This is a genomic window from Cryobacterium sp. Y29 (genome assembly GCF_002929825.1).
Taxonomy (GTDB): Bacteria; Actinomycetota; Actinomycetes; order Actinomycetales; family Microbacteriaceae; genus Cryobacterium.
The window spans coordinates 114,720-171,986 of the sequence record NZ_PJJN01000028.1; the positions used below are offsets into that span (position 1 = coordinate 114,720).

Consider the following 57,267-nt stretch of genomic DNA (forward strand, 5'->3'; position numbering starts at 1 on the left):
CTACCTGCGGGCAACAACCGGCCGCGGGCTTCCCGACAGTATGACGACGGGAACCGGCACGCGCGGCGGTGTGACCGGCGGTCGCATGGTGCACTTCAAGACCTCAATCATCAAGAAGTACGCCGATGAGATCGCCGCTGACGAGAAGGCCCACGTGGCCTTCCTACGGTCCGCCCTGGGCAGTGCAAAGGTGTCTCGCCCCAAGATCAACCTCGACGCGAGCTTCACGGCTGCCGCCCAAGCGGCCGGTCTGGTCAAGCCCGGTCAGAAGTTCGACGTGTACGCCAATGAGGCGAACTTCCTCTTCGGGGCGTTCATCTTCGAGGATGTCGGAGTCACCGCGTACAAGGGCGCCGCGCCGCTGATCACGAACAAGACATTCCTCGAAGCTGCCGCCGGGCTGCTCGCGGTCGAGGCCTATCACGCGGGCGTCATCCGCAGCACGCTGTACGCACTCGGCATCGCGCTTCCCTCGGTGTACACGACCGCGCAGTCGATCTCCGATCTGCGCGACGCCGTCGACGGCCCGACCGATCTTGACCAGGGTATTGGTAACGCGGCGAAGGCGAACCTGGTGCCGACCGACGCCAACGGCCTGGTCTACAGCCGCAGCGCCGCGCAGGTGCTCAACATCACCTACCTCAATGCGGCGCCCGTGAAGTCGGGCGGGTTCTTCCCGGCCGGTGTGAACGGCGTCATCAACACCAGCGGGGCCAACGGCTAAGGAACACCGAGAATCCCGGGTGCGGGAGTATCGTCGCTGACCGGGAAGTACGACTCTCGCTCAGCGGCGGTACTCCCGCACACGTCTGACGGGGAGGTTCTGGACACGCCCGGACCTCCCCGCCGTGGCGTAAACCCCGCGCATCGAGGTCTCGGCTGGCTTTGCACGGGAGTGGGCACGGCCTCTGCCCGGTGGCATTGGCGGGGCTGCGTCTGCGACCGGCCTCCGCTCAACGATGTTCTACCGACGCGATCATCACTGGTGTGGCGGTCGGGCACATGTTCTAGCCTGCGCCCAGCAGGTCACGCCGAGACGGACACCGAGATTTCATGCAGTCCGGTGGCACCGTTCGGGGCGACGTCGGCGGTGGCCGACGTCTGGACGAGGCCTGCGGCATCCGTTGCCCGCACCGTGATGGTGTGGTCGCCGGCGCCCGCGTTCTCCCAGGTGTAGGCCCACTGACGCCAGGTGTCGACCGAGATCGCGTCGGCGAGGGTGGCGTCCTGCCAAGGGCCATCGTCGACCTGCACGGCAACCGCGCTGATCCCCACCTGCTGCGACCAGGCCACACCGGCGATGACGACCGACCCGGTGGATACCGAGGTCCCCTGGCGGGGCACGTCGATGCGGGAGGAGAGCTTGACCGGTCCTTGTGCTGACCAACCGCGCGGGGTCCAATAGCCCTGCTCCTGGTCGAACCGGGTGAGTTTGAGTTCGACGACCCATTTCGTCGCCGAGACATAGCCGTACAAGCCGGGCACGACCATGCGCACCGGATAACCGTGTTCAAGGGGGAGCGGCTCGCCGTTCATGCCGACGGCGAGAATGGCGTTGCGGCCGTCGGTAAGCGCCTCGATCGGGGTGCCGGCGGTGAAGCCGTCCTGGCTGGTTGAGAGCACCATATCGGCACTATCCGTGGGCTTGGCCCGCGCGAGCAGCGCGCGAATCGGGTAGCCGAGCCAGGTAGCGGTGCCGATCAGGTCGCCGCCGACGTAGTTCGACACGCAGGCCAAGGTGGTCGTGCTCTCTTCAAGCGGCAGGGCGAGCAGCTCGGCGAAATCGATCTCGACCTCGTTCTCGACCATGCCGGTGACCTTCAGCCGCCAAGTGGTCGGGTCGATGCGCGGCACGCTCAAGGCGGTGTCGATGCGGTCGAAGTCGGCGTTCGGGGTGATCAGCGGGGTGATCCCTGCTACGTCGAGGCTCGCCCCGGCCGGAATGGCGGCGGCGCGAATGGATGGCGTGGGCAGCGTGAATAGCGCGCGCGCGGCATCCGCTGCCCGGGTGGCTGCGGCACTGAACTGTGCGCCGGCCAGGACCAGCAGGCCGATGCCCGCGGTGATTGCGGTGTAGACGAGGAAGCGGCGACGGCCCGGGCCGCTGCCGTCGAGGCGTGCCGGCACCTGTTCCGGCACCGATGCCGTGGCGGCGTGCCCGGTGCGGTGATCGACGGGCAGCCTGGTCGTGAGAAAGGTCAGCGCGATGGCTGCGACGCCCATGGCCACGACGGCTGGGACCGCGTCGAGGGTAGAGGCGCTCGAACGGGAGAGCGCCGCGAACAGGGCGATCGCGCCGATGAGCACCACCAGCAGGCGGCCGAATGGCGGGCGCCGGCTCTCGAGAATGCCGGCCAGAGCGGCGACCAGGAGGAGCACGAGCACGATGGTCACGATCAGCACGATCTTGTCGGCCGTGCCGAACAAGCCGATGACGAGGTCCTTGACGCCGGCTGGAACGATGTCGATGATGAGGACACCGACCGTCAGCACCGGGCTCGCTCCGGGAGCGATCCAGGCCGCGGCCAATTCGGCGGCACCGAGACCGGCGAGGGCTGCGGCCAGACCGGCGGCCGCCGGGCGCCAAAGTGCCTGAGCACGGTGTGGCGGAGCAACCGCAGTGATGTCCGGAGGAGTGACGTAGGCCATACGACCAGCCTAGAACGGGCGGCTGTGATTGCCGCCCGGCCAGGGGCCTCGGCGGGTTTCGTCAGACATCCGCAATATTCTTGCGGCTGGGCTGGGTGGCCATTTCGACAACTTGCACCGGCCATCCACACGGGCACCAGGATGGCCATCGACCGTGCATAACTCCTGCAATTTGGGGGCGAAGCTCCGGACCTGCCCGACTTTTCGCACCGAGTGTTCAGGCGGCTCGCGAATTGCAGGAGTCATGCGCGATGGCCGAGCCGGTGTGCGGCGAACTGTGACAGTTGAACAGACGAGAAGGGGCAGAGTCGAAGGCGAGGTGCGAAGTAGTGCAGTCTTGAGGGACTATGTCTCTGCTTGCGCGCCTCGAAAACGAAACCGACCCCGACGTTCTCTTCGAGGCGTTTGAAACCTGGGCGACCGAACAGGGCCTCACCCTGTACCCGGCGCAGGAGGAAGCGGTCATCGAGATCGTCTCGGGGGCCAACCTCATCCTGAGCACACCGACGGGAACCGGCAAATCGCTCGTGGCCGTCGGAGCTCATTTCGCGGCGCTCTCCGCCGGTAAACGCAGCTTCTACACCGCGCCGATCAAGGCCCTCGTGAGTGAGAAGTTCTTCTCACTGGTCGAAACTTTCGGGGCTGAGAACGTCGGCATGATGACCGGCGACTCGAGCGTCAACGCCGACGCCCCAATCATCTGCTGTACCGCCGAGATTCTCGCCAATCTCGCGCTGAGGAACGGCGAAGACACCGAGGTCGACCTCGTCGTTATGGATGAATTCCATTTCTACGGGGACCCGGAGCGCGGCTGGGCTTGGCAGGTTCCCCTGCTGCTGTTGCCACGGGTACAGTTCATCCTCATGTCGGCCACACTCGGCGACGTGAAATTCATCAGCGATGACCTGACCCGGCGAACCGGGCGGGCCACCGCGGTCGTCACCGGGGTGGAGCGCCCGGTTCCGCTCAGCTATTACTACGAGCAGACCCCGGTGCACGAAACGGTCGAAGAGCTGCTGCACACCGACAAAGCGCCGGTATACATCGTGCACTTCTCTCAGGCGGCTGCACTGGAACGTGCTCAGGCCCTCGCGAGCGCGAAGGTGGCCTCCCGGGAGCAGCGTGACGTCATCGCCGAGCTGATCGGCGAGTTTCGGTTCACCACCAGTTTCGGCAAGACCCTGTCCCGGCTGATCCGCATGGGAATCGGCGTGCACCATGCGGGCATGCTGCCGAAATACCGCCGACTGGTGGAGCAGCTCGCGCAGCGCGGCTACCTGCGGGTGATCTGCGGCACAGACACCCTCGGCGTCGGCATCAATGTGCCCATTCGCACCGTGCTGTTCACCGCCCTCACCAAATATGATGGTGTGAAAATGCGCCAGGTGAACGTGCGCGAGTTCCACCAGATCGCGGGCCGGGCTGGGCGGGCCGGCTATGACACCGCAGGAACGGTGGTGATTCAGGCGCCCGAGCACGAGAGCGACAATCTCAAGGCTATCGAGAAAGCCGGCGATGATCCGAAGAAGAAACGCAAAATCGTGCGTAAGAAGGCGCCGGACGGCTTTGTGTCCTGGGGTGAACCGAGCTTCCGCCGGCTGGTCGAGGCTGAACCCGAAACCCTCTCGTCGAGCATGCAGATGACCGCTGCGATGCTCATCAATGTGATCGGCCGCGGCGGCGATGCCTTCGCCCACGTGCATTCCCTCGTCTTTGACAACCACGAGCCCTGGAAGCGTCAACTGGTTTTGGCCCGGCGGGCTCTGGGTATCTACAAGACCCTGCGCGAAGCCGGAATCGTGGAGCAGGGCGCGAGCGGCAGCATCCGTTTGACCGTCGACCTGCAGACGAACTTTGCGCTCAACCAGCCGCTGTCGCCGTTTGCGTTGGCCGCGTTCGAACTGCTCGACCCTGAAGCGCCCACCTACTCGCTCGACATGATTTCGATTCTGGAGTCAACGCTCGACGACCCGCGACCCGTGCTCATGGGGCAGCAATTCGCCGCCCGTGGCGAGGCCGTGAACGCGATGAAGCGTGAGGGCATCGAATACGACGAGCGGATGGCGCTGCTCGAGGAGATCACGCACCCCAAGCCGCTCGAAGAATTGCTGAACTACACCTTCGACACCTATAAGGCTTCCCAGCCGTGGATCGCGGACTTTGAACTCAAGCCCAAGTCCGTCGTGCGCGATATGTATGAGAGGGCCATGTCGTTTGGCGAGTTCATCGCGTTCTACAAGCTCGCCCGCAGCGAGGGCGTCGTGTTGCGCTACCTGTCGGACGCGTATCGGGCCGCCCGGCAGACCATTCCCGACGAGGCAAAGAACGAAGACCTGCTCGACCTGATCGAATGGCTCGGTGAGCTCGTTCGTCAGGTGGACTCGAGCCTGCTCGACGAGTGGGAAGAATTGCTGCACCCCGATCTTGCCGCGCACGAGGCAGAAGCGCATACGATTCTGCCTCCGCCGCCGCGTCGACTTACCACCAACGTGCGAGCTTTTCGTATCCTGGTGCGCAACGAACTGTTCCGCCGGGTGCAGCTCGCCGCCTTGGAACACTACGACGAGCTCGGCGAGCTCGACCGGGAGCACGGCTACTCGGATGATGTCTGGGCTGAAGCGATGGACGGCTACTTTGCTGAGCATGACGAGATACTCACCGGCGGTAACGCCCGCAGTTCTGACCTGCTCATCATCGAGGAGGGAGCCGAGGAATGGACCGTGCGCCAGATTATCGACGACCCGGCCGGTGACCATGACTGGGGGATCAGCGCGAGCGTGAACCTCGCCGACTCCGATGAACTCGGCGCGGCTGTCGTGCGCGTGACCGGTGTCAACCGGTTGTAGCGCTTTCCGCCCGGAGAGATCGCGGCGCTACACGCCGGGCGCGTGGAGCGGAGCGGAGGCGTCGGCGGCCCACTCATTGAGGGAACCGTCGTAGATGGAGACGTGCTCGTTGCCGGCACGGATGAGAGCGAGAGCGCTCGCGGCTGCGGCGATCCCGCCACCGCAGTAAGTCACCAGGTGGCCCGACGCCCCAGCTGCCGACGCCGCCACGGATGGGGCGACCGTTGCCTGGAGCTGGTCGCCGCGCAGGAACGTATTCGTGGCGGGGTCGACGAGTGTGCCGGCCGGTAGGTTGACACTGCCGGGAATGTGTCCGACGCGCGGGCGTGACCCGGCCGTGCCGGCGAATTCCGCCGGAGGAACGGAGCAGACGAGGGCGGCATCTGCCTTGCCGGCGACGATCGACTCGACGTAGCTCTTGTCGACCCACAGCTCGGGACGCGGGGTGGCCGTGAAGCCGCCGACGACCCGTGGTCGCGTCCCTCCGGTGGCGAACGGGCGGGTCTCGGCGTGCCACTTGGTGAGACCGCCGTCGAGCACGGCGACATCGTCGTAGCCGAAGGCGCGAAACAGCCACCAGATGCGGGCAGCCCACTGTCCCACCACGGCATCATAAACGACGACGGTCGTGGTGTTGTCGATTCCGACGGATGCCGCGGCCGCTTCAAACAGAGCGGCGCTCGGCCGGGAGAAATCGAATTCGCCCGCTGGGTCGGAGAAGACATCGAACAGGTCAGCGAACACCGCTCCGGGAATGTGCCCCTTGGTGAGGTAGTCGTCACGCCCGCTGAGGTAGCGCGGCCCGGAATCTGAAGGTGCGAGCGCGAGCACGGTGGCGTCGAGAATGACGAGGTGGTCAGAACCGAGATGATCGGCCAGCCATTGCGTGGAGACGACGGGCGACGAGGAAACGGGAGAATTCATGACACAAGGCTAGCGCCGGCCGCCGACACGGGGTAGAACCGGTGCCCGGGCGAGTCATCCGGCGACATCCGGCGTCATAACGACTACCGGGTGGTGGTCCAGTCCAGGTTGATGATCTGCTTGATATAGATGTTCTCGCCGAGCCCGGGAACCGAGGGGTTCATGGTGAGCATGAGTTGAACCGGAACGTTGAATCGTTGGGCGATGTCGAAGAACGCGTCGCCCTCGACGACCGTATAGGTGAGCAGGGCTCCCGCACCGTCAGCGGTCGTTGTGCCGCGGGCACCCGGTGTGCTGCCCTGGTCAGCGGCGGGTCCCTGCGGCAGGGGCACGGGCTCCGCGTTGGGAACGAGGTCGGGAACCGTTGGGTTGGGAATAAGCGCCGGCTCTTCGGTGGGAACCGGCGTCGGTGTCGGTGTCGGCGTGGGGCTGGGGGTGGGCTTGGGGGGCACGGTCGGGGTGATCGTCACCGTGACGGCCGGAGCAGGTTCACCGGCACAGCCAGCCACCGCCACGAGTAGGACAGCGGTAACGATGATGCCCCACGGGCGACGTACGAGTGAGCTGCGAATGGTTCAACCCTTCTTTCTGAGACACGCTGTGACCGCGTCTATGCGCGCACTCAGCCAGCTTAGGCTGAACGCGTGGTGGCTCGACCGAGTCGGTTACCCCCGTTCGGGGTGTTGCGCTCAGCATTCGATGACGTTGACCGCGAGCCCGCCCTCGCTGGTTTCTTTATACTTCGTCATCATGTCGAGTCCGGTCTGCCGCATTGTCTCGATTACGGCGTCGAGTGAAACCAGGTGTGTTCCGTCGCCGTGCAGCGCCAGCCGTGCCGCCGACACCGCCGTCGACGAGGCGATCGCGTTGCGCTCGATGCAGGGAACCTGCACGAGCCCGCCGACCGGGTCGCAGGTGAGCCCGAGGTGATGTTCCATCGCGATCTCCGCCGCATTCTCGACCTGACGCGGCGTTCCACCGAGCACGGCGCAGAGTGCGCCAGAAGCCATGGCGCACGCGGCGCCGACCTCAGCCTGGCAACCGCCCTCCGCCCCTGAGATCGACGCGTTGGCCTTCACCAGGGAGCCGATGGCGACGGCCGTGAGCAGGTATTGACGGATCCCGGCCGCATCCGCCCCCGGAACGAAACGCAGGTAGTAATGGCCGACGGCGGGAATGATGCCGGCCGCCCCGTTCGTCGGCGCGGTGACGACTCTCCCGCCCGCCGCGTTCTCCTCATTGACGGCGAGCGCGAAGGCGTGCAGCCATTCTGTTGACGTGTCATGGTCGCAGAGGGCCAGCCCGTCATATTCCTCCAAGCGGATTCGTACCGCGGATGCCCGGCGCTTGACGTTGAGGCCGCCCGGCAGCACGCCGGTGGTGCTGAGTCCGGCCTCCACGCAGGTGTGCATGGCCTTCCAGATGGCGTCGAGTCCCTCGTCGAGCGCTGCCGCGCCGTGAATCGCTTCCTCGTTACAGCGGGCGACCTCGCAGATCGACAAATCATGGGCTTCGCACAGGGCGAGCAGCTGTGCGCTGGAATCATAGGGGAGTGGCTGGGTGACGCGGGTCTGGGCGCTCGAGGGTTCGGTACCCCGGCGGATGAACCCGCCACCGATCGAATAGAAGGTCTCCTCGAGGAGAGGAACGGAATCTGCCCTGCTGTCGCTCGCATAGGCGGACAGCGTGAGCGCGTTCGGGTGCCCAGGTAGGCGCGTGCGAGGCTCGAAGTGCACGTCGTTGGTATGGATAGGAATGCTGCGCCCGCCGAGCAGGGTCAGGTTGGCACCGTCTTGGATACCAGACCAGGCGGCGCGCACCTGATTGGGGTCGCAGGTTTCCGGGCGCAGGCCGGTCAATCCGGCGAGCACGGCATCGGGCGTACCGTGGCCGAGACCGGTCGACCCCAGAGATCCAAATAGTGAGCAGCGGATGCGCCCCACCGCATTGAGACGCCCGGTTGCCACGAGATCTTCGGCGAATAGGCGCGCAGCACGCATCGGGCCCACCGTGTGGGAACTGGAAGGGCCGATTCCGATGGAAAACAGGTCCAAGGCTGAGACGTACGCTGTCACGATCTTCATCGTACGGTACCCAGACGTGGTGGGCAGGGAACGGTGCCGGGATTCAACACGGCGCTTAACCCCAAACGCCCCGCACCGTAAAGTGCGAGGCGCTACCCGAGAGGTCCAGCCGGGGAGCCGGCGAGAATGGTCGCTAGGCGATGGTGAACGTGATGGTCGACACGGAGGGGGAGGGGTTGACGGCGGTGGTGCAATGCCCCGGACGGGCGTTGGCGTTGGAGGCGACGAACTAAGAAATGGTGAAAGTGCGCACCGTGACGTCGGGGTTCACGGGCGAGTTGCCGGTGGCGCCCGAGGAACTTCGTACTAACAACTTCACCTCGCTCTGGATACCAATTCCCGAATACCCAGAAAATGAAGAAAGGCCGCCTCCCCGAGGAGAGACGGCCTGTTGATTATTACGTTGGCTTAGTGCGTACGGAACCGCGCGGTCATCGGGCAGTCGAACGGATCGCGAGCGGCCAGGCCCACCCTGTTGAGGTAAGCAATGACAATGCCGTAACTCTCAAAGACACCGGTTTCGGTGTACTTCACGTCGTGCGAGAGACAATATTCCTTGGCGATTTCCTGCGCCTTCCGCAGGTGCGGGCGGGCCATGTTGGGAAACAGGTGGTGCTCAATCTGGTAATTGAGACCACCCATGTAGGTGTCGATGAAGGTGCCTCCGCGAATGTTCCGGCTGGTCAGCACCTGGCGGCGCAGAAAGTCGACCTTGCTTTCGGCCGGAAGCTGCGGCATGCCCTTGTGGTTCGGAGCGAAAGATGCCCCCATGTAGACGCCGAATACCGCCATCTGCACCCCGACGAAGGCGAACGCCATGCCGAGCGGTAGGAAGTAGAAGATGACGGCGAAGTAGGCGATGATGCGCGTCACGAGCATCGTGATCTCAACCCAGCGCTCGCTGACCTTGTTCTTGCCGAAGACGGTCTTGAAGCCCTGGATGTGCAGGTTGATGCCTTCGAACATCAACAGCGGGAAGAAGAAGTAGCCCTGCTTGCGAGTGATGATGGCGCCGATCCGGCTGACTTTTTTGGCGTCTTCTTCACGGAAGACGATGAAGTCTGGTTCGATGTCGGGGTCTTTGCCAATGACGTTCGGCTGGGCGTGGTGACGGCTGTGCTTGGTCATCCACCAGGCGTAGCTGATGCCGACGAAAAGGTTGGCGAGAACCCGGCCCGCTCGGTCGTTGGCTTTGCCGGAGGTAAACACGGCGCGGTGTGAGGCTTCGTGGGCGAGAAAGGCGAACTGGGTGAAGATGAGGCCGAGCGCGGCGGCGATGATCAACTGGTACCAGGTGTCTCCCAGCAGCACGAATCCGACGGCAGCGCCGAGGGTGGCGGCCACGAGAATAGAGAAAACCAGCCAGTAGAAACCGGTGCGGCGGCCGAGAAGGCCGAGGTTGCGCACGGTATGCAGGAGCGCTGAATATTCTGTGGTGGGGTTTTTCGTGTCTCCACCCGGTCGGGTCCTGATGATGCGGACCGAGGGTGCGGCTAGTGCTTCCGACATGAGGCCTTCCTGAGCTTAGAACTCTCAGCGTTCGGGACTTCTCAGCCGGGGAATGAGCAATTACTCGTGGAACAGATAGCGGCCAGTCTACGTTCGGGAGCTCCCCATTCGCTCACAATTCACACGTTTTTCTCAGTCATTATATGCCAAAAATGGAATGTATCTGACCGATCTATCGCCAACCTGGCATCCAAATGTGGAGTTGCCAAAACGCGAAGGAAGTCTGCATTCCGGTCCAAACCGGGAAGAAAAATGCCGTAACCAGCAGCGCGACACCCAGCCCCACGACCACCGCAGTGAGGGTGCCAGCCGGCGGTTGGGGGTCATATTCCGGCACCTGCAAATGTGCTGAATGCCTGCGTCGTGGCCGCGCCTGGTCGGGAATTCGTTTGAGGAGCAGCCCGATGACGAAAGTGAGACCGAGCAGCAGGTATGGCTCGAAGGCGATCGTGTAGAACTGGAAGACCGTGCGATTGAGATACATCAGCCACGGCAGATAACCGGCGATCATGCCCATCAGAATGAAGCCGACCCGCCACTCGCGATACCGGGCGAGTCGGTAGACGAGGTAGAACAAGGCCGCCGTGGCGGCCCACCAGATCAGCGGGTTGCCGACGGAGGTGATGGCCTCAGAGCAGCTCTGAAACTGGCAGCCGAATTCGCCCGCGTCCAAGCCGCGATAGTACATGCTGGTTGGCCGAATCATGAACAGCCAGGTGAGTGGGTTCGCCTGATATGGATGCGGTGTGGCCAGCCCCACGTGATACGTGTACGCAGCGGCCTGGTAGTGCCAGAAGCTTTGAACCGTGTGCGGCACCCACGCCAGCGGTCCGGTCCAGGCGGCACCCACCCCGTCAGCCCAGTCGCGGTAGTAGCCACCACGGGTGACAAACCAGCCGGTCCAGGAGATGAGGAACGTGGCGCCGGCGATGGGAACGAGCGTCAGAAACGTGGCGGGGGCCTGTTTGAGGATGGCAGCACTGAGCCAGAATGAGACGCCGTTACGACGCCGGGCCAGGGCATCGACGACGACGAGATAGATGCCGAACGCGGCGAGAAAATACAGGCCGGACCACTTCACCGAACTGGTCAGTCCAAAGGCGAGGCCGGCCGAGAGCAACCACGGCCGCCACCACAGTGTGGGACCCCAGCCGGGGTCGTCTCGACCCGCGAGCCGGGTCGCGAGACGCGTCGCGTGCCAGTCACGGTCCATCAACACGGCGCCGAAACCGAGCAGGGCGAAGAACATCACGAAATTATCGAGTAATGCCACGCGGCTCATGACGATGGCATGCCCGTCGATGGCGAGCAAAAAACCGGCGACCAAGGCGAGAAATCGCGACTGAAACAATTTCTGCGCCACGAGCATGATGAGCACGACCGCGAGTACCCCAACCACGACCGTCGCCAGTCGCCAGCCCCAGGGATTGCCGGGGCCGAGCAGATTCATGCCGAGCGCGATCAGCCACTTGCCGAGCGGCGGATGCACCACGAAAGAGGGATCCGACGTGTAGATGTCGGTCTGCCCGGCTTCAAACAGCGGGTTGGCGTCGGTCGGCCACGTCGATTCGTAGCCGTTGTTGAACAGACTCCAGGCGTCCTTCACATAGAAGGTCTCGTCGAACACGAGCGCGTGCGGCAGGCCGAGGTTCCACAAACGCAACGCGGCGGCCAGCAGTACTACGGCGAGGTGGCTGCCCCAGCGAACCCATCGACTAGTAGCGAGCACATCACCATCGTACCGAGCGGGCGAAGAACGAATGTTCGGCTGGTGCTGCGAGAATTGCAGCATGATCATCCTTGCTGCGACCCCGATCGGAAACCTCGGCGACGCTTCCCGGCGCCTCATCGAGACCCTGAGCACGATCACCATCGTGGCGGCCGAGGACACCCGCGTCACCGTGCACCTGCTCAAGGCCCTCGGAATCGAAAATCGGCCAAGACTCATTGCCCTGCACGAGCACAACGAACGTGGCAAGGCAGCCGAACTCGTCGAACTGGCCCGCGATGTCGACATTCTGGTGCTCAGTGACGCCGGCATGCCCACGGTTTCTGACCCGGGTTTTCACGTAGTGGATGCCGCGGCCGCCGCTGGCGTGCAGGTCACGGCCCTGCCGGGACCCTCGGCTGTACTGACTGCTCTTGCCGTCTCGGGGCTTCCGACGGACCGGTTCACCTTTGAGGGGTTTCTGCCGCGCAAGCACGGCGAGCGGGTCAAACTGCTGCGTGAGCTCGCTGCCGAACGTCGCACCATGGTGTTCTTTGAATCGCCCAACCGGCTCGCCGACTCCCTGACCGATCTGGCCGCAACGCTCGGCGCTGACCGCCGGGTCGTGGTGTGCCGGGAATTGACCAAGTTCTTCGAAGAGGTCAAACGTGGCACGGCGAGCGAACTGGCCGAGTGGGCGGCTGCGGGGGTGCGCGGCGAAATCTGTATCGTCGTTGCGGGCGCCGAAGTGCGGGTATTGGACCTGGACATGGGGGTTGCGGAGGTGCTGCAGCTGGTGGCCGGCGGCATCCGTTTGAAAGACGCTGCAGCCGACGTGTCGGCCGCCAGCGGGCTCGGCAAGCGTGAACTGTACGAGCACGCCCTGCAGGCCAGGACGGGCGCGCCGCTGCCGAAACCCGACCGCTCGGCCTTTCCGCTCGGCTGATCCGACGCCCCCGGGCGTAACCGCGCCAGACCATAAGCGCTCGCCGCATAAGATGAACGCATGTCCGCAGGTTCTTTCTACATCACCACGCCCATTTTCTACGTGAATGATGTGCCGCACATCGGGCACGCCTACACGGAGGTGGCGGCCGACGTTCTCGCGCGCTGGCACCGGCAGTCGGGTGATGACGCCTGGCTACTGACCGGCACCGACGAACACGGCCAGAAGATTCTGCGCACCGCGATCGCCAACGGCGTCACGCCCAAGGAATGGGCCGACCGTTTGGTTGAGACCGCGTGGAAGCCGCTGCTGCAGACCGTCAATATCAAGAACGACGACTTCATCCGCACGACTGACGAACGCCACGAGGTGAACGCGCAGAAGTTTCTCCAGCACCTGCACGATGAGGGTCACATCTACACCGGCGAGTATGAGGGGTACTACTGCGTCGGGTGCGAAGAGTACAAACAGGCCACCGACCTGGTTGACGGCACCGGTGAGTACGTCGGCCAGCCGGTCTGCGCGATCCACTCGAAGCCGGTCGAGCTGCTGCACGAGAAGAACTACTTCTTCAAGATGAGCGCCTTCGCTGACCGGTTACTTACTTTGTACGAAGAAAACCCCAATTTCGTGCAGCCGGAGGCGGCGCGAAATGAGGTCATGTCCTTCGTCAAGCGCGGCCTTTCCGACCTGTCGATCTCTCGCTCGAGCTTCGACTGGGGCATCAAGGTGCCCTGGGACCAATCACACGTCGTCTACGTCTGGTTCGACGCTCTACTGAACTACATCACCGCGGCCGGTTACGGTCAAAACGATGAGGAGTTCGCGAGCCGCTGGCCAGCCACGCACATCGTCGGCAAGGACATTCTGCGCTTTCATGCCGTCATCTGGCCGGCCATGCTCATGGCCGCCGGCATCGAGGTGCCCAAGCAGGTTTTCGGCCACGGCTGGCTACTGGTCGGCGGCGAGAAGATGAGCAAGTCCAAGCTCACCGGAATCGCCCCGAGCCAAATCACCGACACGTTCGGCTCCGACGCCTTTCGTTATTACTTCATGCGCGCCATCAGCTTCGGTCAGGACGGCTCGTTCAGCTGGGAAGACCTCTCGGCCCGGTACCAGTCCGAGCTCGCCAACGGCTTCGGCAACCTCGCCTCTCGCGTGATCGCCATGGTGGTGCGCTACTGCGACGGCATCGTGCCCGTCGGCGGCGAGCTTTTGGCCGCCGACCTCGCAATCGCGGCCACCGAAAAGCGGGTGACGGATGCCGCTGGTGCCTTCATCGAGACCCTCGCCATCCACGACGCCCTGGCCAGCGTGTGGGAACTCGTCGATGAGCTCAACGGCTACATCACCCTGCAGGAGCCGTGGGCGCTCGCCAAGAGCTCCGAAACGCGAGCGCGACTGGAAACAGTGCTGCACACCGCCGTACGCGGCCTCGGTACCCTCACCGTGCTGCTGTCGCCGGTCATTCCCATCGCCACCGCCAAACTGTGGACCGCTCTCGGCGGCGACGGCGCCCTCGCAGACCAGCGCGTCGACCGGGCCTGGGAGTGGGCAGGTGGCACTGTGGTGAGCCCGCTCGAACCACTGTTCCCGCGCATTGAATCGATCGTGGAGCCAACCGATGGCTAGCGACTCGCTGGGTGGGCTCGACGGAGGCGTCGACGGCTACGGCAGCGCTATTCGCCGCCGCGAGAACACCGCGTGCCGCGACCTGAGCTACCCGCCGCTGCCGGAGCCGCTCACGATACCCGTCTACGACAACCACACCCATCTCGAGATCGCCGACGGCGAGTATCCGCTCAGCTATCGGGAACAGCTCGACCGGGCCTCGAGCGTTGGAGTTCGCGGTGTCATCCAGGTCGGCGGCGACGTCGAAACCTCACGCTGGTCGGCCGCCGCGGCACTGAACGAACCGCGCATGCTCGCCGCCGTTGCGATCCACCCCAACGAGGCGCCTGCTCTTGACGAGGCCGGCACCCTCGACGACGCCATCGCCGTGATCGACGAACTCGCCGGGCAACCGCGCGTGGTCGCCGTCGGCGAGACCGGGCTCGACTTCTTTCGGACTCCCGAAGCGGGTCGCGCCGCCCAGTTTCGCTCCTTTGAGGCGCATATTCGCATCGCCAAGAAGAACAACCTCGCGCTGCAGATTCACGACCGCGATGCCCACGAGGCTGTGATCGAAACGCTGCTCAAGGTCGGTGCCCCCGAACGAACCGTCTTTCACTGCTTCTCTGGCGACGCCGACATGGCTCGAATCTGTGCCGCGCGAGGCTGGTACATGTCCTTTGCCGGTAATGTCACGTTCAAAAACGCCGACAACTTGCGGGCGGCCCTGTCCGCCGCCCCGCGCAACCTGCTGCTGGTCGAAACGGATGCTCCGTTTCTCACCCCGCTGCCCTACCGCGGCCGGCCCAATGCGCCGTACCTGCTGCCCAACACGCTGCGCGGCATGGCCGCTCACCTCGAAACGGATGTCTCCCTGCTCTCCGCTCAAATAACCGCCAACACGGAGCTGGTCTACGGTCGCTGGGATGCGGAGCCGGTCACCGCGGCCCATGATGTTCCGCGCCCAGACCAGGCCCCCCCTGGACGTCTCGCATGACCGACGGAACCGCAGAGGAGGCGAAACCCGTCAAGACCCTTCTCGGACCCGCCGAGATTCGCGACCTCGCCGAGATGCTCGGCGTCAATCCGACCAAGAAGCTCGGCCAGAACTTCGTCATCGACGGCAACACTGTGCGGCGCATCGTGAAGGTCGCCGCCGTAGCACCCGGTGACACCGTCGTCGAGGTCGGCCCCGGCCTCGGCTCGCTCACGCTCGGCATGCTCGAGATCGGTGCGAGCGTCGTCGCCGTTGAAATCGACGACCGCCTCGCCGAGCAGTTGCCACTGACCGTCGAACTCATGCAGCCGGGCGCCCAGCTCACCGTCATTCGCGCCGACGCCCTGAAGATCACCGAGCTGCCCGGTGACCCCACCCGGCTCGTCGCCAACCTGCCCTATAACGTCTCGGTGCCGGTGTTGCTCTACCTGCTCGAACACTTCTCGTCGATCCGAGCCGGTGTCGTCATGGTGCAGGCCGAGGTCGGCGAACGTCTCGCCGCCCCGCCCGGCAACAAGATCTATGGAAGCCCGAGCGTCAAAGCCGCCTGGTACGGCGACTTCCGCACCGCCGGCAAGGTGAGCCGGCAGGTATTCTGGCCGGTTCCGAACGTCGATTCGATCCTGATCGCCTTCGAACGCCGCGCGGCACCGCTGGAATCCGAAGAACTGCGCCTCAAGACCTTCGCGCTTGTCGACGCGGCTTTTCAGCAGCGACGCAAGATGCTGCGGCAATCCCTGTCGGTCGTTCTCGGGGACTCGGCGGCGGCGGCGGCCGTGATGAGCGCGGCGGGTATCGACCCGACGACGCGGGGAGAGCAGCTCACCGTTCATGACTTTCTCGCTATCGCCTGGGTCTGGCCCGAGAGCTAGAAGACAGGTCTATCTTCGGCTGCCGTGTTGTCTGCGGAAAAGTCGCGCGGCGAACATCCGTTTCACTGACGCGTCAGCGTCTGGCCGTGGACGCCGATATGGCCGCGCCGATATGGCGCCGCCGATATGGCGCCGCCGATATGGCGCCGCCGATATGGCGCCGCCGACTTTGGGCCGGCTCAGGCGGCAGCACCGGCGTAGCTGGCACTGGTCGCGTCGCTAGCGGCTAAGCGGCTGGGCTAAGTTAAAAGCATGATGACGTCGGCCGGTACCACCGTTGTGCACGCGCGGGCCCCCGGCAAAGTCAACGTCTTCCTCAAGGTCGGCGCCGTAATGGAAGACGGTTACCACGACCTCGCGACCGCCTACCAGGCCGTTTCGCTGTTCGAAGAGGTCAGGGCCAGCCCGGCCTCCGACTTCTCCGTCGAGTTCAGCGGCAGCATCGATACTTCCGGCCTCGCCGTCGGCGGCACCAACCTTGTCATCAAGGCTGCTCGGGCCCTTGCCCGCAAGGCCGGCTACCGCGGCGGCGTGCACCTCGAGGTTGAAAAGAACGTTCCGATCGCCGGCGGAATGGGCGGTGGCTCGGCCGATGCCGCAGCTACCCTGCTCGCCTGCGACGCCCTCTGGGGCACCAGCGCCAGCAAAGACGAACTCCTCGCCATTGCCACCACGCTCGGCGCCGACGTACCGTTCTCGTTCACCGGCGGCACCGCCATCGGTACCGGCCGGGGCGACCAGCTCAGCCCGGCACTGGCCAAGGGCAAGTTTCAATGGGTGCTGGCCCTCGCCGACTTTGGAATGTCGACTCCCGGGGTGTTTCACGAGCTCGACCGGCACCGCGACCGCCACGCCCAGGACATCTTTCCGGCGGAGCACCAGCCCAGTGTCGACGCGAACGTGCTGCAGGCGTTGCGAGCAGGCGACCCGCATATGCTCGCCGACGTGCTGCACAACGATCTGCAGGCCCCCGCCCTGCACCTCGCCCCGGGCCTCGGTAAGGTGCTGCAGCTCGGCGAAGAAAACGGCGCCCTCGCCGGTGTCCTCTCGGGTTCGGGCCCGACCGTGGCTTTTTTGGTAGCGGATGCCGATAGCGCGCTCGAATTGCAGGTCGCGCTCTCCGCCAGCCGCTTGCGCGTTGTGCGCGCCACCGGCCCGGTGCACGGCGCCCGCCTCATCAACGACTAGCCTCCTGCGGGCATAACTCCTGCAATCTGCCGGACAGTGGCGAAACGCCCGCGTCATTCCGGGGGAGCTAGCAAGCACGGTGGCAAATTGCAGGAGTTATGCTCGCTGATCCGGGGGCTGCGGCCGTGCCGTAAACTTGGAGGCTATGGCACATCTTCTCGGGGCTGAGTCCCTGCACCTCGAATTTCCCACCCGCGTCATCTTCGACAGCGTCACTGCCGGCCTCAACGAGGGCGACCGCATCGGCGTCGTTGGTAAGAACGGCGACGGCAAGTCAACCCTCATGCGCCTGCTGGCCGGCCGTATGGAACCCGATGAGGGGCGGGTCACGCGGCGTCGCGGTGTCACGATCGGCATGCTGGACCAGTCCGATGACCTTGCCTCGGGCCAGACCGTCGGCCACACCATCGTCGGCGGCATCGAGGAACACGTCTGGGCGGGCGACGCCAAGGTGCGCGACGTCATCGGCGGCCTGGTGCGCGACATTCCGTGGGATGCCCTCGTCGACGACCTCTCCGGTGGCCAGCGCCGCCGGGTGGCCTTGGCTGCCGTTCTCATCGGCGACTACGACGTGATCTTTCTGGACGAGCCCACCAACCACCTCGACGTAGAGGGCATTTCCTGGCTCGCCGGCCACCTCAAGACGCGTTGGGCCGCGCAGAGCGGCGGGCTCGTGGTCGTCACCCACGATCGGTGGTTCCTTGACGAGGTCTGCAACATCACCTGGGAGGTGCACGACCGCCTCATCGAGCCCTTCGAGGGTGGCTACGCCGCCTACATCCTTCAGCGTGTGGAGCGCGACCGCATGAGTTCCGTCGTCGAATCCAAGCGCCAGAACCTCATGAAGAAGGAACTGGCCTGGCTGCGCCGCGGCGCCCCGGCCCGCACCGCGAAGCCCAAGTTCCGCATCGATGCCGCGAACGTGCTGATCGAAAACGAGCCGCCGCCCCGCGACACCGTCTCGATGCAGTCCATGGCCATGCAGCGCCTCGGCAAAGACGTCGTCGACCTCATCGACATCGGCGTGAAGTTCGGTGAGAAGACCGTTCTCAATGACATCACCTGGCGCATCGCGCCGGGTGAGCGCACCGGCGTCATGGGCGTCAACGGTGCCGGCAAGTCCACCCTGCTGAACCTAGTGGCTGGCACCCTGCAGCCTACGACCGGCCACGTGAAGCGCGGCAAGACCATCAAGGTTGCCGTGCTCACCCAGCAGCTGTTCGAACTCGATGAGATTCGCAATGACCGCGTCAGCGACGTCATCGGCCGGCAGAAGACCAGTTACATGGCCGGTGGCAAGGAGATCACGCCGGGGCAGATGCTCGAACGTATGGGCTTTCTCAGCGCCCAGCTCACCACCCAGGTCAAGGACCTGTCCGGTGGTCAGAAGCGTCGCCTGCAGCTGCTGTTGATCGTGCTCGACGAACCCAACGTGCTCATTCTCGACGAGCCCACCAACGACCTCGACACCGACATGCTCGCCGCGATGGAAGACCTGCTCGATTCCTTTCCCGGCACCCTGCTGGTGGTTTCGCACGACCGGTATCTCATCGAGCGCGTCACCGACAACCAGTACGCGGTCATGGACGGCGGTTTTCGCCACCTGCCCGGCGGCGTTGACCAATATCTCGAGGTGCGCCGCAAAGCCGTCTCCGGCCCGGCTTCCGGAACCCCCGCGGATGCCGCCGGCGCGAACAAGAAGATCCCCACCCTCGGCGGCGCTGAACTGCGCAACGCCCAGAAGGAGCTCGGATCGATCGACCGCAAGGTGGTCAAGCTGCAGGAGCGCATCGCCCAGAAGCATGAGAAACTCGCCACCCACGACCAGTCCGATTTTGCCGGTCTCAGCGAGCTCGGCGTGAAGCTGACCGAACTCGAAGAGACCATCGCCACGCTCGAAACGCGCTGGGTCGAACTTACCGAGTTGATCGAGGGCTAACGTCGCAGAAACTGTGACGCAGTGTGTCCGGAAGGCCCACGCGTCGCAGTTTCGGCGCGTATCGTTGTTGAGTGCCTCGCAGAGCTGCGGCACAGACCCCCACCCCCAATACCCGGGGTTGCTCTGTGCCCGAATAATCGCTGTGCCCATAATCGCCATCGGCGCTCTCGGGGAATTCACACAGCGAAAGAGACCCTCCATGAACAAGCCACGTTCCCTCAAGAAGTCCGTATTGGCCGCACTAGCGATTCTGCCGCTTGCGGCACTGCTGGCCGGGTGCGCAGGCGCTGCTGGTGATGAAGATGTCGTGAAGATCGGTGTCGTCGACGAGAGCGAATCGTACTGGGGCGTCTTCAAGGAAGCCGCCGCCGACGCAGGGATCACGGTCGACCTGGTCAACTTCGCCACCTACGAGCAGCCGAACCCTGCCCTGACCGCCGGCGAAATCGACCTCAATCAATTTCAGACCATCGTCTACCTCGCAAACTACAACGTGGCGAGCAGCCAGGACCTCTCGGCGATCGGCGCCACCGCAATCTACCCGCTGGGTCTCTATTCCACGCAGTACACCAGCGTCAATGAGATTCAGAAGGGCGACACGGTCGCCGTGCCCAATGACCAGAGCAACATGGCCCGCGCCCTCGTCGTACTCCAGTCAGCCGGTCTGATCGAGCTCACCGATGGCGGCACGATTTCGTCGTCACTCGACGACATCGACACCGCCGCCTCGCGGGTGAAAGTGACGGCTCTCGACGCGTCGCTCACGACGACCTCGCTGCCCGACGTCGCCGCCGCGATCGTCAACAACGAGTTTGTTGGAAAGGCCGGGCTGAGTTTCTCGGATGCCATCGCCCAGGACGATCCGGCCGACTCCAAGTCCGTGCCCTATGCGAACGTCTTTGCCGCGCGTGCCGAGGACAAAGACAACGCGACATACCAGAAGCTCGTCGAGATCTACCAGACCACGAAGGCCGTTCAGGATGGGGTTCGGGAAGCGTCCGGCGACACGGCAGTGCTGTTGACGACCCCGGTTTCCGAGCTTGAAGCGTCGCGCGTCGCGGTCGAGGCCGACACTAAGGCTCAGAAGTAAGCATCAGCGTTACCGCGCGAGCAGTTTCGGTTCTTTGTCAGATTCACGGCCAAAAGCCGAGACTGCTCGTTCGTGTTCCCCGGCGCGACATCAGGACACATCAGCAACAAGAAGGTTTTTGAGGAACAACGGATGGCTCTTGTAAGCCTGAGGAATGTCAGCAAGGTATACCCGCCCGCGAGCAAGGGCGCACCGAGTGTCACGGCGATCGACTCGGTCAGTCTGGACGTGGAGGCCGGGGACATCTACGGGATCATCGGATACTCCGGTGCCGGTAAGAGCACCCTTGTGCGACTCGTGAATGCTCTCGAACATTCAACGAGCGGCGAGATCATCGTTGACGGGCAGGATATCGCCGTGCTGTCGGAGCGCGAGCTGCGCAAGGTGCGCCTCGGCATCGGCATGATCTTTCAACAGTTCAACCTGCTCGGCTCTCGCACGGTGGCGCGCAACGTGGCCTACCCGCTCGAAGTGGCCGGGCATCCCAAGGAGCAGCGCACCGCCCGCGTGGCTGAACTGCTCGACTTCGTCGGCCTCGCCGACAAGGCCGGGTCGTTTCCCGACCAGCTGTCCGGCGGTCAGAAGCAGCGCGTGGGTATCGCTCGTGCCCTCGCCACCCAGCCGAGCATCCTGCTCGCTGACGAGGCCACGAGCGCGCTCGACCCGGAGACCACGCACGAGGTCCTCGCGCTGCTGAAACGGGTGAATGTGGAATTCGGGGTCACCATTATCGTGATCACCCACGAAATGGACGTCATCCAGACCATCGCGACCAAGGTCGCCGTGATGGACCAGGGCCGGGTCATCGAGCGCGGACCGGTCTTTGACGTGTTCTCGAACCCGCAAGCCGCGGCATCCGCTCGCTTCGTCTCGACCGTGGTCAAGGGGGTACCGTCTGCGGCCGAACTCGCCGTGCTGCGCGAGCGGCACACGGGCCGCATCGTGACGCTCGCCTTCCGCGACAGCGCGGTTGACCAGACGGCCGTTTTCGGTGAGCTCTCACGGGCCGGAGTGGCGTTCGAGGTCGTCTACGGCGGCATCAATGAGATCCAGGGGCGCCCGTTCGGGCATCTCACGCTCGCTCTTTCCGGCGTCGATCCGGTCATCGACCAGGTGCTCGCTCACATTCGAACGCTCACGACCGTCACGGAGGTGCGCTGATATGGATGCACTCATCGACCTGCTGCCCGAACTGTGGACGGCGACGTACGAGACCCTGTATATCGTCGCGATGACCCTGTTCTTCGGCGGCCTCGGCGGACTGCTGGTGGGCCTCGGGCTCTACCTGACCCGAGCCGGCAGCATCCTGGAGAACAAGCCGTTGTTCTTCGTGCTCAACCTGCTGGTCAACTTCATTCGCCCGATTCCATTCATCATTTTTCTGGCCGCGGCGCAACCGCTCGCCCGGGCTGTCACCGGCAGCGGCATCGGCAACAATGCGATCATCTTCACGATCGCTCTCGCAGCGTCCTTCGCCATGGCCCGCATCGTGGAGCAGAACCTGCTCACCGTCACGCCCGGTGTGATCGACGCCGCCCGCAGCGTCGGCGCCGGGCCGATTCGCATCATCTTCACGGTATTGCTGCCGGAGGCCCTGGGCCCGCTGATTCTCGGCTACACGTTTATTTTTGTCGCCCTCGTGGACATGTCGGCCGTTGCCGGGTACGTCGGTGGCGGGGGCCTGGGTAATTTCGCGCTGCTCTATGGCTATCGTCAGTTCAACCCCATCGTGACCTGGGCGGCCGTGCTGCTCATCATCGTGCTGGTGCAGTTCGTGCAGTTCTTCGGCAACTACCTCGCGCGGAAGGCTCTTCGCCGGTAGCGGTGGCTAGTCGAAGTCGAGGCTGAGCTTGCGCAGCAGGCCGGCCAGCCGGTCCTGATCGGTCACCGAGAGGGTGTCGAGCAGCTCAGCCTCGGCGTCGACGAGCCGGGTGATGGCGGCATCCACGCGGGTCAGACCGGCCGGGGTCATGCCCACGAGGATGCCGCGGCCGTCGTTGGGCGCAGAGCGGCGCTTGACCAGATCGCGGTCGACGAGACGGTCGATGCGGTTCGTCATGGTGCCGCTGGAAACAAGTGTCTGCTGCAAAAGGGCTTTCGGGCTCAGCTCGTAGGGGGTTCCCGCGCGGCGCAGCGCCGAGAGCACATCGAACTCCCACGACGCGAGCTCTGAGCGGGAGAAGGCGGTGCGGCGGGCCCGGTCGAGGTGCTTGGACAATCGAGCGACTCGGCTGAGGACCTGCAGCGGCGCAAAATCAAGATCGGGCCGTTCACGCAGCCACGAATCGACGATTCGGTCGACTTCATCATGGCCAGGCATTGCTCCATTATCCCGCTTTTCCGGGGGTTTCTTCGCGCAGAAGCCCCGAGGAGGTGCCAGCGGCGTCGCGGGCCGCCAGAATCTGGCAGACTTGACTGGTTGCTGGCTCCGGCTGGCATGGTCCGCCATAGTGTAACGGCAGCACGGCAACCTTTGGAGTTGTTCGGTCCAGGTTCGAATCCTGGTGGCGGAGCCCTCACTTTCTCTCCCGAATGCGTTAGGAAACCTGTGACAGACGCCCGCCTCGCCATCATCGTGTTGGCCGCCGGCCAGGGCACCCGCATGAAGTCCAGCCTGCCGAAGCTGCTGCATCCGCTCGCCGGAGTGCCCATCGTCAGCCATGTGCTGGCCACTGCGCGCGCCCTCGACGCCGCGCATGTCGTGACCGTCGTACGGCACGAACGTGACCTGCTCGCCGCCGTCGTGGCCGAAGACCTGCCGGAAAGTACCATCGTCGATCAGGATGAGATTCCCGGCACCGGCCGCGCCGTCGAACAGGCCGTCGCCGCGCTTCCCGATGATTTCGACGGTGACGTGCTCGTCATCAACGGCGACGTGCCGCTACTGAACGCTGCAACCCTCGCCTCGTTCATCGCCTCCCACCGCAAGGGCGCAGCGGTGGGAACCGTGTTGTCCGCCTACCCGGACGACGCGACCGGCTATGGGCGCATCATCCGCTCGGTCGAGGGTGCGTTCGACCGCATCGTCGAGCAAAAAGATGCGACGGATGCCGAACTGGCCGTCACCGAGATCAACGCGGGCGTCTACCTGTTCGGCCTGGCCGCGCTGCGCGTGCAGTTGGCGCAGCTGACCACGGCGAACGCGCAGGGTGAGAAATACCTCACCGATGTGATCGAACTGCTGCGCCGGGCCGGCTCCGAGGTGAGCGCCGTTCCCGTCGCCGACGCCTGGATCGTGGCCGGCATCAACGACCGTGCCCAGCTGGGCGACACCGCCCAGAAGCTCAACGCCCTGATCGTGCGCGGCTGGCAGCTCGCCGGCGTGACCGTGCAAGACCCGGCCACCACCTGGATCGACCTGAAAGCCGTTCTCGCGACCGACGTCACGGTGCTGCCCGGCACTCAGATCATCGGGGCCACAGTGGTGGCCACTGGTGCCATCATCGGACCAGACACCACCCTGCGCGACTGCGAGATCGGCGAGGGCGCCCGCGTGAATCGCACTGACGCGACCCTCGCGGTGATCGAGGCTCGGGCGTCTGTCGGGCCATTCTCGTACCTGCGTCCGAACACCGTACTCGGCGCCGACGGTAAAATCGGCGCCTTCGTCGAGACCAAGAACGCGCAGATCGGCGCCGGCAGCAAGGTGCCCCATCTGAGCTATGTGGGCGATGCCACGGTTGGCGTGGGGTCGAACATCGGTGCCGGAACAATCTTCGCCAACTATGACGGCGTGGCCAAACACCACTCGGAGATCGGGTCGCACGTGCGCACCGGGTCGCACAACGTGTTCGTCGCGCCGATTACAATTGGGGACGGGGCGTACACGGGGGCTGGAACAGTCGTTCGCAAGAGCGTTCCGTCCGGCGCACTGGCCATCAACGTGGCGCCGCAACGCAACATGGACGGCTGGGTTCACGTCAACCGTCCGGGCACAGCCGCGGATACAGCGGCGGCAGCAAGCCTGCGCCCCACAAGCAGCGAAAAGACTGGAGAATAAGTGTCGGAAATTAAGTCCAGCGGCGACAAACGACTCGTACTGGTTTCGGGGCGAGCGCACCCGCAGCTCGCTCTCGACATTGCCACGGAGCTTGGTTCAGAGCTGCTCCACACCGATGCACGCACCTTCGCCAACGGCGAACTGTATGCCCGGTTCGACGAGAGTGTGCGCGGCTCGGATGCGTTCGTCATCCAGTCCCACACCGCGCCGATCAACGAGTGGCTGATGGAACAGCTCATCATGGTCGACGCGCTCAAGCGGGCTTCCGCCAAGCGCATCACCGTCGTCGCACCGTTCTATCCCTACGCCCGGCAGGACAAGAAAGGTCGCGGTCGCGAGCCGATCTCGGCCCGCCTGGTCGCCGACCTGTTCAAGGTCGCCGGCGCCGACCGCATCATGTCGATCGACCTGCACGCCGCCCAGATCCAGGGCTTCTTCGACGGTCCCGTCGACCACCTGTTCGCCATGCCGGTGCTCTTGGAGCACTTTCGCGAGAAGCTCGACCCGGCCACCCTCACCGTGGTTTCGCCCGACATGGGCCGCGTGCGCGTCGCCGACATCTGGAGTGACCGGCTCGGTGTGCCGCTCGCCATCATCCACAAACGACGCGACCCGCTCGTCCCCAACCAGGTCTCCGTGCACGAGATCGTCGGTCAGGTGAGCGGTCGCGTCTGCCTCATTGTCGACGACATGATCGATACCGGTCGCACCATTGCCCTGGCCGCCGAGGCCCTGCGCGAGGCTGGCGCTATCGGCGTCGTCGTCGCCGCCACCCACGCCGTGTTCAGCCACCCGGCCGTCGACATGCTGCAGAACCCGGCCATCAGCGCCGTCGTGGTCACGGACACGCTGCCGATCCCCCCGGAGAAGCGCTTCCCAACCCTCACCGTGCTGCCGATCGCGCCATTGCTGGCCCGCGCCATCCACGAAGTGTTTGATGAGGGTTCGGTCACGTCGATGTTCGACGGTGCCGCATAGGGCATAGACCGGTCGGCCTCGTACTCGGCTGATTTTGGGAGGCGGTGGCTGCGGCCATCGCCTCTTCTCATCTCACCGCGTCGAAAGACCGAACTGCACGAACCCGCGGTGCGGACCCGTCGAAAGCCGCGGGTCGATGGCGCCGACGAGTGCGGAGGCCGCTACGTGGGGGTGCCCGGAGTGATCTGGCGTGGAGCGGAGGGGATGATCCCGAGCGAGGTCACGAAGGTGTCGCGCTCGTTCTGGTCGATGGCGTAGCACTGCCAGCCGAACCCGCCGGGTCCGGCTAGGTCGAAGCGAGCGTCGAAGTCGACCGCAAAGGGATAATACTGGGCGACCGCGGTCGCACAGGCGTTGGCGGCAGTGTCGGAGGCGACCCGCATGGTGGTGAGTATGCCCGGCACAATCAGGGCGATCAACCCGAGCACGACGACGATCCGCAAAATGGACGCGAAATGCTTGCCGCGCAGCGGCCGGTAGTTATCGTTCGGCTCGTAGCCGGAAAGCTCGGGGTGATCATCAGTCATAAGTATCTTCATTCTTCCAGACCCGAGTGTGAAGTGACTGGTTAACCCAAGTCGGCCGGCGGCATCCGCTCTGCCCGACGAGGGTGAGCGGATGCCGCCGGCCGGCAACACGGATGGTCAGTGCGTGGAAGCCTCAGTGACGATCTCGGTGCGGTCGCCGGACCACAGGGTGTGGAAGGTGCCGGGCATGTCGACGCGGTGATAGGTGTGCGCTCCGAAGAAGTCGCGCTGTCCCTGCACCAAAGCGGCTGGCAGCCGCTCACTGGCAAGCGAGTCGAAGTAGCTCAGGCTGGCACCGAAGCCGGGAACCGGGATGCCCGAGAGCGCCGCGGTCGAGACGACTCGGCGCCAGGCTGCCTCGCCGGCGGCGACGGCCTCGGCGAAGTACGGGTCGACAAGCAAGCTCGAGATCGACGGGTCGTTATCGTAGGCGGTCACGATGCGGTTGAGGAACTGGGCGCGAATGATGCAACCGCCACGCCAGATGGTAGCGATGGCGCCCTTGTCGATGTTCCAGTTGTACTTGGTGGCCCCGGCGATGATCGCGTCGAAACCCTGCGCGTACGCGACGATCTTCGACGCGTAGAGCGCCTGGCGCACGTCTTCCTGGAAGGTGTGGCCGACGACGGCGATTTCGGGCCGGCCGGTGATGCTGGCACGCACCGGTCCGCGCTGCTCGGGGTGGCTTGAGACGGCGCGGGCGAAAACCGCCTCGGCGATGCCGCCGACCGGAACGCCGAGGTCGAGAGCATTCTGCACGGTCCAGACACCGGTTCCTTTGGAGCCGGCCTCGTCGAGGACGACGTCGATGAACGGCTGACCGGTTTTGGCGTCGACCTGGCGCAGAATCTCCGCGGTGATTTCGATCAGGTAGCTGTTGAGCTCCCCGTCGTTCCAGTCCGTGAAGATATCGGCGATGGCTTCGGGGGAGTGCCCGCCGACCTTGCGCAGCAGGTCGTAGGCCTCGGCGATGAGCTGCATGTCGGCGTATTCGATGCCGTTGTGAATCATCTTGACGAAGTGGCCGGCGCCGTCGGTGCCGATGTGGGTGACGCACGGCACGCCGTCGACGACGGCGGCGATGGATTCAAGAATGGGTCCGAGGGTCTTGTACGCCTCGACCGAGCCGCCGGGCATGATGCTCGGGCCGTTGAGGGCGCCCTCTTCGCCACCGGAGATGCCGGCGCCGACGAAGTTTATGCTTTTGGCGCTTTGCTCTTTTTCGCGGCGGATGGTGTCGGTGAAGTCGGCGTTGCCGCCGTCGACGATGATGTCGCCGGGTTCGAACAGCTCAGAGAGCTGAGAGATGACGGCGTCGGTTCCACGTCCGGCCTGCACCATGATGATGGCGGTGCGCGGTTTGGTCAGCGAGGCGACGAAATCGGCAATGTTCTCGGAGGCGACAAAATTCGCCTCGGGGTGCTCTGTCGTGAGTAGGCGGGTGCGTTCGGGGGAGCGGTTGTAGACCGCGACGGTGTTTCCTTCGCGGCCTGCGAGGTTGCGGGCCAGGTTGGAACCCATCACCGCCAGACCGACGACACCGATATTTGCCTGTGCTGAACCGGACTCTGACACGTTTTCTCCTTTGGGACTGTGTTGAACAGACCGCCTACGAGTTTAGCGCACGGGCCTGATTAGTCCCACAAGCGGGGGACACGCGCGATTTCTTTGAAACAGATATAAGTGTTAGCGTGCTCGTTGTAATCTGATTTATTGCGCGTTGCTCGCGCTGTGATCCTATGTAATGAAGCAGCGGCCCAGCGGAGCGGAGCACTATGCCTAACTACTTTCACACCCCTATCGTCGTGATGGGAGTTCAGGGGTGTGGTAAATCCACTATCGGCCGCGCACTGGCGGATGCCCGTGGCCTGCGATTTCTCGACGGTGACGACCTGCACAGCGTGGCCGCGCGCACCAAGATGTCGTCTGGGCATCCGCTTACCGATGAGGATCGCCTGCCATGGCTGACCCGCATCGCCGAGACGATAGCGGACGCCGTTGCCCAGGGTGAACCCGTTGTCGTCGCCTGCTCCGCCCTCAAGCGCAGCTACCGCGATCTTCTGCGCGCCTTCGTGCCGACCCTCGTCTTCGCCGAGCTTTACGGCAGCCGGGAACTCATCGCGAATCGTCTCACCCACCGCAACCACGAATACATGCCACCCACACTGCTCGACTCGCAATTCGCGACGCTCGAACCACTCGCGGCCGACGAAGCAGGACTGCGCGTCGACCTCATCCACACTCCCGACGAACTCGTCGGCTTGATACACAAAGGGATAGCTCACTGATGACCGATCTTGAAATGAACTGGGTGCTCGGCACCCCCGCTCTGCTCGGCGTTGCCGCCGGCGCGATCGCGGTGCTCCTCGTGCTCATCATGAAGTTCAAGGTGCACGCGTTCCTGTCGCTGATCATCGTGAGTCTGCTCACCGCGGTCGCCACCGGCATTCCGACCGTCCGCCTCATGCCTACCCTGCTTGAAGGCTTCGGCGGCACCCTGGCCGGGGTCGCCCTGCTCGTCGGCTTGGGCGCCATGCTCGGCCGCATGCTGGAAACCAGCGGTGGAGCGCAGGTACTGACGGACGCCCTGATCAATAGGTTTGGAGAACGGCGCGCGCCGATTGCCCTCGCAGTCGCGTCGCTCATGCTCGGTTTTCCGATCTTTTTCGACGCCGGCCTTGTCGTCATGCTGCCGATCATCTTCGCCGTCGCTCGTCGCCTCGGCGGATCGTTTCTCGGCTATGCGTTTTCGTCGGCCGTGGCTTTCTCGGTCATGCACATCTTCGTGCCGCCGCACCCGGGGCCTGTCGCGGCGACCGGCCTACTCGGAGCTGACGTAGGACTCGTTTTGATCTTCGGTCTTCTGGTTGCCCTGCCCACCTGGTACGTCGTCGGCCACCTGTTCGGTGGATACGTCGGTCGCAAGTACGACATTCCTGTGCCGTCCATCCTGCGCGGCAGCACAGGCGACTTCACCGAGTTCGCCTCCGCGCCCCGCGTCGGCATCATCATGACCCTGCTCCTGCTGCCGATCGGACTAATCTTCCTCAACACCGGCCTCAACATGGCAGCCACCGCCGGACTCGTCTCCCTCGACGACGCCTGGGTACAGGTCCTGCGCGCCATCGGCGAGACTCCGGTCGCCCTGCTCATCACCGTGGTGCTGGCCATGGCCCTACTGGGCTGGAAAAAGCGCAAGTCGGCCACGCTCGTAGAATCCGTCGTCGACAGCGCGCTCGGCCCGGTCTCGGCAGTCATCCTCATCACCGGCGCCGGTGGAATGTTCGGTGGCGTGCTGCGCGCCAGCGGAATCGGCAACGCACTGGCCGAGTCGCTCGATGAGATCGGTCTGCCCGTGATCGTGGCTGGTTTTGTGATCGCCGCCCTCGTGCGTATCGCGCAGGGATCGGCAACGGTGGCCCTCACCACGACAGCGGCCCTCCTTCAGCCGGTCGTGATGGGCAATGCCACGTTCAACCCGGTCGAGCTCGCCGCGATCGTGCTGGCGCTCGCTGCCGGGTCGGTCTTCGCTGGGCACGTCAACGACTCCGGTTTCTGGCTGGTCAGCAGATTCTTCGGCATGGACACTAAAACCACGCTCAAGACCTGGACGGTCGGTCAAGCCCTCGTCGGAATCGTTGGCTTCACGATTGCCGCGGCCATCTACCTCGTGGCCAGCCTGCTGTGATCTGATCGGTTCGTGCGGTGCCCGCCCGCGCTCTAGAAAAAAATGCGGGCAGTGTGCGCCCAGGACTCTTCAACTTCGGCGATGGTGCGCCGCATGATCAGTTCCATCGACTCGCGGGCACGCACGGGGTGGCCGCCCTGAATGGCGTCCGCCACGTCGACGTGCCACTGCAGCGCGGTTTCGTGCGGGTGGGCAGGCATGAGTCCGAGGCCGGTGCGCCCCGAGAGTACGGCGGCGATCACCTCGTCGAGCTTGGCGAACATTTCGTTGCCTGATCCGTGCAGCACGAGGCGGTGAAAATGGATGTCCAGAGCCAGAAATCGTTCGAGGTCACCGGAACGTCCCACCGTGCGCATCTGCGCCGCCACGGTCATGAGCTCGCCCGACATCGCCTGCGGGCAGTGTTGGGCGGCCAACTCGGCGGCCATCGGCTCGACGGATGCCCGCAGCTCGGTGAGCGAGCGCAACTGCGCGCCCCGGCCCGCTCCGGCCAAACGCCAGCGGATGAGCACCGGGTCGAACGCATTCCATCCTGACTGCGGACGCACCCGAATTCCGACGCGCTTGACCGACTCGACCAGGCCCATCGCAGCGAGCACGCGTACCGCCTCGCGCACGACCGATCGGCTGACCCCCTGGGCGCGCTCGATCTGCTCTGAGAGCATGACCGTGCCGGCCGGCGTGTGGCCGTCGACGATACGGGTGCCCACCGCGTCGATCACGCGGTTATGCAGGCTCGATGACATGCTCCGACCCTAACGTCTGGCGAGGCGCAGCCGCAGCCGCAGTGCGCGACACGCCCGGGGTGCGGTACCGGCCCGAACGGTGTAAGCTTGAAGACGAACTTCGGCGAGGGATTCTGCCGGGCCAGACTGTTGGGCCGGCGGCATCCGTGATCGACGCGGCGGACGAGGCCTTGGGCTTTTCCTCACGCTGACATGCGTTCGAGTTGAATCAGTACCCCACTTTCTCGGGCTTCGACCCGCGAACCACGACCTGGGCTCACGCCCCGCAAGGAGAAATACCATGGCTAAAGAAGTTACCGCCGTCGCCGCTGAACCGCGCGAAAGCTTTGGCAAGGGCGCGGCCCGTAAGCTACGTGTGCTCGGCAAGATTCCTGCCGTCATCTACGGTCACGGCACCGAGCCGGTGCACGTGTCGCTGCCGGCCCACCGTATCGCCCTGCTGCTGCGTCGCGCCAACATGATCCTCGAGCTCGACATTGCCGGTGCCAAGCAGCTCGTTCTGGTCAAGGACGTGCAGAAGGACCCGGTGAAGGCCATCATCGAGCACATCGACCTCGTCGTCGTGCGCAAGGGCGAAAAGGTCCAGGTTGAAGTTCAGGTGCACATGTCGGGCGAGTCCTTCCCCGGCACGATCGCCGACTTCGACATCAAGACCCTGCTGCTCGAGGTCGAAGCGACCGACATCCCCGAAAACGTCACCGTGTCGATCGAGGGCCTCGAAGACGGCGCCCAGGTTCACGCCAAGGACGTTCCCCTGCCCTCCGGCGCCACGTTGATCACCGACGAAGAGGCCCTCGTCGTCTACATCCACACCCCGCGTGGCGAAGACGAGGAAGAAGCCGAGACCGAGGTCATCACGGCCGGAACCCCGGCCGCGTAGTAGGAGCAGGCATCAACTGGTTCCGTCTGGGCTTTCACCCCCGCAAACGGAGGACTCCCCTGGATACGAACCTGTGGCTCGTAGTCGGGCTCGGCAACCCCGGGCCCGACTACGCCGGCAACCGGCACAACGTCGGTCAGATGGCGGCGGCGCAGCTCGCCGACCGTCTCGCGTCAAATTTCAAGCGTCACAAAACGGCCGCCCTCGTGGCCGAAGGGCACCTCGCGCCCGGCGGTCCCAAGCTGGTGCTGGCCAAGCCCACCACGTTCATGAACGTTTCCGGCAGCCCGGTCGCAGCGCTGCTGCGCTTCTATTCACTGCCCGTGTCACGGCTCATCGTCGTGCACGATGATCTCGACTTGCCCTTTGACACGCTCAAGATCAAGGTCGGCGGTGGTCACGGCGGTCACAACGGCCTGCGCGACATCATCGCTGCCACCGGAACCAACGATTTCATTCGCATTCGCATGGGCATCGGGCGCCCGCCGGGTCGCCAAAATCCGGCCGATTTCGTGCTGCACGACTTCGCTGCCGCCGAGCGCGGCGTTCTGCCCAATCTGATAGCGGATGCCGCCGACGCGGTCGAACTCATCGCCTCCGACGGCGTCGTGGCCGCTCAGCAGAAGTTCCACTCGCCGTCCTAAGGCGAGTTCGGCGCTGTCGGTGCCAGTGCGTAGACTCATTCAGTGATCCTTCAGGGCTTAATCGCAGCGCTCGCGCGCGCCTCCACGTTCGACAACGCCCTCGCCTACGCCAGCAGGGATGCTGATTTCTCGCTGACCGAAGGCCTGCGCGCCGCGCTGCTCGCCGCGTTGCTCGACTTGCGCCGCGGCGATGCCCAGGCCCTATTCGTCATCACGGCGACCGGCCGCGAGTCGGAGGCGATCCGCGAAAACCTCGGCTGCTTCGCCACGAGCGCTGAAATCATCGACTTTCCCGCCTGGGAGACCCTGCCGCACGAGCGCCTGAGCCCGAGCGCCGAGATCGTCGGCAAGCGCCTGCACGCCCTGCGCCGCATGCGTGATTGGCAGGCGGCCGACCCGGCCACGCGGCATCCGCTCATCGTCGTCGCCTCGGTACGGGCAGCATTGCAGCCGGTCGCCGATAACCTCACCGACTACGAACCGATCGAGCTCACGGTCGGCGCCCGCGGCCATGATCTCTCGGCGATCGTGCTGCAGCTGGTCGACCTCGCTTACGCCCGCGTCGACATGGTCACCCGGCGCGGCGAGTTCGCCGTGCGCGGCGGTATCCTCGACGTGTTTCCGCCGGTCGCCGTGCACCCGTACCGAGTCGAGTTCTTCGGCGACGAGGTCGAGCAGATTCGCCTGTTCAGCGTCGCCGACCAGCGATCTTTGCCCGAGGTCGTCGACACGGTCAGCCTGCCGCCCAGCCGAGAACTGCTGCTCAGCCCTGCCGTGCGGCAACGCGCCCGCGAGATGCAGCATGAATTCCCGAGCCTGGCCGGTCTGCTCGCCAAGATCGCCGAGGGGATTCCAGTCGAGGGCATGGAAAGCCTCGCGCCGGCGCTGGTCGACCGGCTGGTGCCCGTCACCCACTATCTGCCGACCAACGCCGCCGTTGCCGTGATCTCGCCGGAACGGGTCGCGAGCCGGGCGATCAGCCTCGCCGAGACCAACCGTGAGTTTCTCGGCGCCGCCTGGAGCGCCGCGACGGCTGGCGCCGACGCCCCGATCGATCTGGAATCGGGCGACTTTCTCACCCTCGGGCGCCTACGCGACAGCGTGATGTACTCGGCGCCGGGCGCACCGGCCTCCGGTCACAACTGGTGGACTTTGAGCACATTCCAGGCCGCACCGACCGATGCGCCGGTTTTACCCGAACACCTCGAGATGGACGAGCTGCTCACCATTCGCATCGAAGCGGATGCCGTTCCCACCTTCGCCGGCAGCGTCGACGGAGCCGTGGGTCACGTCGCCTCCCGGCTGCACGACGGCTGGGTCGTCGGCATAGTGGCCCAGGGCGCCGGTCTGGTCGAACGGGCCGCCCAGGTGCTGGCCGAGCGCGAGCTGCCGGTGCGGGTGGTAGAGGTATGGCCGCTGGAACCGGAACCGGGTATCGCCTACCTGCTGAAGGCATCCGTCGATCACGGTTTTGAGCTGCCGCAGAGCAAGCTCGCGCTGATCAGCGAGTCGGAGTTCTACGGGCGCACCGTCGGGTACTCCGAGCGGCAGATCAAGAAGCTCGCCAGCCGCCGCAAGAACGTCGTCGACCCGCTGCAGCTCGTAGCCGGCGACCACGTAGTGCACCAGACGCACGGTATCGGCCGTTTTCTCGAACTGACCCAGCGTGAGGTGTCCAGCGGCGGCCGCAACCCGGTCAAGACCACCCGCGAATACCTCGTGCTGGAGTACGCACCGTCGAAGCGCGGGCACGCCGGCGACCGGCTGTACGTGCCGACCGACCAGCTCGACCTCGTCACCCGCTACGTCGGTGGCGAGGCACCGACCCTGAGTAAGATGGGCGGCAGCGACTGGTCGAGCGCCAAGACCAAGGCGCGCCGAGCGGTACGCGACATTGCCGTTGAGCTCGTCAAGTTGTATTCGGCGCGCATGGCCAGCAGGGGGCACGCCTTCGGGCCGGACACTCCCTGGCAGCGTGAACTCGAAGAGGCGTTTCCCTTCGTGGAGACCCCCGACCAGCTCACCACCATCGACGAAGTCAAGGCCGACATGGAACGGCCCATTCCGATGGATCGGCTGCTCAGCGGCGACGTTGGCTTCGGCAAGACCGAGGTGGCCATTCGTGCCGCCTTCAAGGCCGTGCAGGACGGCAAGCAGGTCGCCATGCTCGTGCCGACCACCCTGCTGGTCAGCCAGCACATGGAGACGTTCAAGGAACGCTTCGCCGGATTCCCGATTCACCTGCGCGCCCTGTCACGGTTCCAAACCGACAAGGAATCGCGCGAAACCATCGCCGGCATGCTCGACGGCACCGTCGACGTCGTCATCGGCACCCATCGGCTGCTGTCACCGTCGATCATCTTCAAAGACCTCGGCCTCGTCATCATCGACGAGGAACAGCGTTTCGGCGTCGAGCACAAAGACGCCCTGAAGAAGCTCAAGACCAACGTCGACATCCTCGCGATGAGCGCGACACCCATCCCACGGTCGCTCGAGATGGCGGTCACCGGCATCCGTGAAATGTCGACCCTGGCCACGCCGCCCGAAGACCGACACCCGATCCTGACCTTTGTCGGGCCGTACTCGCAGCGGCAAGTTGGCGCCGCCATCCGCCGGGAGCTGCTGCGCGAAGGCCAGATCTTTTTCGTGCACAACCGGGTCACGAGCATCAACCGCATGGCCACGCAGCTCGCCGAGCTCGTTCCAGAGGCGCGCATTGCGATCGCGCACGGGCAGTTGCCGGAGGCGCAGCTGGAACAGGTGGTCGGTGATTTCTGGGAGCGCAAGTTCGACATTCTGGTCTGCACCACGATTATCGAGACCGGCCTCGACATCAACAATGCCAACACCATCATCATCGACCGCGCCGACAAGTTCGGTTTGAGTCAGCTGCATCAGCTGCGCGGCCGGGTCGGGCGTGGGCGCGAGCGCGCCTACGCCTACTTTCTGTACGACGAGAACAAGCCATTGTCGGAGACCGCCCACGACCGGCTCGCCACCATCGCCGCCAACAACGAGCTCGGCGCCGGCATGCAGGTGGCGCTCAAGGACCTCGAGATTCGCGGCGCCGGCAACCTGCTCGGCGGCGAGCAGGCCGGGCATATCGCCGGTGTGGGCTTCGACCTGTACCTGCGCATGATCGGTGAGGCTGTGAGCACCTTCCGCGGGGACGTCGCCGAGGGACAGACCGAGCTGCGGCTGGAGCTGCCGGTCGACGCGCACATTCCGCACGATTTCGTCGACAGTGAGCGCCTGCGCCTTGAGGCGTACCAGAAGCTCTCCAGTGCGAGCTCACCGACGGCGACCGATGATCAGATCGACCTCGTGCTCGACGAGCTCACCGACCGGTACGGTGAACCGCCCGTGCCGGTGCAGAACCTCGTGGCTGTGTCGCGGCTGCGCTGGCAGGCCCAGCAGGCGAACCTCAGCGAGGTCGTGGCTATGGGCTCGAACCTGCGGGTGGCGCCGGCCGACCTGGCCGATTCGATGCAGGTGCGCCTGCAGCGGATGTACCCGGGCTCGCGGTACGTGTCGGCGACCGGTGCGCTGAGCGTACCGATGCCGCGCCCGAACGGTGAACCGCTCGATGACAATGCCTTGATCGAATGGACCAAGACGCTGCTGGCGGCGATCTTCCCGCCGGCCGTGCCGAGCGCGCTCCCGGCCGGCTAATAGTCAAGCAGCACCGCGGCATCAAAGAATGCAGCACCGTCGCTGGGTCAACGACGGTGCTGCGGGTTAGCGGGCGTGCACGTGGATGCTCCGCTTAGCCTTTCGACGCCTGTTCCGGCTCGTAGACATCCGGGATGCCGTCGTTGTCGCTGTCGATGGCCTCCTTCTCGGCGATGCGCCCATAGTGGCGGTTGCGCAAGCGCAGGATCACTGTGGCCAGGAGTGCGGCGAGGAGCGAACCGACCAAAATGGCTACCTTGGCGTGGTCGTCGTGCGGGCTGCCCTGACCGAAAGCAAGCTCGCTGATCAGCAGCGACACGGTGAAACCGACACCGGCCAGCACGGCGACGCCGGTGACGTCGATCCACGACAGATCGGGGTCGAGCGCCGCCTTCGTGGTCTTGGTCACAATGAAAGTCGCGAGCAACACGCCGATCGGCTTGCCAACGACGAGAGCGACAACGATGCCGACCGCAACCGGGTCGGTGAGCGCCCGGTATAGGCCATCGGCGCCGCCGATGGTGACGCCGGCGGAGAAGAAGGCGAACACCGGTATCGCGATTCCGCTGGACAGCGGACGGATTCTATGTTCGAGTGTTTCGGCCAGGCCGGGGCCTGCATTGGGCCCGCCGCCGCGCTTGCTGCGCAGCACCGGCACGGCAAAGCCGAGAAGTACACCGGCTACGGTCGCGTGCACGCCAGAACCGTGCACGAGCGCCCATACAATGAAGCCGAGAGGCAGCAGTATCAGCCACGCGGCCCAGGCTCTGGTGCCGAAGAAGTAGGAGAATTTGTGGGTCAACATCCAGAACAGCGCGATCAGGACCAGGGCCAGCACGAGTGGCAGAACGGCGATGTCGTCCGTGTAAAAGAAGGCGATGATCGTGATGGCGAGCAAATCGTCGACCACGGCGAGAGTCAGCAGAAAGATGCGCAGGGCCGGCGGAAGCTTCGACCCAATTACGGCGAGGACGGCAACGGCAAACGCAATGTCGGTCGCGGTGGGAATTGCCCATCCGCGCAGTGAATCGGCGCCCGACTCGAGGTTGATCAGTACATAGATGAGGGCCGGGACGATCACGCCACCGACGGCGGCGGCTACGGGAACGATGGCACGGCTCACACTGCGCAGATCGCCCGCGACGAATTCACGCTTCAGTTCGAGGCCAGCGAGAAAGAAGAAGATCGCCAGCAGGCCGTCGGCCGCCCACGCGCCGAGACTCAGTTCCAGGTGCCACGGCTCGTAACCGATTCTGTAGTCGCGCAATGCGTAGTACGCGTCTGAGAGGCCAGAGTTGGCCATGATCAGGGCGGCCACGGTCGCAGCCAGCAAAATGGCACCGCCGACGGTTTCTTTGCGCAGAATACTGGAGATGCGCACGACTTCGCCATGGCTACCGCGGCGCAGAATGGTGGCACTGGGCGGGGCCGATTGGGGCGTGGGCTGGCGGAATGGTTTGGTCATAATAAGTCCTCTGGTATTTCCGGCGCGCTCGTGATGTGCCGACCAGACTTCCCGACTCACCGTTACCCAGAATACACGAGGCAGCTGACCGCCCCCAAGCGGCCGTTTACGATGGAACCGATCGAGGAGTGCACAACCATGACAGATCCGTTGTTTTCATCAGCCCGAGCCGGATCCGCGCTGCCGAAATCGAACCCGCCAGCGCCGCGGGCGGCAGACGCCGTCGTGGATCCGGCATCCGCTGTTCCGCCATACGTAACGCAACCGGCCGCAACACCCCTCGAGACCCTCATCGCGACCGTTGCGCGGCTGCGCGCGCCCGGCGGATGCCCGTGGGACGCCGACCAGACGCACGCCTCGCTCGTGCGCCACCTGGTCGAGGAGACCCACGAACTGATCGAGGCGATCGAAGACGGCAGCCGGGACGACCTGCTCGAAGAGCTGGGTGATGTGCTCTACCAGGTGCTGTTCCACGCCGACCTGGCTGCCCATACCCTGGAGGAGAACTTCGATATTCAGGATGTCGCTGCCCGCCTGACCGAGAAAATGATCGGGCGGCACCCGCACGTGTTTGGTGACCTCACCCTCGAGACGGCCGAGGAGGTGTCGGCTGCCTGGGACGGTTTCAAGGCCGAGGAGAAGCCGGGGCGCACGAGTGTGCTCGACGGCATTCCGGCCGGCATGCCGGCGCTCGCCCTGGCCGACAAGGTGCTCGGCCGGGCCGAGAAGATCGGCCTGCTCGAAGCGGACGCCGGTTTCCCGCTTCCGATCGAGTCCGAGGCTGATCTCGGACCGCTGCTCTTGGCCATCGTGGCATCTGCCCGGGCTCAGGGCCTCGACGCCGAACGAGCGTTGCGAACCGCGGTGCGCGATCTGCAGTCTGAAATTCGCGGCGCCGAGCATCCGTCCGCCGATGCCGCCGATGCCGGCAATGCCTTCGATGCCGGCATCATCGCACTGCCGACCTAGCCTTCCGCTGGCTAGGTACAGCTAGGCGATGCGACTGCCTGCCGGGAGGTGTGTCGCGGGGGTGCGGGTGCGGCGCCAAGCCCAGGCCAGGGCGCCCGCGCCAAGCAATACGTGAATGAAAAGGCCGATGAACCAGCTGGGCACCGCGCCGTCGTAGGTCTCCTGCGGTGTTGGACCGATGCCGGATTGCTGGTCGGCGTACCCATTGGCGGCCTCGTCGCATCCGTTGTACTCGGTATACAGCTCTGGCGCGGCCTGCGCGCTCCGCACGCCGACGGCGATCTGACCGAACAGGTCGGTGGGGCGGCCGCCCGCGTCGAAGCTGCCGGGCGCGGCATCCGCTACCACCACGTACGGGTTCGCCGCGAGGATCCACCAGAAATAGTCGAAGCGCGGCACGGTGTAGGTCGAGGTCTGGGCGGTGGAGCAGACGATGTCCGACTGCTTGCCGGTCTGCTGGTCGTAGGTTGACTGCACGACCTGGTAGTTCACGCTCGTCGCCTCCTGCTGCGTGGCGGTGCCGAGCAGGGCGAACGCAATGAGCGTGCCGAGGCTGAGGGCGGCGACCATGAGATAGGTCAGCACGATCGAAAACAGCGGCCGGTTCAGGATGCCCGACAACCCCACACCGACCGCCGCGATCACGCCCAACTCGGCCGCGAGCACCAGCATCGACACGGTGATCGTGCCGAGTGAAACTTCGCCGAGAACGACCGCGAAGATGAGAAACGGCAGCGCCGCCGCCAGAAAGGCGAGCGCGGTGATCCAGGCGGCCAGAAACTTGCCGAGTACGAGCTGGCCGGTGCTGATGAGCGTGACCTGCGTCGTGGCGAGGGTACCGATATCCCGGTCACCGTTGATGGCGTTGCCCGACAGCGCCGGCGACACCAATGTTGCCAGCAGCAGTACAAAGAAAATGATGGTCGAGAACACCCCGCCGCCGCCGGATAGCCAAGCCGAGGTAGCCAGCCAGAGCAGAAACGTGACGATGCCCACGAGCAGCATGAAGACACCGAGCAGCACGTACCAGGAGACGCCGCGCACCCGCTGGCGCAGTTCCAGCGTGACGATCAACCAGAGTCCGGTCAGGAACAGGCGGTTACGGTCGCTCATGGCGTGACCTCCGGGTTGACGACGACAGAACTATGTCGCGCCGGTCTGTCCCGCGTGAGGTCGAGAAAAGTGTGCTCGAGGTTGCCGACGGCCGGCCCGAAATCGCACACCGGCACCCCGCTCAGCACCAAATTATGCAGTAGGGCGGCTGCGGAGGCCTCATTTTCAACCTGCACGAGGGTGCCGAGCTGGTCCACACCGAGAACCTGCACGAGGGCGCCGACCACGCCGGGGGTAGCCAGCGCGCGTTCCAACGCTGACTCATCGAGGGAGCGGATGCGCCACGCTCTGGCGCTCGCGCCCGCCGCGGCCACCTGTTCCGGGCTGGCCGTGCGCCCATCGGCGAGGTACACCGCGGCATCCGCCATCTCGTCGAGCTCGGCGAGAACGTGGCTGGACACGAGAATCGCGGCGCCCTCGCCGGCCAGGCGGCGCAGCAGCTGGCGCAGCGAAGCGCGGGCTGCAGGGTCGAGGCCGGAGGCTGGCTCGTCGAGCAGCAGTACTCCGGGGGAGTGCACGAGCGCCCGAGCCAGGCTCAGGCGTTGTTTCTGGCCGCGCGACAGTACCCGCGATGGCCGGTCGGCGAAGTCACCGAGGTCGGTCAGCGCGATCAGCGCGTCGGCGCGCACGGCGGCCTGCTCGCCGGTCATGCGGTACATGCGGCCGGTGGTCTGCAGGGCCACGCGGGCGCTCAGGCTCGGCCAGGAGCCGAGGGTATCGGGCATCCAGCCCATGACGGCGCGCACCCGCTCCGGTTCGGTGACCGGATCGTGGCCGTTGATGCGAATGCTGCCGGTATCGGGGGTGAGCAGCGTGGCGAGCATGAGCAGCAGCGTTGTTTTGCCCGAGCCGTTCGGCCCGATCAGGGCGGTGACCGACCCGGCCGGAACGGTCACTGTGGCATCGAGCAGTGCGGGCACGCTGCCAAACGATCGACTGACCCCGGTCACCGCGATACCGCTCGGCACGATCCCGCCAGGCCCGCCAGGCCCGTCAGGCCCGCCAGACCCGCCAGGCCCGCCAGACCCGAAAACTGTCGTCACCGACATCGACACACCCCCGCTTGTTTCCCCCGAGTCTAGGGTGCACTCCCGTTCGGGGGTGGACGGTGAATCGCGTCGACAGCACCTGAGAGACTTACCCCATGGCTATTGCAGTAACCCCGCCGCGCGGCATGCGCGATTTCCTCCCCGCCGACAAGGCCGTGCGCGAGCGTTCTCTCGGCATCATCCGCGATAGTTTTCGGGCGCATGGCTTCGACGAGATCGAAACCCCGGTCATGGAAGACTCCGACCGATTGCACGCAGGGCTCGGCGGCGACAACGAGAAGCTCGCCTTCGCGGTGCTGAAGCGCGGCCTCAGCACAGCGGATGTCGCGGCTGCGGCCGAGCAGGATGACCTGCTGTCCCTGGCTGACCTCGGACTGCGCTTTGACCTCACTGTTCCGCTCGCCCGGTTCTACGCCACCCACCGCGCCGCACTGCCCGCCGTGTTCAGGTCGATCCAGATCGCCCCGGTCTGGCGGGCCGAGCGCCCGCAGAAAGGGCGCTACCGCCAGTTCATGCAGTGCGATATCGACATCATCGGCGAGGCCGGCCCGCTTGCCGAGATCGAACTGATCACCGCCACGGCCGCGACGCTCGACCAGCTCGGCCTCGAGGGGTGCTCCATTCGCATCAACGACCGGCGCATCCTCAGCGCCCTGCTCGCCTCTTGGAATGTCGGTGCGGAGCTGACCGAACGGGCCTTGATCGTGATCGACAAGCTCGACAAGATCGGCGTCGACGGCGTCGCCGCAGAACTGGGCACCCTCGGCATCGACGCCCCCGACCTGGCCACGCTGCTCACCGAACTCGGATCCGGTGGCTGGTCCCTCGGCGACAGCACCCCGAAGTGGCTCGATACTGCGGCGTTCGCTGACCTCACGAACCTGCGCGCAGCCCTGCCCGGCGTCGACCTGGTCTTCGACCCGACACTGGTGCGTGGCATGGGATATTACACCGGCACCATCTTCGAGATTTCCCACCCCGACCTGGCTTATTCCCTCGGTGGCGGCGGCCGCTACGACGGCATGATCGGCCGATTCCTCGGCACCGACGTACCCGCCTGCGGATTCTCGATCGGTTTTGAACGCATTGTCGACCTGCTGCAAGCGGATGCCGCATCCGCTCAGCACGCTGTCGTACTCGTTTACGAGAAAGACGCCGATTCGGCCCGTCTGGTCGCCCTCAAGCGTGACCTCGTCGCCGGGGGATTGCGGGTGCGCCTGGAACGCCGCACCAAGAACCTCAAGGCCCTGCTCGACCGGGCCGGAGAAGCCGGTTACGGACGCTTCGCGTTCGTGACCGCTGACACGCAGGCCGCTGTCGACCTCGACTTCAAGCCGCTCGGCGCCTGACGCCTGACGCCTGACGCCGCTTCAGCGGATCGGCGGACGCGTTTGGTTAGACTGAAACCGCCTGGATCACCCGGCGCACCCCTACTTTCATTCGACCAGTACCCCGGCGTCTACCCAGGCGTTCACCCCCGACAAATCAGGAGACAGTTGTGGCCCTAATTGAGGCAGTAGACGCACGCGAAATTCTCGACTCCCGCGGCAACCCGACCATCGAGGTCGAAGTTTTGCTCGGCGACGGAACCGTCAGCCGCGCCGCAGTGCCGTCCGGCGCATCCACCGGGGTATTCGAGGCTTATGAGCTGCGCGACGGCGACAAAGCCCGCTACCAGGGCAAGGGCGTGCTCAAGGCCGTCGAAGCAGTGATCGACGACCTTGGCCCTGCGGTCGAAGACATCGACGCGACCGACCAGCGCATCGTCGACCTCGTGCTCATCGAAACCGACGGCACCGATAACAAGGAGCGCCTCGGCGCTAACGCCATCCTGGGCGTCAGCCTGGCCGTGGCCAAGGCCGCCGCCAGCTCGGCCGGTCTGCCGTTGTTCCGCTATCTCGGCGGCCCGAACGCGCACACCCTGCCGGTGCCCCTGATGAACATCATCAACGGCGGCTCACACGCCGACAACGATGTCGACATTCAGGAATTCATGATCGTTCCCCTCGGTGCTGAATCGTTCAGCGAGGCGCTGCGCTGGGGTGTTGAGGTCTACCACTGCCTCAAGGCGCTGCTGCAGTCCAAAGGCCTGTCCACCGGCCTCGGCGACGAGGGCGGCTTCGCCCCCAACCTGCCGAGCAACCGGGCAGCGCTCGACCTCATCGTCGAAGCCATCACAATCGCCGGTTACGTTCCCGGCAAGGACATCGCCCTCGCCCTCGACGTCGCCGCGAGCGAATTCTTCACGGACGGCAGCTACAACTTCGAGGGCAAGAAGTTCTCGGCCGAAGAAATGAGCGCGTACTACGCCGAGCTCGTCACCGACTACCCGCTGGTCTCCCTTGAAGACCCGCTCGAAGAAGACGACTGGGACGGCTACGTGCACCTCACCGCATCTCTTGGCGACAAGGTGCAGATCGTTGGCGATGACCTGTTTGTGACCAATCCCGTGCGTCTGGCCAAGGGCCTGACGCTCAAGGCTGCGAACTCCATCCTGGTCAAGGTCAACCAGATCGGTACGCTGACCGAGACGATGGATGCCGTGGCACTGGCACAGCGCGCCGGCTACACCGCGATCATCTCGCACCGCTCAGGCGAGACCGAAGACACCTTCATCGCCGACCTCGCCGTCGCAACGGATGCCGGCCAGATCAAGACCGGCGCCCCCGCACGCAGCGAGCGCGTCGCCAAGTACAACCAGCTGCTGCGGATCGAAGAAGAACTCGGCGATGCCGCTGTCTACGCGGGCCGCTCCGCGTTCCCCCGCTTCACCGCATAACAGCGCTCGACTTCGCCTCGGGGCCCCCGACTAACGTTCTTCGGCTAATCGGGGGCCCACAGCCACACTTGCTACCGTTTTCACCAGCACGTTCATCGCCCGCGTAAGGAGTTGTCATGGATCAGAAACGACCGGTTCTACGGCAACCCACTGTTTCAGAGGCCGAAACCCCCGCCGGTGGCTGGCTGCGCAGCATCCGCTTCTCCGGATTTTCGCTCGTGATGATGGTCGTGCTGATCCTCGCCGTTGTGGTGCTTGCGCCGAGCCTGCGCACCTACGCCGAGCAGCGGCAGCAGATCAGCCAGCTCAGTACCGCTGTCGCCGACCAGAAAGCTGAGGTCGATCAGCTCACGAGCCAGCGAGAGCGCTGGAACGACCGCACCTACGTCACGACGCAGGCACGCGAACGGTTGTCGTACGTGCTGCCCGGCGACATCAGTTTTCTCGTCATCAACGACCTGCCGGTTGTCGCTCCGCTCGAAGCGGATACGAGTCCGGTCAGCACCAATATTCAAAGCACCACAATTGATTGGCTGGGTTCCTTGTTCGCCTCCACCATGACTGCCGGCCTCGCTCCGCAAGCCGCAGCACCAGCGCCACCAGCGACGGACGCCCCGGAACCGGTGGCTCCGTGACCCGGCCGCCGTTCGATCCGTTCTCTCCAGCCGACATCGATCTCGTTTCGGCCCAGCTCGGTCGCCCTGCCCGCAACGTCGTCGGCATCGCTGCTCGCTGCGTCTGCGGCGCGCCGACCGTGGTCGCCACCGCTCCCCGGCTGGCTGACGGTACTCCGTTTCCTACCCTGTACTACCTGTGCCACCCGGCCGCGACGGCAGCGATCTCCTCGCTCGAGGCAACCCAGGTCATGAACGAATACAACGACCTGCTCGCCGACGATGACGAGGTGCGCGCCGCGTACCAAGCCGCTCACGAGAGTTTTCTATTCGACCGCGAGCAGCTCGGCACCGTGCCGGAGATCGCCGGGATCTCCTCCGGTGGTATGCCGAGCCGGGTCAAATGCCTGCACGCCCTCGCCGCGCACTCCCTGGCCGCCGGACCCGGCGTAAATCCGATCGGTGACCTCGCGCTGGCGCGTGCGGCCTGGTCGCCGACGATCTGCGTCTGCCTGGACTACTCCGCCGTAGCCGCGACCGGCGGGACGGTTCCGGAGTGACTCCAACTGCGCGTCGAGTCAGTGTGCGTCGGGTCAATGGGCGTCGGGTCAATGGGCGTCGGGCCGATGGGCGTCGGGTCAGTGGGTGTCGGGCCGGCGGGCGCCGGGCGAATGGACGTCGGGTCAGCGCGGGCGTGGCGGTCGCCCTCACGGCAGCGCTCTTCGGCGGCACTGTCGCGGGTTCCGTCGTGCTCGACGCACCCGCCGCCCATGCCGACCAGATTCGTGACCTGCAGTACTGGCTGAACGATTACGGGTTCACCGAAGCCTGGAATACCACGCGGGGCGCGGGCGTCACCGTGGCCGTAATCGACTCCGGGGTCAACGGCAGCGTCCCCGAGTTGAACGGCGTTGTGACCGGGGGAACGGATGTCTCCGGTCTCGGCTCCGCAAACGGTCAAACCCCGGTCGCCGGTGACGACGATGACGGCGAGCACGGCACCCTGGTGGCCTCGCTGCTGGCCGGTCGCGGCACCGGTGACGGCACGGGCCTTATCGGAGTGGCGCCGGAAGCATCCGTTCTGGCGGTGTCGGTGGGGTTCGGCAGTACTCGTTCCGCAGTGAGCAACGATGACCAGATCGCGCAGGGCATCCGCTGGGCTGTGGACAACGGCGCCGACGTCATCAACATGTCGCTCACCCGGAACACGCTGTATTGGCCGGAGAGCTGGGATGAGGCCTTTCTTTACGCCTTTGACAACGATGTCGTCGTGGTGGCAGCGGCTGGAAACCGGGGGAGCGGCACCACCGAGGTCGGTGCTCCCGCGACGATCCCCGGCGTTCTGACCGTGGCGGGTGTCGACCGCAACAAAACGGCGAGCTTCGATGCGTCCTCGCAGGGCATCACGATCGCTATCGCCGCTCCGAGTGAAAAACTCGTCGGCGTCATGCCCGATTCCAGTTACGTTCAGTGGGACGGAACCAGCGCGGCCGCGCCGATCGTTTCCGGGCTCGTCGCCCTCGTGCGAGCGGCTTATCCAAATCTCGATGCGGCGGGCGTCATGAACCGTGTCATCGCGACCGCAAACGCCAACGGGCAGTCCGTTCCGAGCCCGATCTACGGCAATGGCCTGATCGACGCTGCCGCCGCGGTGACCCGGTATGTCGCTCCGGCGACCGGGGCCACCCCGAGCGCACTGCTGACCGAATGGATCACACTGCATCGTCGTGCCGAAATCGAGGTGGTTCCCACCGAAGTTCCGGTCGCTGAGGCTCCGGCAGCGGCGGACGAGGACCCGGCTCTGCCCGTCCAAAATGTGCTCACGGCCTGGCTGCCGAGCCAACTGACATTGACCTATATCAGTCTGCCGCTCGCTGTACTCGTGGTGTTTGGTATCCTAGTAACGCTGTTAGGCATTGGGGCCACTCGGCACATCAAGCGAATTCGGCGCAACCCCAAAGATTTCGCACAATAATAATCATGTAGGAGGCTTTCTCATCGTGCCCAAAATTCTCATTGTTGGTGGCGGCTACGCCGGTTTTTACACGGCGTGGAAGCTCGAGAAATGGCTACGATCCGGCGAAGCCGAGGTCACCATTGTTGACCCGCTGCCGTACATGACGTACCAGCCCTTCCTTCCGGAGGTCGCTGCCGGCTCCATCGAGCCCCGCCACGCGGTCGTGTCTCACCGTCGTCACCTCAAAAAGACCAACGTCGTCTCTGCCAAGGTTTCTTACGTCAACCACGCGGAGAAAACCGCCACGATCACGCCGCCAATCGGCGAGCCGTACGAATTTGCGTATGACATCGTTGTGGTCACCGCCGGCGCGGTGTCGCGTACCTTCCCCATTCCCGGCATCGCCGACCAGGCCATCGGCCTCAAGACCATCGAAGAGGCCGTCGCCATTCGCGACCGTGTGCTGACCAACTTCGACCGCGCTGCCGCTCTGCCAGCCGGCCCCGAGCGTGAACGCCTATTGACGTTCGTCGTTGTCGGTGGCGGTTTCGCCGGGATCGAGGTGTTTGCCGAGCTGCGTTCCTTCGCCACCTCGCTGCTCACCTTGTACCCGGAGATCAGCTTCGAAGAGACCAACTTTCACCTCATCGAAGCCATGGCCCGCATCATGCCCGAAGTTTCGCTCAAGACGAGCCTGTGGGTCATCGACAACCTGGCCGGCCGCGGCGCGAAGATTCACCTCGACACCCAGCTGACCAGCGCGGTCGACGGCAAGATCGAACTCTCGACCGGAGAGACCTTCGAGACCGACCTCGTCGTCTGGACTGCCGGCGTCATGGCCAACCCCACGATCGTGCGTCACACCGACCTGCCCATCGAGGAGCGCGGTCGCCTGCGGGTTCGCGCCGACCTGCGCGTCGGAACCGAAGACGACATCATCGCTGACGCCTGGGGCGCCGGTGACGTGAGCTGCGTTCCTGACCTGAGTGGTGGCGGTGTGGGTGGCAACTGCGTACCCAACGCCCAGCACGCTGTGCGCCAGGGCAAGCTGCTCGCCAAGAACCTGGTTGCTGTGTTGCGCGGCGAAGAGCCCGTGCAGTACCTGCACAAAAACCTGGGTGCCGTCGCCGGTCTCGGCGTCGGTGTCGGTGTGTTCCAGAGTGGCAACCTCGGCATCACCGGCCTGCCAGCCTGGTTCGCCCACCGCGGCTACCACGGCCTGGCCATGCCGAGCTGGGAGCGCAAGCTGCGCGTCGTCTGGGGCTGGAGCAACAACGTGTTCCTCGGTCGCGATGTCGTCTCGCTTCGCGCCACTGAGAACCCGCGCGCTGTATTCGAAGAGTTCGCTTCGCGTCCGAAGCCGCCGGCAACGGCCGAAGCGTCCGCCGCCAAGGCGCCGACGGCTCCGCGCGCGCCCCGCGCGCCGCGCAAGCCCCCGGTGAAGGCTGCTGCAGCAGATGCTGCTGCTCCCGCGAAGCAAGCAACCGTCGGGCAGAAGGCGGCCGCTCGGGCATCCGCTTCGAAGTAGGTTTTGCGCTGGGTACAGTCGGGCGAGATCATCGCCCGACAATACCCGCGCTGTAGCCGCCCGACAGCGGGCATGCCCCCATAGCCCAATTGGCAGAGGCAGACGACTTAAAATCGTCACAGTCTGGGTTCAAGTCCCAGTGGGGGCACCACGAATATATCTACGCTGATCTGGATTTTAACTCGACAACCGGTGCCTCAGGTAACCTGTTGCCACAATTGAAATCATTCGGGCACGATCCAGGGGCACTGCACCGCTGTCGAGGCGGTATCTGGATCGGTCCCGCCGTCGCTGGCGACCACGCCGTCCAGCTCGAGGCGGCACGGGCCGCCCAACTCGAGGTTGCCGGAGCCTGGGACAGTTCTGCACAAGCCCTCGCGTGAGCACGTGGGCAGGCAGCAGCGCTATGCGCATCTCAAGTGCAATTTTCTGCCCCTGTTAACTCCCCGATTCACCGGGCATTTTCTCGGGTGAGGCATCTGGGAATGGGACGGCCTCGAGACTCTGCGAATCATCGTTGGCGTTCCGTGCGTGTTTGGGTCTCCCGGTGACCGTCTGGCTTACGGGACCTCGAGGCTGAACTTTTCGCAATGGTGAGCGCGCGCTTTAGCAAGAATCCCGGTCAGTAGGATTTATCCATGCAGTTGAACGGGTACGAATCGTCGGTAACGTTGGAGCCTGATCGATATGAGTTCGCGAACCCTGCGGGTGATGAGTGGGATGACAATTGGCTGGTCATCAAGGGGGACATGTCGACGCCTGACGCGGCATGGCAATTCACCGTCCCGTGTTTGACGACGTTTGAAGCGAAGCGCATTTCGGCGTGGCTGCGCAGCGTGGCCAACGGTGAGATCCCCGTAAGCGTCAGTGGAGACGCCGGGGTTGTGCCATCGCTCGAATTCACCGAACCAAATCTTGCGTTTAGTGTTGGCAGCTATCAGGGCGGGTTGATGTCGGTCAGGGTTCACTTTGCGCGTGAAAGCATGCCTGTTGGCCAGAGCAGCGATGAGCGTGAACAGTTTTTAGTGGAAATCGCAGTGACGGCTGCAGATCTCGACTCGTCGGCCAATCAGTGGGATAAGGCGCTCTCAGCCTTCCCGGATCGCTAAGCGTTGGCGGATTCAATCGGTCGTCGCAACACTGGTGTGATTTGATGTGAATCACGCGTTGTCTTGAAGTGAATAGCTCGGGCTTGTTTATCCACATAGACGATAGTATTATCGCGTATGTGAACATTCAGGCGCCAGCTCTAAGCCCGCTCTTCCGGTCAGATGCGCAGGGAGAAATTCTCGCACGGCTGTTTCTGAATGCTGATCGTTCATTTACGATTGCGGAACTTGCGCGTGCCGCTAAGTCGCCGTATGCAAGCGCTCACCGGGAAGTTTCTCGCATTGTCCAGATGGGACTTGCCAGCACGGAGAAGCGCGGTCAGTCCGTCGAGGTGCGAGTGCGCGCTGATGCGCCTGCCTTTCGGCCCCTCGCGGAACTGCTTGCCCTGACGTACGGGCCGGCCGTCGTGATTCCCCAGCATCTGGCGGGCATATCCGGAATTGATCAGGCATTCATCTATGGTTCCTGGGCCGCCCGCCGCGCGGGGGAGCCAGGAGACGCTCCTGCAGACATCGATGTACTCCTCGTCGGCAATCCGCCCCGTGGAGCTGTCAACGAGGCAGCACGCCTCGCGGGCGCCAGTCTTGGACGTGAGGTGAACGTGCGAATCGTAAGCGCGGCTGTGTGGGAAGCGGCCAGCACGGACCCGTTCTTGCGCACCCTAGCCGAGCGTCCGATCGTGAGCCTTGAACTTCGGGAGGAAAACTCATGATCGACCGTTGGGACCGCGGTAGAGCCGAGGTCGACTTGCTTCTCAAGCAAGGCCGCCTCACGCGGGTCGCCGCCAACCGAGACCTTGCCGAACGTCACCTTTCGCAGGCGCAGGTGCACCTCATGGCAGCGGTGACCCTGCGCGACCTCGATCCTGCCGGCGCGTTCACCCTCACATACGATGCGGCACGCCTCGCTCTCGCGGCCATTCTGGTTAATCAGGGGTTGAAGGCCCGCGGCGAGGGTGCACACGCCGTTCTGCTTGAAGTGGCGATCGCTCAACTCGAGCCACCACGGCAGATTGAAATTCGTGAATTCGACTGGATGCGTCGGCTCCGCAACTCGACGCAGTACCCCGATCTCGACCGCCCGTCGGCGACTGTCGACGACATCGATCAGGCCGTTCCCGCAGCTCGAGCGATCGTTGATCGTGCAACTCGACTCATCGAATTGATGCCCACCTATTGACCAGCGAACTGGCCGCAACGTGCCTTCGGGTTGCCCACGTTTTGCCCACAAACGTGGGCAAATGACGTGATTGTGGCACTACTCAAATGATCAAAAAACGTTGATTTTAAGCGGAAGTTGCTCGCAGGCGGGCGCTGATCGGCCCCGTAATTGGGTTCAAGTCCCAGTGGGGCACCACGCAAATATCTACGTTGATACAGGGGTTAAGTCTCCTAGAGGTGCGTTCGGTGCTTGGTTTACCCACAGGCGGATGTTGCGGACGTGGTGACCACGGGGTCACGTCCCATTTGAGTCGCGTGTGGGAGCCTTCTCTAATGCCCGCGACTACTCGTCTCCTATCCGTCAACGATGTGGAGCCTCTTGCCGACCTTCAGCAAAGCGGCCGGCTCTTCTTCGCTCCGTGGGACCCAGTCCGCGCGGAATCCTACTTCACGGTGGCAGGTCGCCAGTCTCAAGTCGCCCTCGACCACCGCCGGCAAAAGACCTCGATGTCTATGTTGCGGGCCGAGTCAATGCGGCGGTCCGGCAGGTCACCGCGACCGTGCGCGTGCACGCTCCCCGCGCTGAGGTCGCCCACTGGATCTCAGCCGCCTGGAGAACCATCACCGCGGAAACCTCCCACACGTCAATCGTCCAGGCGGGCGCGGACAGCTATAACGCGATCGCACGGTGGCTGCTCTTGATGGATAGGCCTTTGACCGTCATCGAACCGTCAGCTCTGCGAGCGGCATTTGCCACCATCGCCACCGAGGCAAAACGAATAGCTTCGGGCGAGGAGACGGGGATGTCTGCAGCGAAATAGCGCAGGTCCTAGAGTCCCGTAGGGGGTTCCGCATATGGGCACGGCGGACGGTACGAGCGGCAGCAGTTAGAGGAATTCAATCGATCCTATGGGAGGCTGAACCTATGATTGATGCGGCTTGGGACCAGAGGATCGACGACTTCTACGAGCATGATTTCGACGAGTCAGATCCGGAGAACGCGATATCAAGGATGCGATCACTCGTAGCGGATCGCCCGGCCGGTGATGCTGCTGCCATGTTCGAGATGGGTGGCGTATACGATTCTCTGGGGTTGGAGCTTGAAGCGATCCCGTTGTATCGAGCTGCGCTCGAGGCAGGGCTCGAAGGGGAACGGGCGACGCGAGTCTTCATTCAATTGGCGAGCACGCTGCGCAACGTGGGGGAATCGGCAGAAGCGGTATCGATGCTTGAAGCGGCGCCGATGTCAGCCGTTGATGAACCTGCGCGCCAGGCATTTCTGGCGCTGGCGTTGTACGACGAGGGGCGCTACGGAGACGCCCTCCGGACCGCGTTACTCGCTCTCGTGCCAACCCTGGAGAGTTACCAAAGGTCCTTGCGCGGGTATGCGGGCGAACTGCCCAGCACAGAATCGGACTCCTCCCCAAGGGTGACGCCCCTCGTCTCGTAGAGGGTTCCTGAGTGACACAGCAGCGGGAAGTTCAGCACGTGGTCGGGGCGGCCTCAGATCCGGCGCGCTGAGCGTCCCTCTTGCGGATCGATGGGACTGCCTACCTAGGCTGCGATTGAGCGTTGGATGCGCTGCCTAACGGCGTATCGCTGTGCCGTCGGGCCTCTGTCCAGATAACTTCTGGCCAGATATGTTGCACTGCGCCTACAGTGAAGTCATGTTGCACTCAACCCGGCAAGGCTCCGGTAAGCCACTCCTGCTGATCCATGGGCTCGGTTCCAGTATTGGCAACTGGGACCCGGTAATCCCGGCGCTGGCCGCTGAACGCGATGTCATCGCCGTCGACCTCCCCGGCTGCGGCGAATCCGCGCCGCTGACCGGCGAAACCACCATTGCCACGCTGACCGATTCCGTCGAAGCCTTTATCCGCGACGCGGAACTGGGTGACCTTGATCTGGTAGGCAGCTCCATGGGCGCCCGGATGGTAATGGAAATGGCACGCCGAGGGCACGCTGGCACCACGGTCGCACTGGACCCTGGTGGATTCTGGAATGACCGCCAGGCAGCGATCTTTGGTACAAGCATCAAGGCATCCGTCGCACTGGTGCGCCGCATCCAACCGGCGCTCCCCTTCCTCACGGGCAACCCTGTGGGTCGCACGGCCCTGTTTGCACAGTTCTCCGCCCACCCCTGGAAGCTGCCACAGGATCTGGTCCTGCACGAGCTTCGCGGGTTCAAGACATCGACCAGCCTGGACCCGTCCCTCAACGCGCTGATTCACGGACCCCGCCAGGAAGGCGCACCGGCCGGTTCACTCAAGGGCAAAATGGTCATTGGATGGGGGCGGAAGGACAAGGTCACCGCTCCCAGTGAGGCGGCGCGGGCCACGGAGCTGTTCCCGGATGCAACGCTGCACTGGTTCGAAAACTGCGGTCACTTCCCGCACTGGGACCAACCAACGGAAGCGGCGCGCCTAATTCTCGATAGCACCGGCTGAGCTGCGGTTGAGCGCCCGGGCGGAGCCACCTCCGGCTGAGTTGGCTTCAGAAAGGTGGAACCGGCGACGGCTGGGGATGATGCCCCGGTCTCGGGAGGCATCGACGTCGCCGGTTCCGAATTGGGGAACCGGCTTCACCTGGACCGTGACCGCTAGGGCGTTTCTCCCAATGATGGGCTGTTCATCGGCAGGATGGAGGAGTGAGCTCTCGTTGCGCCGTGTTGTCGGATGCCCAGTGAAAGCAGATTGCCCCGGTGATGCCTGAATCGGCGGGGAAGTTGGGCCGTTCGTTCAAGGATCACCGTCTTATGACGGAGGGGATCATCTACCGGTATCGGGCCAGCATCCCGTGGCGGGACCTGCCGCCGCACTTCGGGCCGTGGCAGACGGTCCGGAAACGCCACCGCCGCTACAGTGCCGACGGGACCTGGGACAAGGCCCTTGCTTCGCTGCTGGCCCGGGCGGACGCCGCCGGGCTGATCAATTGGGAGGTGTCGGTGGATTCCACGGTCAACCGCGCCCACCAGCATGGCACTAACCTTCCCCGCGGGCGAGGCTCTTCTTGAAGACCTCGAACCGCACCTGCTCTAGGTTGCTCACTTGGCCCCGCAACCGTTCCGCGACGACCTCCCTGTCGGCGACGAACGCCTCGACGCTCATATCTCCTCCGGTCCCATACCGAAGCCTGCGAAGCTCTCCGATCGTGGCTGTCAGGGCCCGCCTCATCATCGCCTGGAAATCCCACAGCGTCTGGTCACCGTCAAAGAAGAAGATTGCCATAAGGCCATCAAAACGGACCCGTGCCTCAGGCAGGAACTATGTCGCCGAGTGTCCCGGTGAAGGTTCCCGCTGCGACTCACACCGCACGGTGCTTCAGCAGTGTCTCGTAACCTAACTGCCTCGAAACCCATGGGCAGTCTCTAGGTTTCGAGGCACTGTGCAGGTGGACGTCGCCACTGGAAAGAAGGGTGCCGTCATAAGCGGAGCCCCGTAACTCCTCGACCACTGCGCCACCCTGGATGGGGGGCTGGACCTATGAGTGACTCGGTGTCATTGTCGTTTTCACTCTGCCGATAGGGCCGAGTTTGGCGGAAGCGACGACGAGGGACAAGCTTGTTCACGATTGAGGATGCGCCGTCCAAGGCCACACGCGGTCGGCTATATGTTGTCGATCATGAGCGCGGCGTCTGGCTTCAAAGAGTTTCGGGCCTCGGACGCCGACCCGGAGAGGCCTTCCAGCTCGTCCGAGGAGAAAGTGTCATTCCCTTCAATATGAGTGAAGAGGAAGAAACGGACCCAAACTCGAGGCAGAAATACGTCCTCAGGCGATTTGAGACCTTCGGGACGAGCGGGAGCGCGAAGTTGCGCGCGGGTATCGAACCGTTCGTGTTTTCAGACGACACTGAGAAACGCGAGTTTCTGAAGCTTGCCGTCGAGGCTGTCCTTGTCTACGGCTTCCACTACACAACCACACCGCGCCTTGAAGGGGATGTCCGTATCGACGCAGACGGGCAGATTTTCACCCTCGGAGGCTTGGGGTATGCCACAGAAGGCTAGGAAACGGAGCCTTCGCCTCCCCGTTCAGAGGGGCACGTAAATGTCCGGTCTTTCACTCACCGACGCAATCGACGAAATGAACGACTTCAAAACATCAATGACAGCGCCGTAACTCCTGGAAACGTCCATTCGCCCCGTGGCATACGGCTCAATCGGTGGAAATCACGGCATGTCATGCTCCTTCAGCGGTCATTGCGAGAGGCAGGCGGCGCCGACGATCCGGTCCCGGACAGGGTTCCCGTGCGGAACATGGACGGGATCTCCAGCCACTCGACCGTCTCGCGTACACGAGTGCCATGAGACGTACCTCATCCATCCTCACACATGGATTTCCCGAACGTGGGGGTGTTCAGAGGTGAGCGCGCACCGACAGCTTTGCGTCGGATTGACAACTGCACTTGCTGGGCAACATCACGCAGAGACGGACGCCCGATGAAGACCAGACCATTCACGACCCCGATTCTGCCAGGCTCCCGCCTCATGAGGCTGATCGCCATCGCAACCGGTCTGGCGCTGGTGGCCACGGCGCTTCCTGCCGTGACCGCCCCGGCCTTCGCTTTGTCGTGCACGATCACGGGGACCGCTGGCAATGATGTTCTCCGTGGCACCAGCAGTGACGACGTCATCTGCGGCGGCAACGGATCCGACACGATCGACGGTGGTGGTGGAAACGACACGCTCTACGGTGGCGGTGGCAGCGATGTCCTCTCCGGCGGTGACGGAGATGACGTTCTCGTTGGCGAGAACGAGCAGGATGTTCTCTTCGGTCAGGCCGGCAATGACACGCTGAGTGGCGGAAACAGTGCAGACAAGCTTGATGGCGGCGAGGGCGACGACACCGTCGACGGCGGCAATGACGCCGATACCCTGCAGAGCGGGGCGGGCAATGACGTTGTCAACGGCAAGCTGGGCGACGATGTTCTCGACGGCGGGCCGGGCACTGACCAGCTGATCGGTGAGAACGGCGCCGACAGCATGTATGGCGGCTTTGGGAACGACTCCCTCCTCGGTGGGCTCGGAAACGACGCTCTCTATGGCGGCCCCGGCAACGACAACCTCAACGGCGACAAGGGTAAGAACACCTGCGGCGGCGGGACCGGCATCAACGTCTTCGCAGGCTGCTCGACGACGGTGAACCCGGGCGGCCCAGATCCGGCCGGAGAATGGGCTGACACTGACGCCGATGGAGTCGTCGACGCGATTGAGATCCGGGCTGGTACCGACCTTCTCAAGGCGGACACGGATGCTGACGGTCTTGCGGATAGCGCCGAACTCCAGAGCATCACGGACCCGACGAAGGCTGACACCGATAGGAACGGGATCTCCGACGCAGCCGACGACCCCGATACCGATGGGCTGACGACGGCGGATGAACTCGGCCGCGGCACCAAGGCCGGCGAACCCGACACGGACGGTGACTCGCTGACTGACGGACAAGAGGTCGCGCGAGGGAGCAACCCACTCGCGGTCGACACCGATCTGGACGGCCTCTCTGATTCCGAGGAAATCACCCTGGGATCAAACCCGACCGTCGTCGACTCGGACGAAAACGGCATCGCTGACGCTGACAACAGCTTTGCGAAGAATGTCCTTGCCGCCGAATCCGCTGCAAACTATGAAGCCCGAGGACTCGGCAAGGCCGTGCTGTCTGTGAGCCTGAGCGTCTCCGACGACGAGCGGCTCAATGAAGTGCCGGGCCAGCGAGCCCCGCCGATCGAGATCGATGCCCCCCTGGCGCTGGAGCCGGGCACACGCACGATCCCGTTCGACACGGCGGACCTCGACCCGGGAGCCAACCTGGCGGTACTCCGGTTCAACAATGACACCCAAACATTCGAGTTCCCGGCCGATCAGGCCGTCGACCTTGAGCGGGGAATCGCGACAGTCCAGACCCCCGATGGCGGGATCATCTCGGCGCAACGCTCCGCTCAGACGCGCCCCGCCGACTGGGCCGAGCTCGATAGCGGAGCCGGGATCCCCGAAGGCGAAGCAGCTTCGGGCTCGCGCTTCTCTCAGACGTTGGCGACTGCTGCTCCAGCCACACCGACTTCACAATTCGTCATTGTCGATGTCGACGAGTTCGACGCCATCTGGGCTAGCGAGATAGCGACCCCACGCGGAGGCAATGCGTCAGGGAATATCGACGTAGTCCTCACACTCGACTCCTCGGGATCGATGTCGTGGAATGACCCTGGCGGAGCCCGCAAGACGGCCTCGAAGTCCTTCGTCGATTCCCTGCGGACCGGGGATCAGGCTGCTGTGGTGGACTTCGACTACTCAGCGTCCGTGTATCAATCGATTACCACAGACTTCGACGCAGTGAAGGCCGCGATCGACCGGGTCGACGACAGCGGTGGCACCAACCTCTCAGCCGGCATGGACGCGGCCCTGAACGAACTCGACACTAACGGCGACTCCACACACCAACGGGTCATCGTGTTCCTGACCGACGGCGACGACTACTACGACGAATCGTCCACGACTCGAGCCGCGGCCAGCGACACCACCGTCTACACGGTCGGCCTCGGGTACGGGACCAACACCGCCCTGCTGAGCTCGATCGCGACCTCGACCGGCGGCAAGTTCTACTACGTGCCCGACGCGAGCGGGCTTACCGACGTGTTCGCAGGCATCGGCAGTGACACCGGCGAACCCGACGCCGACGGAGACGGACTCGCCGACACTGCAGAGACCAGCGGATGGCGCGACGGCAGTGGACGCGTCATCCACACAGATCCGAACGACGCAGACACCGACAACGACGGACTCAGCGACGGCGAAGAAGCCGGGCAGCTCACGACCGGCGGCGACTTCGGCCGGGGAACGTACTACGGCGCATTCTCGGACCCCACCCGGGCAGACACCGAAGGCGACACCCTCAGCGACCTGTACGAGCGGGCGGAAGGACTCTCGGCGTGGAAAGCCGACCTCGACCATGACGGCCTGAACGACGCCCAGGAAACGCAGACCCACAGCACGGAGGCATTCAGCGACGACATGGACGTCGACGGTTACACCGACACCTGGGAGATCGATCACGTCAACGAGGGATTCGATCCCCTCATCCTCGACTACCAGACGAGCGTCCTCGAGTACATCGGCGAATTCTCGCGCGGTGCGCTGTGCGGAGACATCACCAATGTGGGCCCCTTCTGCGAGGGACAAAGCCTCGCCTACCTCGCCGGAAATATCTCCAGCGGAGTGGTCTTCATCGGTGACATCCGTGATGCCCTCGCCGGTGCTCTGAACCTGGACTTCATCTCCACCGCGTTCAGCGTCGCCGCCCTCATCCCCATCGGCGGCGACATCGCAGCCGGAATCAAGAAGACCGAAAAATTCATCAAGGCCGCGGACGAGATCCCCTCGGGGGCCGCGCTCCGCGCCACCATGAAAGACTTCGGCAAATCCACCGCAGACAAGATGGACCTGCTGCGGAAAGTCTCACCGACAGCGGTGACCAAGCTCACCACCGCGGGACTTCCAGACGCCGATATCGTCCACCTCGCCTCGAAGATGTTCAGCGCCAAACACTTCGACGACATGGTCAAAGCGGCGAACGACATCAAGAAAGCACCGAACACATACCGGCTCGAAAAAGACGCCGAAACATTCCTACGAGCCAACACTCCCTGAGCTTTACCGACGCAGATCAGGTTCCAAACGGCCACCGGCGACAAGCGTTACTACGACGTTCTGGACCCAAGAACACGGCACGCGATCGAAATCAAACACGGTCGAGCACGAGACGTCGGACGGGCCGCGAGCCAGGCAGAGCGCGACTTCGCGATGACGAACGACCCTTCGAGTCAGATCTTGTCTGTCGAATGGCACTTCTTCACCAGCAACAACAACACCCTTGGGCCAGACGTCGCTCTGCTCGAAAGGCTTAGCCGGCTCGGCATCCCCTTCACCCTTTGGGTAGCCTGAGTCCATGTGGGACACCATGAACGCCAGCCGCGAGAAGGTCGCGGAGCTGCACGAGGCGTACCTGCGGAGTTTGGGGCCGGCGCAGGCCCGGTTC

The 57,267-nt window shown here is 64.4% G+C and carries 47 protein-coding genes, 2 tRNA genes and 1 pseudogene (1 of these 50 cut by a window edge); 36 read left to right on the top strand and 14 right to left on the bottom strand.

The window, feature by feature from the left end:
• Positions 1–724 carry the 3' portion of a ferritin-like domain-containing protein gene (locus CXY74_RS04790; protein ID WP_104199370.1) on the top strand. 230 nt of this gene lie to the left of the window's left edge, so the window shows 724 of its 954 coding nt (coding positions 231–954); its start codon lies off the left edge, out of view; its stop codon occupies positions 722–724.
• Positions 725–1,026: 302 nt separating this feature from the next.
• Here CXY74_RS04790 and CXY74_RS04795 read toward each other — a convergent pair whose 3' ends face one another.
• Entirely contained in the window at positions 1,027–2,649 is a 1,623-nt protein-coding gene (locus CXY74_RS04795; RefSeq protein WP_104199371.1) for a molybdopterin-dependent oxidoreductase, read from the bottom strand.
• Between the two features lie 347 nt (positions 2,650–2,996).
• Between CXY74_RS04795 and CXY74_RS04800 the strand changes: the two genes are divergently transcribed.
• Positions 2,997–5,495, top strand: coding sequence for an RNA helicase (locus tag CXY74_RS04800; protein WP_104199372.1), 2,499 nt, complete (start codon positions 2,997–2,999; stop codon positions 5,493–5,495).
• Between the two features lie 27 nt (positions 5,496–5,522).
• Here CXY74_RS04800 and CXY74_RS04805 read toward each other — a convergent pair whose 3' ends face one another.
• The 5 genes from CXY74_RS04805 to CXY74_RS04825 all read right to left on the bottom strand — a co-directional run bounded on the left by CXY74_RS04805 (position 5,523) and on the right by CXY74_RS04825 (position 11,804).
• The gene (locus CXY74_RS04805) at positions 5,523–6,419 is read right to left on the bottom strand and encodes a sulfurtransferase (RefSeq protein WP_104199373.1); all 897 of its coding nucleotides are present in this window, start codon (positions 6,417–6,419) and stop codon (positions 5,523–5,525) included.
• A gap of 83 nt (positions 6,420–6,502) precedes the next feature.
• Entirely contained in the window at positions 6,503–6,928 is a 426-nt protein-coding gene (locus CXY74_RS04810; RefSeq protein WP_146070056.1) for a LysM domain-containing protein, read from the bottom strand.
• Positions 6,929–7,108: 180 nt separating this feature from the next.
• Positions 7,109–8,494, bottom strand: coding sequence for an L-serine ammonia-lyase (locus CXY74_RS04815; protein ID WP_104199425.1), 1,386 nt, complete (start codon positions 8,492–8,494; stop codon positions 7,109–7,111).
• A gap of 417 nt (positions 8,495–8,911) precedes the next feature.
• Complete coding sequence (locus CXY74_RS04820) at positions 8,912–10,012, bottom strand: acyl-CoA desaturase (protein WP_104199375.1); 1,101 nt, start codon at positions 10,010–10,012, stop codon at positions 8,912–8,914.
• Positions 10,013–10,184: 172 nt separating this feature from the next.
• On the bottom strand, positions 10,185–11,804 hold the full coding sequence (locus CXY74_RS04825) for a dolichyl-phosphate-mannose--protein mannosyltransferase (protein ID WP_233193219.1): 1,620 nt from the start codon (positions 11,802–11,804) through the stop codon (positions 10,185–10,187).
• Between CXY74_RS04825 and rsmI the strand changes: the two genes are divergently transcribed.
• The 9 genes from rsmI (at position 11,803) to CXY74_RS04870 (ending at position 22,185) form a co-directional block, all read left to right on the top strand.
• Positions 11,803–12,666, top strand: coding sequence for a 16S rRNA (cytidine(1402)-2'-O)-methyltransferase (gene rsmI, locus CXY74_RS04830; protein WP_104199426.1), 864 nt, complete (start codon positions 11,803–11,805; stop codon positions 12,664–12,666). The genes CXY74_RS04825 and rsmI overlap by 2 nt on opposite strands.
• A gap of 60 nt (positions 12,667–12,726) precedes the next feature.
• A complete protein-coding gene (gene metG / locus CXY74_RS04835; protein WP_104199377.1) occupies positions 12,727–14,298 on the top strand; it encodes a methionine--tRNA ligase in 1,572 nt (523 codons plus the stop codon).
• Positions 14,291–15,274, top strand: a complete 984-nt coding sequence (locus tag CXY74_RS04840) for a TatD family hydrolase (RefSeq protein WP_104199378.1) — start codon at positions 14,291–14,293, stop codon at positions 15,272–15,274. Before metG ends, CXY74_RS04840 begins: the two co-directional genes overlap by 8 nt.
• A complete protein-coding gene (gene rsmA / locus CXY74_RS04845) occupies positions 15,271–16,146 on the top strand; it encodes a 16S rRNA (adenine(1518)-N(6)/adenine(1519)-N(6))-dimethyltransferase RsmA (protein WP_104199379.1) in 876 nt (291 codons plus the stop codon). Before CXY74_RS04840 ends, rsmA begins: the two co-directional genes overlap by 4 nt.
• Before the next feature lie 255 nt (positions 16,147–16,401).
• On the top strand, positions 16,402–17,334 hold the full coding sequence (locus CXY74_RS04850) for a 4-(cytidine 5'-diphospho)-2-C-methyl-D-erythritol kinase (protein ID WP_104199380.1): 933 nt from the start codon (positions 16,402–16,404) through the stop codon (positions 17,332–17,334).
• Between the two features lie 145 nt (positions 17,335–17,479).
• A complete protein-coding gene (locus CXY74_RS04855; RefSeq protein WP_104199381.1) occupies positions 17,480–19,273 on the top strand; it encodes an ABC-F family ATP-binding cassette domain-containing protein in 1,794 nt (597 codons plus the stop codon).
• Positions 19,274–19,472: 199 nt separating this feature from the next.
• The gene (locus tag CXY74_RS04860; RefSeq protein WP_104199382.1) at positions 19,473–20,363 is read left to right on the top strand and encodes a MetQ/NlpA family ABC transporter substrate-binding protein; all 891 of its coding nucleotides are present in this window, start codon (positions 19,473–19,475) and stop codon (positions 20,361–20,363) included.
• Between the two features lie 132 nt (positions 20,364–20,495).
• Positions 20,496–21,524: a methionine ABC transporter ATP-binding protein gene (locus CXY74_RS04865; RefSeq protein WP_104199383.1), complete on the top strand. Its 1,029-nt coding sequence runs from the start codon at positions 20,496–20,498 to the stop codon at positions 21,522–21,524.
• 1 nt (position 21,525) lies between these two features.
• The gene (locus CXY74_RS04870) at positions 21,526–22,185 is read left to right on the top strand and encodes a methionine ABC transporter permease (protein WP_104199384.1); all 660 of its coding nucleotides are present in this window, start codon (positions 21,526–21,528) and stop codon (positions 22,183–22,185) included.
• 6 nt (positions 22,186–22,191) lie between these two features.
• On the opposite strand, the gene CXY74_RS04875 is transcribed toward CXY74_RS04870, so the two are convergent.
• Positions 22,192–22,683, bottom strand: a complete 492-nt coding sequence (locus CXY74_RS04875) for a MarR family winged helix-turn-helix transcriptional regulator (protein WP_104126994.1) — start codon at positions 22,681–22,683, stop codon at positions 22,192–22,194.
• A gap of 121 nt (positions 22,684–22,804) precedes the next feature.
• Between CXY74_RS04875 and CXY74_RS04880 the strand changes: the two genes are divergently transcribed.
• The 3 genes from CXY74_RS04880 (at position 22,805) to CXY74_RS04890 (ending at position 25,341) form a co-directional block, all read left to right on the top strand.
• Positions 22,805–22,876, top strand: a tRNA-Gln gene (locus CXY74_RS04880).
• A gap of 35 nt (positions 22,877–22,911) precedes the next feature.
• The gene (gene glmU / locus CXY74_RS04885; protein ID WP_104199385.1) at positions 22,912–24,363 is read left to right on the top strand and encodes a bifunctional UDP-N-acetylglucosamine diphosphorylase/glucosamine-1-phosphate N-acetyltransferase GlmU; all 1,452 of its coding nucleotides are present in this window, start codon (positions 22,912–22,914) and stop codon (positions 24,361–24,363) included.
• On the top strand, positions 24,364–25,341 hold the full coding sequence (locus CXY74_RS04890; protein ID WP_104199386.1) for a ribose-phosphate diphosphokinase: 978 nt from the start codon (positions 24,364–24,366) through the stop codon (positions 25,339–25,341). It abuts the gene before it with no gap.
• Between the two features lie 161 nt (positions 25,342–25,502).
• On the opposite strand, the gene CXY74_RS04895 is transcribed toward CXY74_RS04890, so the two are convergent.
• Both CXY74_RS04895 and gndA read right to left on the bottom strand, forming a co-directional pair.
• Positions 25,503–25,868, bottom strand: coding sequence for a hypothetical protein (locus CXY74_RS04895; RefSeq protein WP_104199387.1), 366 nt, complete (start codon positions 25,866–25,868; stop codon positions 25,503–25,505).
• A 117-nt stretch (positions 25,869–25,985) separates the two neighbouring features.
• Positions 25,986–27,389: an NADP-dependent phosphogluconate dehydrogenase gene (gndA, locus tag CXY74_RS04900; RefSeq protein ID WP_370446123.1), complete on the bottom strand. Its 1,404-nt coding sequence runs from the start codon at positions 27,387–27,389 to the stop codon at positions 25,986–25,988.
• 254 nt (positions 27,390–27,643) lie between these two features.
• Between gndA and CXY74_RS04905 the strand changes: the two genes are divergently transcribed.
• Both CXY74_RS04905 and CXY74_RS04910 read left to right on the top strand, forming a co-directional pair.
• Entirely contained in the window at positions 27,644–28,156 is a 513-nt protein-coding gene (locus tag CXY74_RS04905; protein WP_199183145.1) for a gluconokinase, read from the top strand.
• Entirely contained in the window at positions 28,156–29,556 is a 1,401-nt protein-coding gene (locus CXY74_RS04910; protein WP_199183146.1) for a GntP family permease, read from the top strand. The genes CXY74_RS04905 and CXY74_RS04910 overlap by 1 nt, the downstream gene beginning before the upstream one ends.
• A gap of 32 nt (positions 29,557–29,588) precedes the next feature.
• Here CXY74_RS04910 and CXY74_RS04915 read toward each other — a convergent pair whose 3' ends face one another.
• On the bottom strand, positions 29,589–30,302 hold the full coding sequence (locus CXY74_RS04915) for a FadR/GntR family transcriptional regulator (protein ID WP_104199390.1): 714 nt from the start codon (positions 30,300–30,302) through the stop codon (positions 29,589–29,591).
• A gap of 280 nt (positions 30,303–30,582) precedes the next feature.
• On the opposite strand from CXY74_RS04915, the gene CXY74_RS04920 reads away from it, so the two are divergent.
• Genes CXY74_RS04920 through mfd form a run of 3 tightly spaced genes read left to right on the top strand, consistent with a single transcriptional unit; the run spans position 30,583 to position 35,498 of the window.
• Positions 30,583–31,182, top strand: coding sequence for a 50S ribosomal protein L25/general stress protein Ctc (locus CXY74_RS04920; protein ID WP_104199391.1), 600 nt, complete (start codon positions 30,583–30,585; stop codon positions 31,180–31,182).
• Between the two features lie 59 nt (positions 31,183–31,241).
• A complete protein-coding gene (gene pth, locus CXY74_RS04925) occupies positions 31,242–31,826 on the top strand; it encodes an aminoacyl-tRNA hydrolase (protein WP_104199392.1) in 585 nt (194 codons plus the stop codon).
• 42 nt (positions 31,827–31,868) lie between these two features.
• Entirely contained in the window at positions 31,869–35,498 is a 3,630-nt protein-coding gene (mfd, locus tag CXY74_RS04930) for a transcription-repair coupling factor (protein ID WP_104199393.1), read from the top strand.
• 94 nt (positions 35,499–35,592) lie between these two features.
• On the opposite strand, the gene nhaA is transcribed toward mfd, so the two are convergent.
• Positions 35,593–36,963: a Na+/H+ antiporter NhaA gene (nhaA, locus tag CXY74_RS04935; protein ID WP_104199394.1), complete on the bottom strand. Its 1,371-nt coding sequence runs from the start codon at positions 36,961–36,963 to the stop codon at positions 35,593–35,595.
• A gap of 138 nt (positions 36,964–37,101) precedes the next feature.
• Here nhaA and CXY74_RS04940 point away from each other — a divergent pair, with 138 nt between their 5' ends.
• A complete protein-coding gene (locus tag CXY74_RS04940) occupies positions 37,102–37,932 on the top strand; it encodes a MazG family protein (RefSeq protein ID WP_104199428.1) in 831 nt (276 codons plus the stop codon).
• Between the two features lie 21 nt (positions 37,933–37,953).
• On the opposite strand, the gene CXY74_RS04945 is transcribed toward CXY74_RS04940, so the two are convergent.
• Together CXY74_RS04945 and CXY74_RS04950 are read right to left on the bottom strand one after the other, a co-directional pair.
• Entirely contained in the window at positions 37,954–39,045 is a 1,092-nt protein-coding gene (locus CXY74_RS04945; RefSeq protein WP_199183147.1) for an ABC transporter permease, read from the bottom strand.
• Positions 39,042–40,013, bottom strand: a complete 972-nt coding sequence (locus CXY74_RS04950) for an ABC transporter ATP-binding protein (RefSeq protein ID WP_233193220.1) — start codon at positions 40,011–40,013, stop codon at positions 39,042–39,044. Before CXY74_RS04950 ends, CXY74_RS04945 begins: the two co-directional genes overlap by 4 nt.
• A 176-nt stretch (positions 40,014–40,189) precedes the next feature.
• Between CXY74_RS04950 and hisS the strand changes: the two genes are divergently transcribed.
• From hisS to CXY74_RS05020, 14 genes and pseudogenes are all read left to right on the top strand, one after another.
• Positions 40,190–41,443 carry a histidine--tRNA ligase gene (gene hisS / locus CXY74_RS04955; protein WP_104199395.1) on the top strand — a complete coding sequence of 418 codons (1,254 nt, stop codon included), beginning with the start codon at positions 40,190–40,192 and terminating at the stop codon, positions 41,441–41,443.
• 149 nt (positions 41,444–41,592) lie between these two features.
• Complete coding sequence (gene eno / locus CXY74_RS04960; protein ID WP_104199396.1) at positions 41,593–42,873, top strand: phosphopyruvate hydratase; 1,281 nt, start codon at positions 41,593–41,595, stop codon at positions 42,871–42,873.
• 116 nt (positions 42,874–42,989) lie between these two features.
• The gene (locus CXY74_RS04965) at positions 42,990–43,508 is read left to right on the top strand and encodes a septum formation initiator family protein (RefSeq protein WP_104199397.1); all 519 of its coding nucleotides are present in this window, start codon (positions 42,990–42,992) and stop codon (positions 43,506–43,508) included.
• Positions 43,505–44,047 (top strand): DUF501 domain-containing protein, encoded by a 543-nt coding sequence (locus CXY74_RS04970; protein ID WP_104199398.1) that lies wholly within the window; start codon positions 43,505–43,507, stop codon positions 44,045–44,047. Before CXY74_RS04965 ends, CXY74_RS04970 begins: the two co-directional genes overlap by 4 nt.
• A complete protein-coding gene (locus CXY74_RS04975; protein WP_233193221.1) occupies positions 44,044–45,462 on the top strand; it encodes a S8 family serine peptidase in 1,419 nt (472 codons plus the stop codon). Before CXY74_RS04970 ends, CXY74_RS04975 begins: the two co-directional genes overlap by 4 nt.
• Before the next feature lie 25 nt (positions 45,463–45,487).
• Positions 45,488–46,972 (top strand): NAD(P)/FAD-dependent oxidoreductase, encoded by a 1,485-nt coding sequence (locus CXY74_RS04980; RefSeq protein WP_104199400.1) that lies wholly within the window; start codon positions 45,488–45,490, stop codon positions 46,970–46,972.
• Positions 46,973–47,046: 74 nt separating this feature from the next.
• Positions 47,047–47,123, top strand: a tRNA-Leu gene (locus tag CXY74_RS04985).
• A 487-nt stretch (positions 47,124–47,610) separates the two neighbouring features.
• Positions 47,611–48,081: a hypothetical protein gene (locus tag CXY74_RS04990; RefSeq protein ID WP_104199401.1), complete on the top strand. Its 471-nt coding sequence runs from the start codon at positions 47,611–47,613 to the stop codon at positions 48,079–48,081.
• A gap of 290 nt (positions 48,082–48,371) precedes the next feature.
• Positions 48,372–48,794 (top strand): ArsR family transcriptional regulator, encoded by a 423-nt coding sequence (locus tag CXY74_RS04995; protein WP_104199402.1) that lies wholly within the window; start codon positions 48,372–48,374, stop codon positions 48,792–48,794.
• Positions 48,791–49,261: a HEPN domain-containing protein gene (locus CXY74_RS05000; protein ID WP_104199403.1), complete on the top strand. Its 471-nt coding sequence runs from the start codon at positions 48,791–48,793 to the stop codon at positions 49,259–49,261. Before CXY74_RS04995 ends, CXY74_RS05000 begins: the two co-directional genes overlap by 4 nt.
• Positions 49,262–49,661: 400 nt before the next feature.
• Complete coding sequence (locus CXY74_RS18365; protein WP_158252297.1) at positions 49,662–50,063, top strand: WYL domain-containing protein; 402 nt, start codon at positions 49,662–49,664, stop codon at positions 50,061–50,063.
• A gap of 104 nt (positions 50,064–50,167) precedes the next feature.
• Positions 50,168–50,692: a tetratricopeptide repeat protein gene (locus CXY74_RS05010; RefSeq protein WP_104199405.1), complete on the top strand. Its 525-nt coding sequence runs from the start codon at positions 50,168–50,170 to the stop codon at positions 50,690–50,692.
• 217 nt (positions 50,693–50,909) lie between these two features.
• Positions 50,910–51,689 (top strand): alpha/beta fold hydrolase, encoded by a 780-nt coding sequence (locus CXY74_RS05015; protein ID WP_233193222.1) that lies wholly within the window; start codon positions 50,910–50,912, stop codon positions 51,687–51,689.
• Positions 51,690–51,934: 245 nt separating this feature from the next.
• Positions 51,935–52,237: pseudogene (locus CXY74_RS05020) on the top strand (transposase); the annotation flags it as partial.
• Here CXY74_RS05020 and CXY74_RS05025 read toward each other — a convergent pair.
• Positions 52,224–52,469, bottom strand: coding sequence for a hypothetical protein (locus CXY74_RS05025; RefSeq protein WP_104199407.1), 246 nt, complete (start codon positions 52,467–52,469; stop codon positions 52,224–52,226). The pseudogene CXY74_RS05020 and the gene CXY74_RS05025 overlap by 14 nt on opposite strands.
• A 333-nt stretch (positions 52,470–52,802) precedes the next feature.
• Between CXY74_RS05025 and CXY74_RS17270 the strand changes: the two genes are divergently transcribed.
• Both CXY74_RS17270 and CXY74_RS05045 read left to right on the top strand, forming a co-directional pair.
• Complete coding sequence (locus CXY74_RS17270; protein ID WP_146070058.1) at positions 52,803–53,246, top strand: hypothetical protein; 444 nt, start codon at positions 52,803–52,805, stop codon at positions 53,244–53,246.
• A gap of 432 nt (positions 53,247–53,678) precedes the next feature.
• On the top strand, positions 53,679–56,879 hold the full coding sequence (locus CXY74_RS05045) for a VWA domain-containing protein (RefSeq protein WP_158252298.1): 3,201 nt from the start codon (positions 53,679–53,681) through the stop codon (positions 56,877–56,879).
• The last annotated feature ends 388 nt before the right edge of the window (positions 56,880–57,267 follow it).

Excerpts from the sequence above, each read along its gene's own strand:
- CXY74_RS04795 (WP_104199371.1), bottom strand. The coding sequence starts at position 2,649 with ATGGCCTACGTCACTCCTCCGGACATCACTGCGGTTGCTCCGCCACAC.
- CXY74_RS04800 (WP_104199372.1), top strand. The coding sequence starts at position 2,997 with ATGTCTCTGCTTGCGCGCCTCGAAAACGAAACCGACCCCGACGTTCTC.
- CXY74_RS04805 (WP_104199373.1), bottom strand. The coding sequence starts at position 6,419 with ATGAATTCTCCCGTTTCCTCGTCGCCCGTCGTCTCCACGCAATGGCTG.
- CXY74_RS04820 (WP_104199375.1), bottom strand. The coding sequence starts at position 10,012 with ATGTCGGAAGCACTAGCCGCACCCTCGGTCCGCATCATCAGGACCCGA.
- rsmI (WP_104199426.1), top strand. The coding sequence starts at position 11,803 with ATGATCATCCTTGCTGCGACCCCGATCGGAAACCTCGGCGACGCTTCC.
- CXY74_RS04825 (WP_233193219.1), bottom strand. The coding sequence starts at position 11,804 with ATGCTGCAATTCTCGCAGCACCAGCCGAACATTCGTTCTTCGCCCGCT.
- metG (WP_104199377.1), top strand. The coding sequence starts at position 12,727 with ATGTCCGCAGGTTCTTTCTACATCACCACGCCCATTTTCTACGTGAAT.
- CXY74_RS04840 (WP_104199378.1), top strand. The coding sequence starts at position 14,291 with ATGGCTAGCGACTCGCTGGGTGGGCTCGACGGAGGCGTCGACGGCTAC.
- rsmA (WP_104199379.1), top strand. The coding sequence starts at position 15,271 with ATGACCGACGGAACCGCAGAGGAGGCGAAACCCGTCAAGACCCTTCTC.
- CXY74_RS04850 (WP_104199380.1), top strand. The coding sequence starts at position 16,402 with ATGACGTCGGCCGGTACCACCGTTGTGCACGCGCGGGCCCCCGGCAAA.
- CXY74_RS04855 (WP_104199381.1), top strand. The coding sequence starts at position 17,480 with ATGGCACATCTTCTCGGGGCTGAGTCCCTGCACCTCGAATTTCCCACC.
- CXY74_RS04860 (WP_104199382.1), top strand. The coding sequence starts at position 19,473 with ATGAACAAGCCACGTTCCCTCAAGAAGTCCGTATTGGCCGCACTAGCG.
- CXY74_RS04865 (WP_104199383.1), top strand. The coding sequence starts at position 20,496 with ATGGCTCTTGTAAGCCTGAGGAATGTCAGCAAGGTATACCCGCCCGCG.
- CXY74_RS04870 (WP_104199384.1), top strand. The coding sequence starts at position 21,526 with ATGGATGCACTCATCGACCTGCTGCCCGAACTGTGGACGGCGACGTAC.
- CXY74_RS04875 (WP_104126994.1), bottom strand. The coding sequence starts at position 22,683 with ATGCCTGGCCATGATGAAGTCGACCGAATCGTCGATTCGTGGCTGCGT.
- CXY74_RS04895 (WP_104199387.1), bottom strand. The coding sequence starts at position 25,868 with ATGACTGATGATCACCCCGAGCTTTCCGGCTACGAGCCGAACGATAAC.
- gndA (WP_370446123.1), bottom strand. The coding sequence starts at position 27,389 with ATGGGTTCCAACCTGGCCCGCAACCTCGCAGGCCGCGAAGGAAACACC.
- CXY74_RS04905 (WP_199183145.1), top strand. The coding sequence starts at position 27,644 with ATGCCTAACTACTTTCACACCCCTATCGTCGTGATGGGAGTTCAGGGG.
- CXY74_RS04910 (WP_199183146.1), top strand. The coding sequence starts at position 28,156 with ATGACCGATCTTGAAATGAACTGGGTGCTCGGCACCCCCGCTCTGCTC.
- CXY74_RS04915 (WP_104199390.1), bottom strand. The coding sequence starts at position 30,302 with ATGTCATCGAGCCTGCATAACCGCGTGATCGACGCGGTGGGCACCCGT.
- CXY74_RS04920 (WP_104199391.1), top strand. The coding sequence starts at position 30,583 with ATGGCTAAAGAAGTTACCGCCGTCGCCGCTGAACCGCGCGAAAGCTTT.
- nhaA (WP_104199394.1), bottom strand. The coding sequence starts at position 36,963 with ATGACCAAACCATTCCGCCAGCCCACGCCCCAATCGGCCCCGCCCAGT.
- CXY74_RS04940 (WP_104199428.1), top strand. The coding sequence starts at position 37,102 with ATGACAGATCCGTTGTTTTCATCAGCCCGAGCCGGATCCGCGCTGCCG.
- CXY74_RS04945 (WP_199183147.1), bottom strand. The coding sequence starts at position 39,045 with ATGAGCGACCGTAACCGCCTGTTCCTGACCGGACTCTGGTTGATCGTC.
- hisS (WP_104199395.1), top strand. The coding sequence starts at position 40,190 with ATGGCTATTGCAGTAACCCCGCCGCGCGGCATGCGCGATTTCCTCCCC.
- CXY74_RS04965 (WP_104199397.1), top strand. The coding sequence starts at position 42,990 with ATGGATCAGAAACGACCGGTTCTACGGCAACCCACTGTTTCAGAGGCC.
- CXY74_RS04990 (WP_104199401.1), top strand. The coding sequence starts at position 47,611 with ATGCAGTTGAACGGGTACGAATCGTCGGTAACGTTGGAGCCTGATCGA.
- CXY74_RS04995 (WP_104199402.1), top strand. The coding sequence starts at position 48,372 with ATGGGACTTGCCAGCACGGAGAAGCGCGGTCAGTCCGTCGAGGTGCGA.
- CXY74_RS05000 (WP_104199403.1), top strand. The coding sequence starts at position 48,791 with ATGATCGACCGTTGGGACCGCGGTAGAGCCGAGGTCGACTTGCTTCTC.
- CXY74_RS05010 (WP_104199405.1), top strand. The coding sequence starts at position 50,168 with ATGATTGATGCGGCTTGGGACCAGAGGATCGACGACTTCTACGAGCAT.
- CXY74_RS05015 (WP_233193222.1), top strand. The coding sequence starts at position 50,910 with ATGTTGCACTCAACCCGGCAAGGCTCCGGTAAGCCACTCCTGCTGATC.
- CXY74_RS05025 (WP_104199407.1), bottom strand. The coding sequence starts at position 52,469 with ATGGCAATCTTCTTCTTTGACGGTGACCAGACGCTGTGGGATTTCCAG.
- CXY74_RS05045 (WP_158252298.1), top strand. The coding sequence starts at position 53,679 with ATGAAGACCAGACCATTCACGACCCCGATTCTGCCAGGCTCCCGCCTC.